The 55,007-nt window shown below is 64.7% G+C and carries 49 protein-coding genes and 2 tRNA genes; 16 read left to right on the top strand and 35 right to left on the bottom strand.

The genetic code is table 11. The features are described from left to right. Positions 1-119: 119 nt before the first annotated feature. Both BFL43_RS05460 and BFL43_RS05455 read left to right on the top strand, forming a co-directional pair. On the top strand, positions 120-1,193 hold the full coding sequence (locus BFL43_RS05460) for a toll/interleukin-1 receptor domain-containing protein (protein WP_084891510.1): 1,074 nt from the start codon (positions 120-122) through the stop codon (positions 1,191-1,193). 379 nt (positions 1,194-1,572) lie between these two features. After that, entirely contained in the window at positions 1,573-2,463 is an 891-nt protein-coding gene (locus tag BFL43_RS05455; RefSeq protein ID WP_084891508.1) for a hypothetical protein, read from the top strand. Between the two features lie 413 nt (positions 2,464-2,876). On the opposite strand, the gene mutM is transcribed toward BFL43_RS05455, so the two are convergent. The 6 genes from mutM to rsmD form a co-directional block, all read right to left on the bottom strand. Then, positions 2,877-3,779, bottom strand: a complete 903-nt coding sequence (gene mutM / locus BFL43_RS05450; protein ID WP_084891506.1) for a bifunctional DNA-formamidopyrimidine glycosylase/DNA-(apurinic or apyrimidinic site) lyase — start codon at positions 3,777-3,779, stop codon at positions 2,877-2,879. Beyond that, entirely contained in the window at positions 3,772-4,506 is a 735-nt protein-coding gene (rnc, locus tag BFL43_RS05445; RefSeq protein WP_084891504.1) for a ribonuclease III, read from the bottom strand. Before rnc ends, mutM begins: the two co-directional genes overlap by 8 nt. Beyond that, positions 4,503-5,090, bottom strand: a complete 588-nt coding sequence (locus tag BFL43_RS05440; RefSeq protein WP_240498078.1) for a DUF177 domain-containing protein — start codon at positions 5,088-5,090, stop codon at positions 4,503-4,505. Before BFL43_RS05440 ends, rnc begins: the two co-directional genes overlap by 4 nt. 78 nt (positions 5,091-5,168) lie before the next feature. Then, positions 5,169-5,942, bottom strand: a complete 774-nt coding sequence (locus tag BFL43_RS05435; protein ID WP_084891503.1) for a DivIVA domain-containing protein — start codon at positions 5,940-5,942, stop codon at positions 5,169-5,171. Between the two features lie 248 nt (positions 5,943-6,190). Further along, positions 6,191-6,679 (bottom strand): pantetheine-phosphate adenylyltransferase, encoded by a 489-nt coding sequence (gene coaD, locus BFL43_RS05430; protein ID WP_084891501.1) that lies wholly within the window; start codon positions 6,677-6,679, stop codon positions 6,191-6,193. A 13-nt stretch (positions 6,680-6,692) separates the two neighbouring features. After that, entirely contained in the window at positions 6,693-7,271 is a 579-nt protein-coding gene (gene rsmD, locus BFL43_RS05425) for a 16S rRNA (guanine(966)-N(2))-methyltransferase RsmD (RefSeq protein WP_084891499.1), read from the bottom strand. Between the two features lie 187 nt (positions 7,272-7,458). Between rsmD and ectA the strand changes: the two genes are divergently transcribed. The 4 genes from ectA (at position 7,459) to BFL43_RS05405 (ending at position 11,018) form a co-directional block, all read left to right on the top strand. Next, a complete protein-coding gene (ectA, locus tag BFL43_RS05420; protein ID WP_084891498.1) occupies positions 7,459-7,980 on the top strand; it encodes a diaminobutyrate acetyltransferase in 522 nt (173 codons plus the stop codon). A 177-nt stretch (positions 7,981-8,157) separates the two neighbouring features. Beyond that, the gene (ectB, locus tag BFL43_RS05415; protein WP_084891496.1) at positions 8,158-9,435 is read left to right on the top strand and encodes a diaminobutyrate--2-oxoglutarate transaminase; all 1,278 of its coding nucleotides are present in this window, start codon (positions 8,158-8,160) and stop codon (positions 9,433-9,435) included. 37 nt (positions 9,436-9,472) lie between these two features. After that, complete coding sequence (locus BFL43_RS05410) at positions 9,473-9,871, top strand: ectoine synthase (protein WP_084891494.1); 399 nt, start codon at positions 9,473-9,475, stop codon at positions 9,869-9,871. A 274-nt stretch (positions 9,872-10,145) separates the two neighbouring features. Continuing rightward, the gene (locus tag BFL43_RS05405) at positions 10,146-11,018 is read left to right on the top strand and encodes a Sir2 family NAD-dependent protein deacetylase (protein WP_084891492.1); all 873 of its coding nucleotides are present in this window, start codon (positions 10,146-10,148) and stop codon (positions 11,016-11,018) included. Between the two features lies 1 nt (position 11,019). Here the strand turns inward: BFL43_RS05405 and proB are convergent, their stop codons facing one another. The 11 genes from proB to BFL43_RS05350 form a co-directional block, all read right to left on the bottom strand. Beyond that, positions 11,020-12,123, bottom strand: a complete 1,104-nt coding sequence (gene proB / locus BFL43_RS05400; protein WP_143695111.1) for a glutamate 5-kinase — start codon at positions 12,121-12,123, stop codon at positions 11,020-11,022. Continuing rightward, complete coding sequence (gene obgE / locus BFL43_RS05395; RefSeq protein WP_084891520.1) at positions 12,116-13,585, bottom strand: GTPase ObgE; 1,470 nt, start codon at positions 13,583-13,585, stop codon at positions 12,116-12,118. The genes proB and obgE overlap by 8 nt, the downstream gene beginning before the upstream one ends. A gap of 99 nt (positions 13,586-13,684) precedes the next feature. Continuing rightward, a complete protein-coding gene (gene rpmA / locus BFL43_RS05390; RefSeq protein ID WP_084838633.1) occupies positions 13,685-13,948 on the bottom strand; it encodes a 50S ribosomal protein L27 in 264 nt (87 codons plus the stop codon). Positions 13,949-13,978: 30 nt separating this feature from the next. Then, positions 13,979-14,290 (bottom strand): 50S ribosomal protein L21, encoded by a 312-nt coding sequence (rplU, locus tag BFL43_RS05385; protein ID WP_084838634.1) that lies wholly within the window; start codon positions 14,288-14,290, stop codon positions 13,979-13,981. Between the two features lie 169 nt (positions 14,291-14,459). Continuing rightward, entirely contained in the window at positions 14,460-17,867 is a 3,408-nt protein-coding gene (locus BFL43_RS05380) for an Rne/Rng family ribonuclease (protein ID WP_084891491.1), read from the bottom strand. A 362-nt stretch (positions 17,868-18,229) separates the two neighbouring features. Further along, the gene (gene ndk / locus BFL43_RS05375; protein ID WP_084891489.1) at positions 18,230-18,643 is read right to left on the bottom strand and encodes a nucleoside-diphosphate kinase; all 414 of its coding nucleotides are present in this window, start codon (positions 18,641-18,643) and stop codon (positions 18,230-18,232) included. A 97-nt stretch (positions 18,644-18,740) separates the two neighbouring features. Beyond that, positions 18,741-19,133: a hypothetical protein gene (locus tag BFL43_RS05370; RefSeq protein ID WP_084891486.1), complete on the bottom strand. Its 393-nt coding sequence runs from the start codon at positions 19,131-19,133 to the stop codon at positions 18,741-18,743. Between the two features lie 153 nt (positions 19,134-19,286). Further along, the gene (locus BFL43_RS05365) at positions 19,287-19,703 is read right to left on the bottom strand and encodes a DUF4233 domain-containing protein (protein WP_084891484.1); all 417 of its coding nucleotides are present in this window, start codon (positions 19,701-19,703) and stop codon (positions 19,287-19,289) included. Then, the gene (locus tag BFL43_RS05360; protein ID WP_143695110.1) at positions 19,700-21,118 is read right to left on the bottom strand and encodes a folylpolyglutamate synthase/dihydrofolate synthase family protein; all 1,419 of its coding nucleotides are present in this window, start codon (positions 21,116-21,118) and stop codon (positions 19,700-19,702) included. The genes BFL43_RS05365 and BFL43_RS05360 overlap by 4 nt, the downstream gene beginning before the upstream one ends. Next, a complete protein-coding gene (locus BFL43_RS05355; protein WP_084891480.1) occupies positions 21,115-23,790 on the bottom strand; it encodes a valine--tRNA ligase in 2,676 nt (891 codons plus the stop codon). The genes BFL43_RS05360 and BFL43_RS05355 overlap by 4 nt, the downstream gene beginning before the upstream one ends. A 55-nt stretch (positions 23,791-23,845) precedes the next feature. After that, a complete protein-coding gene (locus BFL43_RS05350; RefSeq protein ID WP_084891478.1) occupies positions 23,846-24,451 on the bottom strand; it encodes a molybdenum cofactor guanylyltransferase in 606 nt (201 codons plus the stop codon). Between the two features lie 69 nt (positions 24,452-24,520). Here BFL43_RS05350 and BFL43_RS05345 point away from each other — a divergent pair, with 69 nt between their 5' ends. Both BFL43_RS05345 and fdhD read left to right on the top strand, forming a co-directional pair. Next, positions 24,521-26,818 carry an FdhF/YdeP family oxidoreductase gene (locus BFL43_RS05345; RefSeq protein ID WP_084891519.1) on the top strand — a complete coding sequence of 766 codons (2,298 nt, stop codon included), beginning with the start codon at positions 24,521-24,523 and terminating at the stop codon, positions 26,816-26,818. Further along, entirely contained in the window at positions 26,818-27,639 is an 822-nt protein-coding gene (gene fdhD / locus BFL43_RS05340; RefSeq protein ID WP_084891476.1) for a formate dehydrogenase accessory sulfurtransferase FdhD, read from the top strand. Before BFL43_RS05345 ends, fdhD begins: the two co-directional genes overlap by 1 nt. A gap of 48 nt (positions 27,640-27,687) precedes the next feature. On the opposite strand, the gene clpX is transcribed toward fdhD, so the two are convergent. From clpX to BFL43_RS05315, 5 genes are all read right to left on the bottom strand, one after another. Beyond that, positions 27,688-28,965: an ATP-dependent Clp protease ATP-binding subunit ClpX gene (gene clpX / locus BFL43_RS05335; RefSeq protein ID WP_084891474.1), complete on the bottom strand. Its 1,278-nt coding sequence runs from the start codon at positions 28,963-28,965 to the stop codon at positions 27,688-27,690. Positions 28,966-29,175: 210 nt separating this feature from the next. Then, positions 29,176-29,808: an ATP-dependent Clp protease proteolytic subunit gene (locus BFL43_RS05330; protein WP_094647676.1), complete on the bottom strand. Its 633-nt coding sequence runs from the start codon at positions 29,806-29,808 to the stop codon at positions 29,176-29,178. Positions 29,809-29,881: 73 nt separating this feature from the next. Next, positions 29,882-30,490, bottom strand: a complete 609-nt coding sequence (locus tag BFL43_RS05325) for an ATP-dependent Clp protease proteolytic subunit (protein ID WP_084891517.1) — start codon at positions 30,488-30,490, stop codon at positions 29,882-29,884. Positions 30,491-30,651: 161 nt separating this feature from the next. Then, the gene (gene tig, locus BFL43_RS05320; RefSeq protein ID WP_084891472.1) at positions 30,652-32,025 is read right to left on the bottom strand and encodes a trigger factor; all 1,374 of its coding nucleotides are present in this window, start codon (positions 32,023-32,025) and stop codon (positions 30,652-30,654) included. 40 nt (positions 32,026-32,065) lie between these two features. After that, positions 32,066-32,139 (bottom strand) — tRNA-Pro (locus tag BFL43_RS05315). A 199-nt stretch (positions 32,140-32,338) separates the two neighbouring features. Here BFL43_RS05315 and BFL43_RS05310 point away from each other — a divergent pair. The 4 genes from BFL43_RS05310 to BFL43_RS05300 all read left to right on the top strand — a co-directional run bounded on the left by BFL43_RS05310 (position 32,339) and on the right by BFL43_RS05300 (position 34,451). Continuing rightward, a tRNA-Gly gene (locus tag BFL43_RS05310) sits at positions 32,339-32,409 on the top strand. 179 nt (positions 32,410-32,588) lie between these two features. Continuing rightward, positions 32,589-33,473 carry a lipase family protein gene (locus BFL43_RS05305; protein WP_240498077.1) on the top strand — a complete coding sequence of 295 codons (885 nt, stop codon included), beginning with the start codon at positions 32,589-32,591 and terminating at the stop codon, positions 33,471-33,473. Continuing rightward, complete coding sequence (locus BFL43_RS29360; protein WP_240498076.1) at positions 33,380-33,589, top strand: lipase family protein; 210 nt, start codon at positions 33,380-33,382, stop codon at positions 33,587-33,589. Before BFL43_RS05305 ends, BFL43_RS29360 begins: the two co-directional genes overlap by 94 nt. A 166-nt stretch (positions 33,590-33,755) precedes the next feature. After that, on the top strand, positions 33,756-34,451 hold the full coding sequence (locus BFL43_RS05300; protein WP_084891470.1) for a L,D-transpeptidase: 696 nt from the start codon (positions 33,756-33,758) through the stop codon (positions 34,449-34,451). Positions 34,452-34,523: 72 nt separating this feature from the next. Here BFL43_RS05300 and sthA read toward each other — a convergent pair whose 3' ends face one another. From sthA to BFL43_RS05280, 4 genes are all read right to left on the bottom strand, one after another. Continuing rightward, positions 34,524-35,960: a Si-specific NAD(P)(+) transhydrogenase gene (gene sthA, locus BFL43_RS05295; protein ID WP_084838728.1), complete on the bottom strand. Its 1,437-nt coding sequence runs from the start codon at positions 35,958-35,960 to the stop codon at positions 34,524-34,526. Between the two features lie 119 nt (positions 35,961-36,079). Continuing rightward, the gene (locus tag BFL43_RS05290) at positions 36,080-36,940 is read right to left on the bottom strand and encodes a PE-PPE domain-containing protein (protein WP_084891468.1); all 861 of its coding nucleotides are present in this window, start codon (positions 36,938-36,940) and stop codon (positions 36,080-36,082) included. A 59-nt stretch (positions 36,941-36,999) separates the two neighbouring features. Further along, the gene (locus BFL43_RS05285; protein ID WP_084891466.1) at positions 37,000-37,797 is read right to left on the bottom strand and encodes a DNA-formamidopyrimidine glycosylase family protein; all 798 of its coding nucleotides are present in this window, start codon (positions 37,795-37,797) and stop codon (positions 37,000-37,002) included. Positions 37,798-37,812: 15 nt separating this feature from the next. After that, positions 37,813-38,286, bottom strand: coding sequence for a ribose-5-phosphate isomerase (locus tag BFL43_RS05280; RefSeq protein ID WP_084891464.1), 474 nt, complete (start codon positions 38,284-38,286; stop codon positions 37,813-37,815). A 118-nt stretch (positions 38,287-38,404) separates the two neighbouring features. Here BFL43_RS05280 and BFL43_RS05275 point away from each other — a divergent pair, with 118 nt between their 5' ends. Further along, on the top strand, positions 38,405-39,418 hold the full coding sequence (locus tag BFL43_RS05275) for a M48 family metallopeptidase (protein ID WP_240498080.1): 1,014 nt from the start codon (positions 38,405-38,407) through the stop codon (positions 39,416-39,418). Positions 39,419-39,421: 3 nt separating this feature from the next. On the opposite strand, the gene BFL43_RS05270 is transcribed toward BFL43_RS05275, so the two are convergent. Further along, positions 39,422-40,033 carry a DsbA family protein gene (locus BFL43_RS05270; RefSeq protein WP_084891460.1) on the bottom strand — a complete coding sequence of 204 codons (612 nt, stop codon included), beginning with the start codon at positions 40,031-40,033 and terminating at the stop codon, positions 39,422-39,424. Between the two features lie 224 nt (positions 40,034-40,257). Here BFL43_RS05270 and pepN point away from each other — a divergent pair, with 224 nt between their 5' ends. Beyond that, the gene (pepN, locus tag BFL43_RS05265) at positions 40,258-42,825 is read left to right on the top strand and encodes an aminopeptidase N (protein ID WP_084891458.1); all 2,568 of its coding nucleotides are present in this window, start codon (positions 40,258-40,260) and stop codon (positions 42,823-42,825) included. A 60-nt stretch (positions 42,826-42,885) separates the two neighbouring features. Here pepN and BFL43_RS05260 read toward each other — a convergent pair whose 3' ends face one another. From BFL43_RS05260 to BFL43_RS05250, 3 genes are all read right to left on the bottom strand, one after another. After that, on the bottom strand, positions 42,886-43,359 hold the full coding sequence (locus tag BFL43_RS05260; RefSeq protein ID WP_240498075.1) for a DUF5130 family protein: 474 nt from the start codon (positions 43,357-43,359) through the stop codon (positions 42,886-42,888). Then, positions 43,346-43,597 (bottom strand): hypothetical protein, encoded by a 252-nt coding sequence (locus tag BFL43_RS05255; RefSeq protein ID WP_084891457.1) that lies wholly within the window; start codon positions 43,595-43,597, stop codon positions 43,346-43,348. Before BFL43_RS05255 ends, BFL43_RS05260 begins: the two co-directional genes overlap by 14 nt. A 148-nt stretch (positions 43,598-43,745) precedes the next feature. After that, the gene (locus BFL43_RS05250) at positions 43,746-44,291 is read right to left on the bottom strand and encodes an HNH endonuclease (RefSeq protein WP_143695112.1); all 546 of its coding nucleotides are present in this window, start codon (positions 44,289-44,291) and stop codon (positions 43,746-43,748) included. Between the two features lie 323 nt (positions 44,292-44,614). Here BFL43_RS05250 and BFL43_RS05245 point away from each other — a divergent pair, with 323 nt between their 5' ends. Both BFL43_RS05245 and BFL43_RS05240 read left to right on the top strand, forming a co-directional pair. After that, a complete protein-coding gene (locus BFL43_RS05245) occupies positions 44,615-45,010 on the top strand; it encodes a globin (protein WP_084891514.1) in 396 nt (131 codons plus the stop codon). A gap of 133 nt (positions 45,011-45,143) precedes the next feature. Beyond that, the gene (locus BFL43_RS05240) at positions 45,144-46,727 is read left to right on the top strand and encodes a glycoside hydrolase family 13 protein (protein ID WP_240498079.1); all 1,584 of its coding nucleotides are present in this window, start codon (positions 45,144-45,146) and stop codon (positions 46,725-46,727) included. A gap of 71 nt (positions 46,728-46,798) precedes the next feature. On the opposite strand, the gene BFL43_RS05235 is transcribed toward BFL43_RS05240, so the two are convergent. The 5 genes from BFL43_RS05235 to BFL43_RS28820 all read right to left on the bottom strand — a co-directional run. Then, complete coding sequence (locus BFL43_RS05235; RefSeq protein ID WP_084891451.1) at positions 46,799-47,491, bottom strand: hypothetical protein; 693 nt, start codon at positions 47,489-47,491, stop codon at positions 46,799-46,801. After that, positions 47,491-52,248 (bottom strand): NAD-glutamate dehydrogenase, encoded by a 4,758-nt coding sequence (locus BFL43_RS05230; protein WP_240498074.1) that lies wholly within the window; start codon positions 52,246-52,248, stop codon positions 47,491-47,493. The genes BFL43_RS05235 and BFL43_RS05230 overlap by 1 nt, the downstream gene beginning before the upstream one ends. A 149-nt stretch (positions 52,249-52,397) precedes the next feature. Further along, a complete protein-coding gene (gene ettA / locus BFL43_RS05225; protein WP_084838657.1) occupies positions 52,398-54,071 on the bottom strand; it encodes an energy-dependent translational throttle protein EttA in 1,674 nt (557 codons plus the stop codon). A 131-nt stretch (positions 54,072-54,202) separates the two neighbouring features. Continuing rightward, complete coding sequence (locus tag BFL43_RS05220; RefSeq protein WP_084891512.1) at positions 54,203-54,649, bottom strand: single-stranded DNA-binding protein; 447 nt, start codon at positions 54,647-54,649, stop codon at positions 54,203-54,205. A gap of 147 nt (positions 54,650-54,796) precedes the next feature. After that, positions 54,797-55,007: hypothetical protein (locus BFL43_RS28820; protein WP_168176533.1), on the bottom strand; the 211-nt coding region annotated here is incomplete at its 5' end.

Below are 55,007 nucleotides of genomic sequence, written 5' to 3'. Positions count from 1 at the left end.
GCTCAGCTCGGCGTGTTGAACCAATGACCGGATCAACCGTTATTCAGACAGTCCCGGTGGCACTCGCTCCTACACACTTGCAGACGAAGGCTGGTGGCTTACGCTTCTAAGGACTACTGATGTCGGCGGAGGGGCAAGGATTGAGCAGGAGCAAGGGTGGATCGCGGGTCTTCGTCTCGCACGCGAATGCGGACGGCGAGTACTTGAAGAAGTTCGTCACGCACATCTTGCTGCGGGGCGCGGATCTGTGCGCGCCCGATGTGTTCTATTCGTCTGCCGCAGACATGGGCGTCGCGTCAGGCCAGCACCTGATGGAACGGGTCCGCACCGAGGCCTCCGACTCTGAACTCATCATTGCCATGGTCACCCCGATGTACCAGGCGCGGCCTGTGTGTGTGGCAGAACTGGGCGCGGCGTGGGCCCGCGGTGTGCTCTTCCCCCTCCTGGCACCAGGGATGGATAGGTCGGACCTGGAGGGCGTGCTGCCGGGGCTGATGATAAAACCAGCCGACGACGAGAACGTCCTGGACGAGCTTGCTGATCGGATCCGTGGCCTGGGTTTCGAGTTCCAGGCGACATCGTTCGGGGAGGGCAAAGTGGATTGGAAGTCGGATTTGCGCAGGGGACTCGCTCCCGCGCGACTGGATCTGCCTCCCAGTGCTGATGACATGAAGCGCCTCGCAAGGGAGCTTGAAAGCACCCAGTCCGCACTCGACAAGAAGACGGACGAACTGGAGGAACTGAGAAATCGCCACGAGCGGCTCCTCGCGGCCAAAACGGGAGCCGAAGCTCGGGAGGCTGACCTTCCCACTGATGAGCGCGAGCGATTCGACGCATTGTGCACTCGCGTGACCGAGGCACTTCTCGGTCTGAGTAACCCTGTGCGCGACGCGGTGTGGCACGATGTCGCCGATCAGGAGATGTTCGTGCCGGAACGTTTCGATTCCCCGGATGAGTGCGATGCCATCGACGATGAGAGAAAGAATGGACTGCTGATCGTCGATGAGGAAACCGGTGTCGTCAGCCCAGACTCCACCTTCCCTCGGGTCAGGCGTGCCCGTGACGCTGTTGCTGAGCTGGACCAGTATCTCGTACCCCAGGAGCGCAGCGAAGCGTTCTCCGACTGGTTCAAACAGGAGTACGAGACGCCGATGGACCTGAAGAAGAAGGCCTGTTGGAATGCTGTGATCTGACGCAACTCCTGCGGAGCGGCCAACCGGACTGTACGTACCGCGACTGCTGCGGCTCCTGGCCGAGGGAAGCCGGCGTTTCCGAGTGATCGACGGGTTGCACGTCGATCACCGTGTGCACTGAGCCTTCGGCTCGGCCGCGTGGTGCCCGTCCGGGCTGCTGGACATTGCGCGGCGAGGCCGCTCGGCTTGCCCTCGTCGTCCCCAAGCAACGCCGCGTAGGACGCCGCGAGCAGCCCTGTGCGGGATCTGGTCCCGTACACGACGTACCTCAATGAATCGAACGCGGCTTCGAGCAACTCCGACGCGAATCGTCGGTCTCGAATGCAAGGATGGTGGTCCAGCACCGGTTGGCCCTGACCACGAAGGAGGACGTCACCCGATGGCGTACTCGACCCTCGCCCTTCACCTTCTCGTGTCCGCCCCTGGAGACGTGCCGCCCAGCGACCTCGCCGTCGTCCGCAAGACGATCAGCCAGTGGAACCTCGCCTTCGGCCGCTCTTTCGGGCTCACTGTGCTCCCAGTCTCCTGGACCGAGCACGCTGCGTCCGAGTTCGGCGAACGGCCCCAAGCGATTCTCAACGACCAGATCGTCGAAGAGTCGGACCTGGCGGTCGCGCTCTTCTTCGACCGGCTCGGGACGCCGACCGGCGAGGCGGAGTCGGGCACGGCCGAGGAGATAGACGTCCTCGTCAAGGCCGGGAAGTCGGTCGCAGTCCTCGTGAGCAGTGCCCCGCGGGCACCGCTGAACGGGAAGGCGCTGGAGGAGCGCCGGAGACTCGACGGCTACTTGAACGAGCTGCGCAAGTCGGCACTGGTCTTCGAGTATTCCCACGAGGGCGATCTCATGAGCGGCATCAACAACTTCCTGAGCCGGGCGACGGCAAAGTTCCAGCAATCAGTCGAGAACTCGAAGCAGGAAGAGCCGTCGCCGGACACGTCTGAGGGCGTGTGGCCGCGCGCCGAGGTGCGGGAGAGCGTAAGGACCGACAGCAAGGGCCGCGTCAAGACACAGCGCAAGTGGTCCCTGGTGCTTCACAACACCTCCAACGGTCCGGCGTCGGACGTCGACTTCGCCTTCAAGAACCTGCCGGATGACGCGTACTTCGACGTCCATAGAGGCGACGGCCCGGTCGGAACCATCCCCCCGGGACGAGAGGCTCGGTTCCCAATGCTTATCGCGATGGGATCCCCCGACGCGGTCGAGTGCGTGGTCACATGGACAGACGCGCATGGCACCAAGAGGGAGACTAGGGCGACGGTTCGCACGTGACGCCTGCGGCACCAGCCGGAAGTCGCGACCGCCGGGGTGCCGGATAGCTGGCGGGACAGCAGAAGGCACCCACACCGGATGCCGGTGCGGGGTCTCGCTCTTGTCGCATCACGGTCCGCGTTCGAGCCGATCCTCGTCGACGTCAGGGTCGATGTGCGGCGCGATCCGGCAGACCAGGTCGCCCAGACGGTCGCGCGGCTCGTCGGGGACCCCTTAATCGTGCCACACACTCCTCGATGAACTCCTCGGCATAGTCGAGAACGCTAGTCCACTCACCTGCGTATGCGTCCTCGAACGCCGACACGACGGGCAGCTCGGTATTCCCTTGTGCGACAAAGCTTCCTGATCGAACGTAGGCGCACCGCGCGGGCCAATGGGCGTCACCACCCTCGTCGTACAGCCTCAATGGCAGGTCATCGAGGAGGCACTATCCGGCGGCTGTAGCGACCGGTGCCACTCCCCCGCCTCGGCAGCCGCTGACACGTCGGACAATAGAACGAGCTGCGGTTCATGAATGACTCGCGCCGGATCGGCGTCCCGCATCGGTGACAAGGCAGCCCCTCGCGTCCGTATGAATGTAGCTCTCTGCTGAAGTAGCCTGACTGGCCGTTGACGTTGACGTACAAGGCATCGAACGAGGTGCCGCCCTGGTCGAGTGCCTCGGACATGACGGCGGCGGCATTGTCGAGCACTGCGCGCAGCGACTTGACCGGCAGTTTGTCGGTGAGCCGCTGACCGTGGATCTGACTGCGCCACAGCGCTTCATCGGCGTAGATGTTCCCGACCCCGGATACCACCGTCTGATCGAGAAGAGCACGTTTGATCTCGGTGTGCTTGCCGCGCAGGACCTTGACGACGGCCGACTGGTCATAACCGGGGTCGAAGGGGTCGGGTGCGATGTGCGCGATCGATGCGGGGACGGAGCCCACGATGTCGTCGACCATCCACGAGCCGAAAGTTCGCTGGTCGACGAACCGCAATTCGGTGCCGTCGTCGAGGGTGGCGCGGATGCGCAGGTGCTTTTCGTCGACTGCGCCCGCGGACTGGACGAGCATCTGTCCGCTCATACCGAGGTGCACGAGTATGGCGATCGGGTCGGCGGCCGCTGCCGGATCCGCCTCGAGCCACAGATATTTGCCTCGTCGCCGAGCGGCTGTCACCGTGGCCCCGGCCAGCAGACCGATGAGATCAGCAGCACCGCCGAGTTGTCGCCGCACCGCACGCGGATGTAGCACCTCGACGGCCATGATGCGCCTACCTACGACATGTCCGAGAAGGCCGCGGCGAACAACCTCCACCTCGGGCAGTTCAGGCATCGTCTCCGGTACCCGAGATCGCTTTCCACGCGGTGGAGGCAGCGATCTGTTCGGCTTCCTTCTTGGTCCGTCCGACACCGGACCCCATCGAATCGCCGCCGACCATCACCGTCGCGGTGAACTCCTTGCAGTGGTCAGGGCCGGTTGAGGTGATCTGGTACGCCGGAACGCCCAGGCCTTTCTCTGCGGTCAATTCCTGCAGTGACGTCTTCCAGTCCAGCCCGGCGCCCAGTGCCGCCGACCGGGTCAGCGCCGGCTCGAACAGAGCGAGCACCGTGGTCCGCGCCGTTTCCAGACCGTGTTCGAGGTGGACGGCGCCGATGAGCGCTTCCATGCCGTCGGCGAGGATGCTCGCCTTGTCTCGGCCGCCGGTCATTTCCTCGCCGCGACCGAGCCGCAGATGTGCCCCGAGTCCACCGGGACCGAGGCCTTTGGCGACCGCGGCGAGCGCGTGCATGTTCACGACGCTGGCCCGGATCTTGGCGAGCTCACCTTCCGGGCGGTCGGGGTGGGTGCGGTAGAGCTGCTCGGTGATGACGACCCCGAGTACCGAGTCACCCAGGAACTCGAGCCGTTCGTTGGTGGGCAGTCTGCCGTGCTCGTACGCGTACGAACGGTGCGTCAATGCGAGGGTCAGCATCTCATCTGACAACGAGATATTGAGCGCCGCAAGCAATTCAGCATGGTCGACGGCTGCGTCGGACACCTCACGGACGCTGTCTGTCACTTCTTCGACTCAGGATCCTCGGCGAACTTCGACGCCAACCCTGCCCAGCGCGGATCGATGACCTCATGCTGATGACCGGGTTCGGCGAGGTCCAGCCGGATCCCGCACTCCGGACACAGTCCAGGACAGTCAGGCCGGCACAGCGGCGTGTTCGGCAGGTCGAGCGCGACGGCGTCGACGACCGCTTGCTCGAGATCGATCTTGTCGTCGACGATCCGATGGATGTCCTCGGCATCGGTCGTCTGTTCCGTAGCGCTGTTCGGGTACGCGTACAGCTCGGTGACGTACACACTGGCGGTCCCCGCGATGGGCTCCAGACAGCGAACACACTGCCCTTCGGTCTCGCCGCTGACGCAGCCGGTGACCAGTACCCCCTCCGAGACCGCCTCCAAACGCAGGTCGAGATCGACGTCACTGCCCGCCGGGATCGCGATCATGTCCAGGCCGATCCGCGGGGCAGGGGTGATGGCACGATGCACCTCTCGCATCGAACCGGCCCGTCTACCCAGACTGCGGATGTCCAGGGTGAAGGGGCCATCGATGGTGCGATCGTGGCGTGATTGTTTACTTTCGCGCTGCGACACAAGGAACCACGATACGCCTGTGACCGGCTGTGGCCGCAATCCGTGGCGTGACGGGTCAGCCGCGCCACAAATTGCGGGTCAGACGGCCATTCCGGTGCCGAAGTCGCCGCGCCGGACGTGCTCGGCGTAGTCGTGCACGCCTGCCCCGGTACGCAGCTGCTGACGCCCACGGTTGACAGAACGAATCGTCCCGGTGAGCAACTCCTCGAACTCCGCGAGTTTGTTGTCCACGTAGACATCGCACTCGCCGCGCAGGCGGTCGGATTCGGCGTGTGCCGCGTCGATCACCCGCTCGGACTCTGCCCGGGCGGCCTGGACGACCTCGGTCTCGGAGACGAGCCGCTGCTGCTCGGCGATCCCCTCGGCGACCGACCGTTCGTAGTTCGCGTTGCCCGACTCGATCATCCGCTCGGCCTCGGCGTGCGCACGCCCGGTCACCGACTCGTACTCGCGATGCGCGGCCGAACCGATGCGCTCGGCCTCTGCGGTGGCGTCGGACAGCAACTGTCCTGAATGCGACTGCGCCTCGGCGACCATCCGATCGGCTGCGGATTTGGCCTCAGACAGCACCCGGTCGGCCTCCGACCTGGCGTGCGCCAGCGTCGAATCAGCCTCTGCGGTGGCTTCGCCCACCATGGTGTCGGCATGCATCCGGGCATCGCCGATCAGCTTGTCTCGCTGGTCGAGGACGTCCTGCGCGTCATCCAGATCACCCGGTATGGCGTCCTTGACGTCGTCCAGCAGCTCGAGAACGTCGCCTCGAGGAACGACGCAACCCGCTGTCATCGGAACACTGCGCGCTTCTTCGACGATGGCGCCCAGTTCGTCCAGTGCTTCGAAAACCCGGTACACAGCTACCTCACTCCTCGCCGCACATGCCGAACGAGCCCGGTCGACTCGTCCCCGTCACAGTGCGATCAGTGGTTGGTGTTAATTCTGTGACTATTGTGCCCAATGTTGCGCCTGTGGCGCGGCAACTGGGCCGGTGTGTCGGCTCTACGGTAGGACGAACACCCAGGAATTACCTCGTGACGGGGGTTTTCCACGACAGAACCGGGCCGATCCGGACCGACGGCCCGGAGATGGCGTGCGAAGCGAGCTCAGAGCTGGCGTTCGTCGGACAGTTTCGCCAGCAACTGCTCGTGCACCAGAGCCGGCAGGAAGTCGCCGACCGCTCCGCCGAGGCGTGCGACCTCTTTCACGAGCGAGCTGGAGACGTGCGCAAGCCTCGGGTCGGTGAGCAGGAATACGGTCTCCACGCCCGTCAGATCACGGTTCATCTGCGCCATCGGCATCTCGTATTCGAAATCGACGGCACCGCGCAAACCCTTGACGATGGTGTCGAGACCCTGCTGCCGGACATAGTCGACGAGAAGTCCTTGCCAGCTGTCGACGCGAACATTCGGCAGATGCGCAGTGGTTTCCCTGATCAACTCGAGCCTCTCGTCGATGCTGAAGAATCCACGCTTCTTCGGATTGACGGTCACGAGGATCACCAGTTCGCCGAAACGAGCGGCGGCGCGCTCGAACACATAGAGGTGACCGGAGGTCACCGGGTCGAATGATCCTGGACACACGGCTCCGGACATGGCTGCCAAGTTATCAGTGCGCGACGCCGGCGCCGCCGACCGAGGATGCGAATTCGGCCAATTCGATGCGGGTCTCGCCGTACCGACGGATGTCGACGTCACCGAACTCCTCGGGCCAGGCGGTGACCGCGCTACGCGTGGATCGCTCGATGATCACCGTCCCACCGGGAGCAACGCGGCCGGCAGCGAGCAGTTGCAGGAGCTCCGACAATTGCTCATCCGGCAGGTCGTACGGCGGATCGGCGAACACGATGTCGGCGACACTCCCCGACTTGCGCAGATGCTCGACCACCCGCCGTCGCTCGACCACTGCGCCGACGAGGCCGGTAGACCGGATGTTCGCGTCGATCACCTTTGCCGCCCTGCTGTCGGACTCGACCAGCACCACGGACCCGGCACCGCGTGAAAGCGCCTCGAGACCCAGCGCTCCCGACCCCGCGAACAGATCGAGCACCAGAGCTCCGTCGAAATCGACGCGGGCCGCGAGGATGTTGAAGACCGCTTCCCGGACGCGGTCGGTGGTGGGCCGGGTGCCCGCCTCGGGCACCGACAGCCGTCTGCCCCGGGCGGTGCCGGCGATGATGCGGGTCATGAGGCCTATTGTCCCGGTCGATCGACCGTCGATTCACACCGGGACGCGTCTGCAATGGTTGAACAGATCAAGTATTAGTGACCCACCTCACAAAGCATGGTTGAGCAGGGGTTAAGGGGGTGCTTTCGGCACCAATTTCCGTAGGTGGGTGACATTGGTGTGATGCCTTGTTAACTTGAAAATCGATATGAGCCCAACTCAGATCAGCGCTACCCTAACCGCCGCGCCGGACGCGGTGGCATTTCGTAAGCCAAAGGTTTCCGACGGAGTCCGGCTCTGGGAAATCGCCCGTGACTCGAAAGTTCTCGATCTGAACTCGAGTTACGCCTACCTTCTGTGGTGTCAGGATTACGCCCAGACTTCAGTGGTCGCCGAAGTAGACGGCAAAGTGGTCGGTTTCGTGACCGGCTACCTTCGTCCTCAACTCCCGGACGCGGTCATGGTGTGGCAGGTAGCTGTCGATGCCGACCAGCGGGGACTCGGCCTGGCCGGAAAGATGTTGAACCAGCTGATGGATCGACTCGAACCCCGCGGCATCACCTCGCTGCACACCACCATCAGCCCGGACAACACCGCGTCGCAGGCCTTGTTCGCAGGCCTCGCGGAACGTCGAGGGATGGACTTCCGGAGGGAAGACCTTTTCTCCCCCAACGACTTTCCGGATGACCACGAGCCAGAAGACCTGTACATCGTCGCCCCGCGACGCTGACATCGGTATCTGAAGAACGGTCGACACTACCCGGGTCGACCTCTACCGCGGCCTCATCGTGGTCGCTCATGGCAGGAGCAGGATCCACCCGCCCGCCAGTACTTTGTTCATCAGTCGACAGATGGCTGCCCACCAGTCGTGCATTCGACTGAATTTTCGCACCCTTCGGAGGACGAAATGACTGCATCTATTCAAGAAACCTTTTCCAGCAACATCTTCGAGACCCGTGAGTCCGAGGTCCGTAGCTACAGCCGTGGCTGGCCCGCCATCTTCACGAGCGCAAAAGGCGCATGGTTGACCGATCGTGACGGCAAGCAGTACCTCGATTTCTTTGCCGGCGCCGGCGCGCTCAACTACGGACACAACAACCCGGTCCTCAAGGCCGCTCTGTTGGACTACATCGAGAGCGACGGGATCACCCACGGCCTCGACATGTCGACGGTTGCCAAAGGCGAGTTCCTGCAGACTTTTCAGGACAAGATCCTCGAGCCCCGTGGACTCGACTACAAGGTCCAGTTCCCCGGCCCGACCGGCACCAACGCGGTCGAGAGTGCACTCAAGCTCGCGAGGAAGGTGACCGGCCGGACCTCGATCATCAACTTCACCAACGCATTTCACGGAATGACCCTGGGCGCCCTCTCGGTGACCGGCAACTCGATGAAACGTGCAGGCGCCGGTATCCCGCTGGTGCACGCCACCCCGATGCCGTTCGACAATTACTTCGACGGCGTCATGGAGGACTTCAGCTGGTTCGAGCGAGTGCTCGACGACTCCGGCAGCGGACTGAACCGGCCGGCCGCGGTCATCGTCGAGACGGTCCAGGGTGAAGGCGGCGTGAACATCGCGCGGCCGGAATGGCTTCAGGCCCTTGCCGAACTGTGCAAGCGTCGCGAAATCCTGCTGATCGTCGACGACGTGCAGATGGGTTGCGGACGCACCGGTCCGTTCTTCTCGTTCGAGATCGCCGGCATCACGCCGGACATCGTCACACTGTCGAAGTCGATCGGTGGCTACGGGATGCCGATGGCCCTGACGCTGTTCAAGCCCGAGCTGGACGTGTGGGCGCCGGGCGAGCACAACGGCACCTTCCGCGGAAACAATCCCGCTTTCGTGACCGCCAAGAAGGCCATCGAAGAGTACTGGTCTGACGACACCTTCGAGAAAGCGGTCATCGCCAAGGGTGAGCGCATCCGTGACTTCTTCATCTCGCTGTGCAGCGCCCACCAGGGCATCAGCACCCGTGGCCGCGGCATGGTCCAGGGTCTGGTGTTCGAGGACGCCGACGCGGCCGCCAAGGTGTGCGCCCTGGCGTACGACCGTGGTCTGCTGGCCGAGACGTCCGGTCCGTCCGACGAGGTCGTGAAGCTGCTGCCTCCGCTGACCATCACCAACGAGGAACTCGATCAGGGTCTGGCCATTCTCGGACAGGCCACCGCAGAGGTCCTCAACTCCTGATCCGCCCGAAATCTGAGCTGTCGAAAGGATTTCATACATGATCGTGCGCACCACCAAAGAAATCACCGGTACCGACCGTGACATCGAAGCGGAGAACGGCAATTGGCGTTCCAAGCGCATCGTGCTCGGCGGTGACAAGGTCGGATTCTCGTTTCACGAGACCACCATCAAGGCCGGGTCGGTCAACGAGTTCCATTACGCCAACCACGTCGAGGCGGTGTGGATCGTCGAAGGCGAAGGCACACTGACCGACCGGGAGACCGGCGAGGTCTATCCCCTCGGACCGGGCTCGATGTACCTGCTCAACGGTCACGAACGGCATACCGTCAAAGCCGACACCCAGATGGTCATGTTGTGTGTGTTCAACCCACCTGTGGTCGGCAATGAGACGCACGACGAGAACGGGGTCTATCCCCTCGTGACCGTCGGCACCTGACGGGGTTCGGCCCACCGCGCGCGCAGTTCGCGGACGGGCCTTCGCCGGGTAGCGCTGTCCTGGCGTTTACACGAAGACGCCAGGTTCGCCCGACCCTGAACCGCCGCCGCGCACACCTATAACGCGGCCGGACCCACAAAGGCTCGGCACCCCTGATCAGGGTGCCGAGCCTTTTCTCGTCGCCAACCCCGATGTTGGGTCGTTTTGGCGGCGCCCACCTGCGGTTTTCCTCGCCAAAAGGGCACACTATCGGAGTCCCGGTACTCTGGATGGAGTGCGTACCCGCCCCATTCAGTGGGCACCAGCCCAGCCGACAACGCCTGACCCGGACCTGCCCGACCGCATCGACCGGCTCGGCGAACTGCTGTCCGGTGCACGTACCCTTGCGCTGACCGGCGCCGGCGTCTCCACGGATTCGGGCATCCCCGACTACCGCAGCCCGGGCACACCCGCCCGGACCCCCATGACGATCGACATGTTTCTCAGCACCCCTGAGTTCCGTCGCCACTACTGGGCTCGCAACCACCTCGGGTGGCGGCACATGGACTCCGCGCTACCCAACCCGGGCCATCGCGCCCTCGCAGCTCTCGAACACAGGGGCGCGATCAGCGGCGTGATCACTCAGAACGTGGACATGCTGCACCTCAAAGCGGGTAACCGCGCCGTCCTCGAACTCCACGGCTCGTATGGACGGGTGAGATGCCTCAGCTGTGACCACAAGATCTCCCGCCATCGCCTCGCCGATCTACTCGAGCCGGCGAACGCCGACTTCGTCAGCCGGATCCGAGGTCGCGGTGCGATCGAGGTCGCGCCCGATGCCGACGTCGTCGTCGCGGACACCACTGATTTCAGCATGGTCGACTGCCAGATGTGCGGCGGAATCCTCAAACCCGACATCGTCTACTTCGGCGAAAGCGTGCCGAAGGCTGTTGTCACGCAAGGATTCTCCATGGTCGATGAAGCAGATGCCCTACTCGTTCTCGGGTCGTCTCTGACGGTCATGAGCGGACTGCGGTTCGTCCGGCACGCCAGGCGCACCGGCAAACCGGTGTTCATCGTCAACCGCGGTCACACCCGCGGGGATGAACTGGCCACGATGAAGATCGATGGTCCCTGCTCGCAGGTACTGCAGTCGCTGGTCAGCTGAGCTACAGCGCGACCAGGTCGTCGGCGTGCACGACGGGGCGGCGCAGATCAGCCGGGAGCGCACCGCTCGACTTACCGAGCATTTCGCTGACCTCCGACGCGTCGTAGGCGACCACTCCCCGCGCTCGGACCTGACCGGTCTGGTCGGCGAGGTCCACGACGTCTCCGCCGAAGAACCTACCGGCGACCGCGACGATCCCCGCCGACAGCAGTGAGCGCCGGGCCGTCGACACCGCGCGCACCGCGCCGTCGTCGAGCACGAGGCGGCCGGTGGCCTCCGCGGCATGACGAACCCAGAACTTGCGTGCCGAAAGTCGTTGCGCGCGAGGTGCGAATGCAGTGCCGACCGATGCATCTGTCAACGCGGCCACAGCATCGGAAGCCGCGGCCAACAGGACGGGTAAACCGGCGTCGGCGGCCAGACGTGCGGCAGACAGCTTGGACGCCATCCCTCCGGTGCCCAGCGCACCGCCTGTACCGGCGATGACCCCGTCGAGGTCTTCGGGGCCGTCGACCTCTGGGATCAAGGTCGCTCCGCCCTTGCGCGGGTCGCCGTCGTACAGTCCATCCACATCCGAGAGCAGGACAAGTGCGTCGGCTCCCGCCAGGTGAGCCACCAGAGCCGCGAGTCGATCGTTGTCGCCGAACCGGATCTCGTTGGTGGCCACCGTGTCGTTCTCGTTCACGATTGCGACCGCGCCGAGCGAGCGAAGCCTGTCGAGGGTCCGCTGTGCGTTGGCGTGGTGGGCGCGCAATGACACGTCATGCGCGGTCAGCAACACCTGTCCGACCGTCCTGCCGTAGCGGGCGAAAGACGTGTTCCACGCGTGCGCCAATGCCAGCTGGCCGACACTTGCCGCCGCCTGCTTGGTCGCCAGATCCTGCGGCCGCGACTTCAGCCCCAACGGCGCTATACCGGCCCCGATCGCACCGGACGACACCACGATGACGTCCGAACCCGCGCACATCCGAGCTTCGATCGCGTCGGCCAGCGCGTCGAGCCGCCCGGTGTCCAAACCCGTCGTCAACTCTGTCAGAGCAGACGAACCGATCTTGACCACAACACTGCGTGCACCCGAAATTCGTTGTCGAGTAACGCTATCCACGATCGTCGGGTTCCTCGAGTTCGGGGTCCAGGCCACGGCGCAGGCGACGGGCGATCTTTCGGTCGGTGGCGCCGATACGTTCGGGACGATCGAGCCTGATATCGGATCCGCGCCCGCTCATCGGGAAGTCCTCGGCGACCGGGGTCATGGGTTCCCATTCGAAGGTCACCTCTCCGATGGTCACCGAACAGCCGGCCTCGGCGCCGAGTTTGATCAGCTCGGCCTCAACGCCCAGGCGATTGAGCCGGTCGGCGAGATATCCGACGGCCTCGTCATTGCCGAACTGGGTCTGCTTGATCCAGCGTTCCGGCCGAACGCCGCGCACGATGAACCCGCCTGGTTCCGCCGGGTCCGAGATGATCGAGAAGCCGTTGTCGTCGGTCGCGATGGGCCGGATCACCGGGCGTCGTGCAATCGGCTTGGGGTGATCGATGCGGTACTGGCGCACCAGATCTGCGAGGGCGTAGGTGAGTTCCTTCAGGCCTTTGTGGGTGACCGCCGAGATGGCGAAGACCGGCCAGCCGCGCTCGGAGAGTTCCGCGGTGACCATCTCGGCCAGTTCCGCGGCGTCCGGCACGTCGATCTTGTTCAGGATGACCACGCGAGGCCGAGTAGCCAGATCGCCCAGCCCGGTGTCGGACTGCAGTGCAGGCTGGTAGGCCGCGAGTTCGGCTTCGAGTACGTCGATGTCGGTGATCGGGTCACGGCCGGGCTCGAGCGTGGCGCAATCGACCACGTGCGCCAAGACGGCGCATCGCTCCAGGTGCCGCAGAAAGTCCAGGCCCAGGCCGCGGCCGGTGGACGCCCCCGGGATCAGTCCGGGTACGTCGGCGATGGTGAACACATCCGAACCACTGTTGACCACACCGAGGTTGGGTCGCAGGGTGGTGAACGGGTAGTCCGCGATCTTCGGCTTGGCCGCCGACAGCACGGACACGAGCGAGGACTTGCCCGCCGAAGGGAATCCGACCAGCCCGACGTCGGCGACGGACTTGAGTTCGAGGACGAGTTCGCGGATCTCGCCTTCTTCGCCGTTGAGAGCGAAGCCGGGCGCCTTGCGTGCCCGCGAGGCGAGCGACGCGTTGCCGAGCCCGCCGCGCCCACCTGACGCGGCCGCGAAGGTGGTGCCCTCACCGACCAGGTCGGCGAGGAGGCGGCCGTCGGCGTCGAGCACCATCGTGCCGTCGGGAACGGGAAGAATCAGCGGTTCACCGTTGGCGCCATCGCGGTTGGCGCCTGCACCCGGCCGTCCATTTCCGGCTTTGGCGTGGGGATGGAAATGGAAGTCGAGCAGCGTGTGGACCTGCGGGTCGACGACGAGCGTGACGTCGCCGCCGTTACCGCCATTGCCGCCATCGGGTCCGCCGAGCGGCTTGAACTTCTCACGGTGCACTGACGAGCAGCCATGTCCCCCGTTGCCCGCGGTCGCGTGAATCGTCACGCGGTCAACAAATCTCGACATTTTTTCACCTTGAGAGAGTTCGGAGAATTCCAAAGGGGCGGACCGGATCGATTGACCCTGCCCGCCCCTTGGGAGCTATGAAAAGCTGGCTACGCGGGTTCAGGCCTGCGCAGGTTCCGGCACGATGTTCACGGTCTTGCGGCCGCGCTTCGCACCGAACTCGACAGCACCTGCAGCGAGAGCGAACAGGGTGTCGTCGCCGCCACGCCCGACGTTCACGCCCGGGTGGAAGTGAGTGCCGCGCTGACGCACCAAGATCTCGCCTGCGCTGACCTGCTGGCCACCGAAGCGCTTCACACCAAGTCGCTGGGCATTCGAATCGCGCCCGTTGCGCGAGCTGGATGCACCCTTCTTATGTGCCATGACAGTTCTCCTGAAAAGTGTGTGGGCTGTTTACTTGATACCGGTGACCTTGAGAACCGTCAGCTTCTGACGATGCCCTTGGCGCTTGTGGTAGCCGGTCTTGTTCTTGAACTTGTGGATCTTGATCTTCGGTCCCTTGACATGCTCGACGACCTCGGTGGTCACCGAGATCTTCGCCAGCTTGTCGGCGTCTGTCGTCAGGTCCGCGCCATCGACGACAAGCGTCACGGGCAGCGCGACGGTGTCGCCCAGCTTGCTGTCAATCTTCTCGACCTTCACCAGATCGCCTTCAGCGACCTTGTACTGCTTACCGCCGGTCTTGACGATTGCGTACGTTGCCATCGGAGAGCTACCTCTTACTGTCTGTCGTGGTTCGTTCGGGCTCTTGCCCGTTGCCGATCCGGCCGGGCGCCGCAGGACACAGCGCTATCCGTCCGCCGAATGGCGACTGATCCAGGTTACGGGAGTATGGCCGACCGGGTCAAACCAGCGTCCCTCGCCGTGTCGCCGCTCACTCCTCCACCGGCGGGCCCGCCGGCCTACCGGCCGCCCGACGACGCGGTTTACGTCGCACGGCAACCGCCGGTTCGTCGGATGGTGTCGTCGACCCCGAGGTCGTGATGGGCCCCGACGTCGTCACCGGCGGTGTCGTCACCGGTTCCGCGATCATGACCTCGGTGACCACCCCCGCGTCCGGCGAAGTCACTGCCGGCGCCGCCGCCTTGCGACGGACGGCACGGCGTCGCTTCGGCGGTGCTGCCTCGGCGGTGGGTTCGGGCTCCGGCGCGACGGGCTGGCTGGGCAGAACCGGCTCATCGGCGGCGGACGGCTCTGCCTCGGGGGCATCCACCGGCACGGGTGCCACAGTCTCTTCGGCCGAAGCAGCCGGGAACGTGGTGTCCTCGGTCTCGGCAGCCGACGACGCGCTGTCGGACGCGGCGGTCACTTTCGCGTTTCGTCCCGCCCCGCGCCTCGACCTGGACCTCGAAGAACCGTTGGTCCTCGGCTCGACCTCCGGCGCAGACTTCTCGTCCGGGGTCTCGGCGGCTTCCGACGAGGCCAGGTTCGACGCCGAGTCGGTGACCTCGAGATCTTTCAGCTCTTCGCCGGTGACCTCGTTTGTCTGCGCTTCCGTGACAACGCCGTCGGCATCGGTCGTATGGCTCGCCATCGCGCGGAACATCGGGTGCTCCGCCGGGCTGTGGGCGGCCGGCTTGGTCTCCGCGGCGGCAGGCTGTTCGGGCTTGCCACCACGCCGATTACGCCTGGCGCGCTTGGCATTGTCTCCGCCTCCGCTGCCACCGCGACCCGAGTCGTCGCCGCCACCGGAGATCTCGACCGGGTTCGCATGAATGACGATGCCCCGGCCGTTACAACACGTACAGGTGGTGGAGAAGGCCTCGAGCAACCCGGTTCCGAGCCGTTTACGAGTCATCTGGACCAGCCCGAGCGAAGTCACCTCGGACACCTGATGGCGGGTGCGATCACGGCCGAGGGCCTCGGTGAGCCTGCGGAGCACCAGATCACGGTTCGATTCGAGCACCATGTCGATGAAGTCGACGATGATCATGCCGCCGATGTCGCGCAGCCGCATCTGCCGCACGATCTCTTCGGCGGCCTCGAGGTTGTTCCGGGTGACCGTCTCTTCCAGATTGCCGCCGGAGCCCGTGAACTTGCCGGTGTTGACGTCGACGACGGTCATCGCCTCGGTGTGCTCGATGATCAGGGTTCCGCCAGAGGGCAACCAGACCTTGCGATCGAGCGCCTTGGCGAGCTGTTCGTCGATGCGATGTACATCGAACACGTCGGGGGCGTCAGCGTGGGCCTTGTCGAAGCGCTCGGTGCGATCTAGCAGGTCAGGCGCAACGCTGCGAACGTAGTTCTCGACCTGGTTCCAGGCGCCGTTTCCCTCGACGACGAGCTTCTTGAAGTCCTCGTTGAACAGGTCGCGGACCACCTTCACCAGGAGATCCGGCTCTTCATACAGGGTCTGCGGAGCCGCCGCTTTGGATTTGCCGGCCGCGGGGTTGGCAGCGTTGATGGTTTCCCACTGCTGCTGCAGACGTTCGATGTCGCGGGTCAGCTCGTCAGCGGCCACCCCCTCGGAGGCGGTACGGATGATCACACCGGCGTCGTCGGGAACGATCTTGCCGAGGATTCCCTTGAGCCGCTTGCGTTCGGTATCGGGCAGCTTGCGACTGATGCCGGTGGATCCGCCACCGGGGACGTACACGAGATAGCGGCCCGCCAGCGAGATCTGCGTGGTCAGCCGCGCACCCTTGTGTCCCACCGGGTCCTTGCTCACCTGCACCAGAACCGGGTCTCCGGGGCGCAGAGCTTGCTCGATCTTGCGTGAGCCGCCGTCGAGTCCGGCCGCATCCCAGTTGACCTCACCGGCGTAGAGCACGCCGTTGCGTCCCCTGCCGATGTCGACGAACGCGGCTTCCATACCCGGCAGCACATTCTGTACCCGGCCGAGATAGATGTTGCCGACCATCGATGACGAGTTCGACGTCGTCACGAAATGTTCGACCAACACGCCGTCCTCGAGAACGGCGACCTGGGTGTAGTCACGAGTGGCCTGCGGCGCAGCGTCACCGGCACTGTCACCGTGGGCGTCGTGGGTCACCGTCGCTGCGACACCGGAGCGCTCACGGACGACCATCACACGGTCGACAGCTTCGCGCCGTGCCAAGAACTCCGATTCACTCAGGATCGGCGGTCGCCTGCGGCCCGCATCACGGCCATCGCGACGGCGCTGTCGTTTGGCCTCGAGCCGGGTGGATCCTGAGATGCCCTGGACCTCGTCGCGTCCTCGTGCCTTGTTGCGCGGTTCCCGCTCGTGTACGACCGTGTTCGGCGGATCGTCCGAAGGTCCGGAGTCCTCACCATCGCCGCCCTTGCGACGACGGCGGCGCCTGCGCCGCCGATTGGCGGAACCGCCATCCGCGGAGTCGTCCTGTTCATCCGACTCCGACGAGTCACCGTCGGTATCGGAGTCGGATTCCTTCGACTCTCCGGTGTCCGGCTTGCTCGTGGGCTCTGAGGTCGTTGCCTCGTCTCCACCTTGCTCGCCCTGATCGCCTTCGCCCTCGGTTCTGGGCTTCTTCGGCCGGCTCCGCTTGCGTTTGCTGCTCTTGATGTCAGGTTTGTCCGACTGTTCGGCGTCGTCCGAGGCGGGCTTCTCGTCGGGAGAGTCTGCTGAATCGGGCTCGTCGTCCGAGGTGGGCACGTCGGCAGCGGTGTTCTCGCCCGAGGTGTCCTGATCGTCCGTGGCGTTCTGTTCATCGGTGCCGCCCTGGTCACCCCGACCGCGGCCACGGCCGCGACGTCCACGACGCCGCTTACGGGACGCAGTGTCGCCGTCGTCATCGTCCGTGTCGTCGGTGTCGTCCTGGCCTGCGTTGTCCTCGGTGTCGGCCGATTGATCCGCCGACAGGAACAGCGGCGAACTGCCGCCCGCGGGTGCCGCCGGAGCAGAGCTGGTGCGTGGCAGTTCTTCTTCGATCGCCGAGAAAAGGTGTGGGGTGGAGGCAGGAACCGAGACGTCCTCCGTGGTTTCCGGCTCCACCGGAGCCGGCGCGGGCTCGTCCACAACCGGGGCAGCAGGCGGCGCCGCTTCGGCGACCTCGTCGCCCTGCGCAGTGTCCCCAGCGCTCCCACCTGCGACGCTCTCGCCTGCAGCGTCGTCGACCGCAGGATCGTCGCCTGCAGCGATTTTGTCGCGCACCGCGATGGCGGTGCTCCTGACGATGCTCGATTGCGGGCTGCGTGCCACGATCCCGAGGTCGGCGAGATGCACCAGCACCTCACGACTGCTCAGACCAAGAATTCTGGCCAGCGCGTGCACGCGCATCTTGTGCGGAAACTCTTGCGCCGAATTCGTATTGACTTCGTCCGGCGACTGGTTGTCGGCCACGTATTCTCCTCGAGCCCCCGGGCGCGGATAAACGCGGCCACGCGAGGGCTGTGCTATTTACCCGGCCGGGGCCGGGATTGTAGGTCTCGCTTCGCCCGATTTCTGCGAGAACTTCTCGCATTAACCGGCGACGCCTGGCGTGATGACTTGACTACTGCCCGAGTGCCGCGATGTCCACACCACGACAGGTGAAAAGCCACCTGAGTGGGGACCGAGCACACGAACTGATCATCTGGTCGTCGGTGCCCCTTGTCCATTGAGCAGAGCAGCGGGCTCGACAACCATTGTCAGTATCCCACACAACCGTCCGGGCGCTGCCGAGTCCACCGACATCCCCGGATTCGGGCGCCTGCGTCGACCTGTCAGCCGAGGTCAGGGAACCAGAGTGAGATCTCGCGCTCAGCCGAGTCCGGCGAGTCCGAGCCGTGTACGAGATTGAATTGAGTACTCAGGGCGTAGTCGCCGCGAATGGTGCCCGGGACAGCTTTCTCCACCGGGTCGGTGCCACCGGCAATCTGACGGAATGCAGCCACTGCGCGTGGACCCTCGAGGACAGCCGCGACCAGGGGGCCGGACGTGATGAATTCAAGAAGGGATGGGTAGAAGGGCTTGCCCTCGTGCTCGGCGTAATGGCCGGCCGCTATGTCATCGCTGACGGTTTTGAGTTCGAGGGCGACAAGGGTCAGGCCCTTGCGCTCGATCCGCTCGATGATGTCGCCGACCAGTCCGCGCTCGACGCCGTCGGGCTTGATCAGTACCAGAGTCCGTTCAGTCACCCGGTAAGACTAACCCGACGGCACTTCGAGACGTGGACCCGACTGTGCGTGGAACCGAGCTAGGGGCGTCGAACCGAGCTAGGGGCGTCGAACCGAGCTAGGGCTGGCAGTACTTTCCTTCGACGGCGAAGAATCCGTAACTGAAGACGCCGCCGGAGGTGGGCGCGGGATCGATGACGACCTGGATGCACCCACCGGGTGACGCGAGAGCCTCGTCGACGACGATGTCGAAGCGGGCTGCGAGTGCGAGGTTCGCCGGCTTGTACTCGGCGGGTACCGGAATCGAGGCGACGAACTCCGGGAGGTTCATGTCTGCTGCGCGCTGGGTCAGCGCGTGCGTCGCGATGTAACCGAACTGACTGTCTCCCACCGGCATCGGCGAGCTCGCCTCAGCAGAAGCAGCCCCAGCTCCTGACGCAGTTCCCGCGATGACACAGGCGGCACCCGCGGCGGCGAGTGCGGCAGGAACGAACTTTGTGGAGCGTGACATATATATGTGTACCTTTCGAATGCTTCAGGGGTGGTGTGCCTGCGATCTTGTCAGCACCCCGCGCCAGACGAAACCCGATTTGCGACTTTTCAGGTCACGTTCCGGCAACATCGCCAGGCGAGTCCTCCCGACCGGCCCACACAGCCGGCCGGGTCAGTCGACGATGCGTTCCTGCCCGTTCAGCAATCCGCGTTCCATGCGCAGCCGGACATCGCGTTTGATGTAGGCGATGTAGAGCCACACGATCATGAAGACGATCCCGACGACGCCGATGGACCAGTGAACGATCCATCCAGCGATTGTGATGACTTGCAGCACAAGGTCATACGGCAGTGCCCAGGACCTACCCTGCAGCCCCGAACCCAGGATCATTGCCAACGTGAGCACCCCGAGGTAGATCCCTGAGATGACGGTGAGACCGCCGCCGACCCGCACGACGATGGGGAATGCCAGCAACACCACGATCGCTTCGAGGATCAGCGTCCCTGCCATCACCCCGCGCAGACCCCGCCACGGATCGACGGTGGGCGGCGTGAACCTGGCTGGCACCTCGGAGGATTCGTCGCTCATGCCGGGTCCTTTCCAAACAGCGTGCGTGCCGCACCCGCGGTGACGACCGAGCCGGTGATCACCACGCCCGTTCCGGACATCCCCTCGGAATCGTCGAGATTCTCCTCGGCGAGCTCGATTGCGGCCTCGACGGCGTCGGGCAGGAATCCGTGAACCTTCACCCTGTCCTCGCCGAAGATCGCAGTGGCCACCTCCGCCAAGACCTCGGGGTCCATCGCGCGCGGGGATCCGTTGTGTGTCAACACGATGACGTCGAACACTGGCTCGAACGCGGCCAGCAAGCCGGCGGCGTCTTTGTCTGCGAGCACGCTGACCACCCCGATCAGGCGCCGGAAATCGAACTCGTCCTCCAACGCCGAGGCCAACGCCGCCGCGCCGTGCGGGTTGTGAGCGGCGTCCAGGAAAACCGTTGGCGCCGAACGGACCCGCTCGAGTCGGCCCGGACTGGTCGCCGCGGCGAAGCCTGCGCGGACCAACTCCGAATCAAGCTGGCGATCGGCGCCGGCGCCGAAGAACGCCTCGACAGCTGCGAGAGCCAACGCTGCGTTGGATGCCTGATGTGCGCCGTGCAGCGGCAGGAAGATCTCGGGGTATTCGCCGCCGAGTCCCTGCAACGTCAGCAGCTGTCCTCCGACGGCCACCCGACGTTCGAGCACCGCGAACTCGGAACCCTCGCGTGCGACGAACGTGTCGGCTTCGACAGCGGCGCGCAAGAGCACATCGGCGACTTCTTTTTCCTGCACCGCGAGGATCGTCACAGGATCAGTCGGTACCAGCGAGTCCGGTGCCTTCTTGATGATCCCGGCCTTCTCCCCCGCGATCTCGGTGAGCGTGTCGCCGAGATAGTCGGCGTGATCGAGTGCGATCGGGGTGATCACCGCGACCGTGGCGTCGATGACGTTGGTGGCGTCCCAGCGCCCGCCCATACCCGTCTCGACGACGGCCACCTCGACCGGCGCCTCGGCAAACGCGGTGTACGCCATCGCCGTCAGTACCTCGAACTTACTCATCCGGGGTCCATCGGCGGCCAGAGAGCGATCGTCGATCATGTCGATGTACGGCTCGAGTTCGCGGTAGGTGTCCACGTAGGTCCGAGGCGTGATGGGCACCCCGTCGATGGAGATGCGTTCGGTCGCGAGTTGCAGATGGGGGCTCGTGATCCGGCCCGTCCGCCGGTGGAAGGCGGTGAGCAGGGAGTCGATCATCCTTGTCACCGACGTCTTGCCGTTGGTTCCTGCCACGTGGATCGCCGGATACCCACGTTGGGGGGAACCCAGCAGGTCCATCAGCGCCGAGATGCGCGCAAGGGACGGATCGATCTTGGTCTCGGGCCAACGGGTGTCGAGGGAGGCCTCGACCTCGCCCAACTCAGCGATATCATCGGCGGTCGGCTGCGTCGGCTCCGGCTGGGTCACGATTGGCCTTCCAGCGCCGCCAGCGCGGCAGTGATTCGGGCCACCTCGTCACGCGCCACCTGTTGACGTCCGCGAATCTTGTCGACCACGGCATCCGGCGCCTTGGAGAGGAACTGCTCGTTACCCAGTTTGGCCGTGGTCCCGGCGAGTTCCTTCTCGTTCGTGGCCAGATCCTTGGTCAGCCGCCGCCTCTCCGCCTCGACATCGATGGTCCCGGACGTGTCGATGCGCACGATCACCGTCGTGTCCCGCAACCGGACCTCGATCGTCGCGGTGGCCGAGAACTCCGCGTCGGCGGGGTCGAGCCGCGCCAACGAATCGAGGTAATCGCGCTGGGCGGTCAGACCCGCCTCGGCGAGCCCTTCCAGTTGGACGGCCACGCGCTGCGAGTCCTTGACACCTTGATCGCTACGGAACCGGCGGATCTCGGTGATCAGCCGCTGCGTGTCCTCCACCCGGTGCCGGGCGGTCAGGTCCACGCCCTCGCCCGATGCCACCGGCCAGTCGGCGATCACCACCGACTCGCCACCGGTGAGGGTCTTCCAGAGCACCTCGGTGACAAACGGCATGAATGGGTGCAGCATCCGCATCATGGAGTCGAGGACGTTTCCGAGCACGAGTTTCGTTGCCGCCGTACACGCTTCGTCACCTCGCGCGAATTGCACCTTGGCCAACTCGAGGTACCAGTCACAGAACTCATCCCAGGCGAAGTGGAACAGCGCCTCACACGCCTTGGAGAACTCATAGGCCTCGAAACCCGCGTCGACGTCGGCGCGGACCTGCTCCAGCCGATCGAGGATCCAGCGGTCGGTGTCCGTCAGCTGATCGCGCGGGGGCAACTCCCCCACGGCCGCACCGTTCATCAGCGCGAACTTGGTGGCGTTGAACAACTTGGTGGCAAAATTGCGCGACGACTGTGCGTGGCCCTCTCCCACGGACAGATCGCCGCCCGGATTCGCGCCACGGGCCAGGGTGAATCGGAGGGCGTCCGCGCCGTACCGGTTCACCCAATCCAGGGGGTCGATGCCGTTGCCCTTGGACTTCGACATCTTGCTGCCGTGCTCATCGCGCACCAGACCGTGCAAGAACACGTTCCGGAACGGCACGGGTGTGTCGGTGCCGGTCTGCTCGCCCAGCGACTTCCCCACGTATGTGCCGAACATCATCATCCTGGCGACCCAGAAGAAGATGATGTCGTAACCGGTGACCAGTACCGACGTCGGATAGAACTTCTTGAGATCGTCGCCGACCTCCGGCCAGCCCATCGTCGAGAACGGCCACAGTCCCGACGAGAACCAGGTGTCGAGGACGTCGTTGTCCTGCACGTAACCCGCAGGGGCCTGCTCTCCCGGACCCACGCAGACCATGTCGCCGTCCGGTCCGTACCAGACGGGGATCCGGTGGCCCCACCACAACTGACGCGAAATGCACCAGTCATGCATGTCGTCGACCCAGCCGAACCACCGTGGTTCGAGCGAGGCGGGATGGATCACGGTCTCACCCGAGCGCACCGCGTCACCCGACGCCTTCGCGAGTGTTTCCACGCGAACCCACCACTGCATGCTCAGGCGCGGCTCGATCGGTTCGCCGCTGCGCTCCGAGTGCCCCACGCTGTGCACATACGGTCGCACCTCTTTGACGATGCGGCCCTGCTCGGCGAGCACTTCCCGGATCTTCGCGCGGGCCTCGTAGCGATCGAGGCCGTCGAACTGGGTTCCGGTACCGGTGACGTGCGCGGTCTCGTCCATCATCGTCGGCATCGGCAGGTTGTGCCGGGACCCGAGGGCAAAGTCGTTGGGGTCGTGCGCCGGGGTGATCTTCACTGCGCCGGTACCGAACTCCGGGTCGACATAGTCGTCTGCGACCACCGGGATCCGGCGATCGACGAAAGGGTGGTCCAGCTCTGTGCCCACCAGGTGCCGGTAGCGCTCGTCGTCGGGGTGCACCGCGATCGCGGTGTCACCGAGCATCGTCTCGAGGCGGGTCGTCGCGACCACGATGTGCGGCAGCGCGTCGTCGAGAGAGCCGTACCGGAAGCTGACCAGCTCGCCTTCGACGTCGGAATACTTCACCTCGATGTCACTGATCGCGGTCTGCAGGACCGGCGACCAGTTGACCAGCCGCTCGGCCCGATAGATCAGACCGTCGTCGAACATCCGCTTGAACACGGTCTGCACCGCGCGAGAGAGCCCGTCGTCCATCGTGAAGCGTTCGCGAGACCAGTCCACACTGTCGCCGAGGCTGCGCATCTGCGCGCCGATGGTGCCGCCCGATTCGGCCTTCCACTTCCAGACGCGATCGATGAAGTCGTCGCGGCCGATGTCACCACGGTTGATGCCCTCGGTGGCCAGTTGCCGCTCCACGAGTGACTGGGTCGCGATCCCTGCGTGGTCCATGCCTGGCAGCCACAGGACCTCGAAGCCACGCATCCGGCGCTGCCTGCACATGGCGTCCATCAAGACGTGGTCGAGCGCATGCCCCATGTGCAACGAGCCCGTCACGTTGGGGGGCGGTAGCACGATCGAGAACGGCGGCTTGTCACTCGCCGCATCCGCCGTGAAGTACCCGGCATCTACCCAGGTCCGGTACAGCTCCGCCTCGTGTACCCCGGGGTCCCAGGTCTTGGGCAGGGTGGCGGAACTGGTTTCGGCGTGCGGGGACGATTCGGTCACCGGCCAATTCTAGGCAGTCGCCTCGGAGGCGACGAAGCCGCAGGTGGTGTGCGGCTCAGGGCACCCGGAGGCGATGCAGGTCTTCCGGCGCGTTGACGTTGGTCAACCAGGTGGAATCGGTCAGCGTGACGCGGTTGGTCCGCAACGCGTCGACCGCCGCGAGCATGCGGCGTTCACCGGAAGCGACGAGATCGGCAAGAGTCCCCGCCGCCCTGGTGCGGTAGACGCCCGCCAGCGGGTGCGCCCGCTGGGAGTCCACGGCGATCGCGGCGTCATCCGACTCCGAGAGTCCGCGAAGCAACTCATCCACCATCTCCGCGCTCACCAGGGGCATGTCGGTGGCGCACACGAACACCACCTCCCGTCCTGCAGCCGCTGCGGCGACCAGCCCCGTGACGAGGCCACCGAGGGGACCTGCTCCGGGCTTCTCGTCGGTGACCCAGTTGATCTGTCCGGTCCCCGACTGCCCCTCGCTCAGACCGCGGTAGGCCGGTGATCCTTCGCGAGCGACAACCAGCACCGGATCGCACCGTTCGGCGACGATCCGGGTGATGCGACCGAGCATCGATTCCCCGTTCCATTCCAGCGCCGCCTTGTCGCTACCCATTCGCTTCGACGCGCCGCCGGCCAAAACCACTGCGCCAATCTGTGCAACATCCATAGGACACAGTTAACGCGAGCGCGAGAGCGCTGTGGGCGAAAACGGATGCAGAGGGTGATGATGGATGCCATGAACGTCGAATCCGTACCCGAACCGAAGTCGCACGACGTCGACCAACATCCGCCCAAGGTCTGGGCGGCGGGGGTACCGGCGGTGGCTGTTGCGCTCGCGCGTTCGGTGAAACAGATGGGCACGACCCGCACGGCGCGCACCCTCACCGCGCTCAATCAGCGTGACGGCTTCGACTGCCCCGGTTGCGCATGGCCCGAGACCCCTGGCCACCGCAAGCACGCGGAGTTCTGCGAGAACGGTGCGAAGGCTGTCGCCGAGGAAGCGACCACGCGCACCGTCGGACCCGACTTCTTTGCTGCACACAGCGTTTCCGACCTTCGCGGAAAATCAGAGTACTGGCTGTCCCAGCAGGGCCGGATCACCCATCCGATGGTGCTCACCGAGGGTGACGACCACTACCGGCCGATCCGGTGGGACCAGGCATTCACCCTCATCGCCGACGAACTGACCGGGCTGGAGCACCCCGATCAGGCAGCGTTCTACACCTCCGGTCGGACGAGCAACGAGGCGGCGTTTCTCTACCAGCTCTTCGCACGATCCTTCGGTACGAACAACCTCCCCGACTGCTCGAACATGTGCCACGAGTCTTCGGGCAGCGCCCTGATCGAGAGCATCGGAATCGGTAAGGGGTCGGTGTCCGTACCTGATCTCGAGAACGCCGATCTGATCATCATCGCGGGACAGAATCCGGGCACCAATCATCCCCGGATGCTCTCGACGCTCGAGAAGGCGAAGGGACGGGGCGCCACCATCGTTGCGGTCAATCCCCTTCCCGAGGCCGGACTACTGCGCTTCAAGGATCCACAGAAGGTCGGCGGTGTCATCGGTAGAGGCACGTCGCTGGCCGACGAGTTCCTGCAGATCCGGATCGGTGGGGACATGGCCCTGTTCCGGGGTCTGGCAAAACTACTCGTGGATGCCGAAAAAGCAAGCCCCGGAACCATTTTCGATCACTCATTTCTCCAAGAGCACTGTCTCGGGGTCGAGGACTACCTGGCCGAGGTCGCCACCGTCGACCTCGCAGAGATCGCGGAAGCCACCGGTCTGACAGAAGCGCAACTGCGGGACACCGCCGACAAACTGATCAGCTCGCACCGCACGATCATCTGCTGGGCCATGGGTCTGACGCAGCAGGCGCACGGGGTCGCGACCATCGAAGAACTCACCAACGTGTTGCTGCTGCGCGGCATGATCGGCAAACCTGGTGCCGGAGTGTGTCCGGTCCGCGGTCACTCGAATGTTCAGGGCGACAGGACCATGGGGGTCTGGGAGAAGATGCCCGACTACTTCCTCGACGCCCTCGACCGCGAGTTCGGCATCGAGGTGCCGCGCAAGCACGGCTTCGACACCGTGGACACGATCCGTGCCATGGCCGCGGGTGACATCAAGGTGTTCATCGCGATGGGTGGAAATTTCGTCTCCGCCTCCCCTGACACCCACGCCACTGCCGCCGCCATGGGAACCTGCCGCCTCACGGTGCAGGTGAGCACGAAACTCAATGCCTCACACTTACGTCCGGGTTCAGTCGGTCTGATCCTTCCCACGCTGGGCCGCACCGATCGGGACATCTGCGAAGGCCGCAAGCAGGAGGTCACCGTCGAGGACTCGATGTCGGTGGTCCACCTGTCCAGAGGCTCGCTTCCGCCCTCGGGTGCCGAACTGCGGAGCGAGGTCGCCATCATCAGCGGGCTCGCAGAGGCCACACTCGGAACGGATCACGCGGTGCCCTGGGGGCGTTTCCCGGCCGACTACAACGTTATTCGCGACCACATCTCCCGGGTCATACCAGGATTCGAGGACTTCAACACCAAGGTGCGCCACCCCGACGGCTTTGTGTTGCCGCACCCGCCGCGGGACACGCGAACCTTTCCCACCAAGACCGGAAAAGCCAACTTCGCGACGAATCCGCTTCAGTGGCTGCGTGTTCCCTCCGGGCGCGTCATCCTGCAGACCATGCGCAGTCATGACCAGTACAACACCACGATCTACGGTCACGACGATCGGTATCGCGGGATCAAGGGCGATCGCAACATCGTGTTGCTCAATCCCGAGGACATCACCGCTCTCGGCCTGGCCGACGGACAGACCGTCGATCTGATCTCCGAGTTCGATGGGCCGGGGGGCCTGGAAGAGCGTCGGGTCCACGCGTTCCGGGTCGTCGCGTATCCGACCCCGCGCGGCAACGCTGCAGCGTACTACCCCGAAACCAACCCACTCGTTCCCCTTGAACACGTTGCGGCCAAATCGAATACACCCGTCTCCAAGGCGATCACCGTCCGCATCGAGGCCTCCTGATGGGCAGGGTCAGCAGTCGGACACGGGTACGCCGGATCCGGCCGGGGAGCACGGATTCCCGCGCCGACACCCTTGCCGTCGAGGAACCGCTCGAGATCAGAATCGCCGGCGAAGCCCTGGCTGTGACGATGCGCACCCCTGGGTCCGACATCGACCTCACCCACGGCTTCCTGCTGACCGAAGGCATCATCTCCGGCGCCGACGACATCAGCGTGATTCGTTACTGCGACGGCGTCGACGACCAGGGCCGCAACACCTACAACGTCCTCGACGTGGCGATGCGTGAGCAGCACGTGATTCCGGAGACCGCGTCCCGGAACTTCTACGCGACCTCGTCGTGCGGGGTCTGCGGCAAAGCCTCACTCGACGCGGTGCGACTCAAGTCTGATCATCGCCCGGCCGACGACCCGTGCACCGTCGAGGTGGGGACGCTCACCAGCCTGCCTGAGCAACTCCGTGACGCCCAGAAGACTTTTGACCTCACAGGTGGTGTCCACGGCGCCGCACTGTTCCGCACCGACGGAACCCTGCTCGTGGCACGCGAGGACGTGGGACGGCACAACGCCGTCGACAAAGTGATCGGCTGGGCGGTACAGCAGCGACTGCTACCACTGCGCGAGACCATCCTGATGGTGTCGAGTCGCGCATCGTTCGAACTGGCACAGAAGGCTGTGATGGCCGGCATTCCGATCCTGGCTGCCGTCTCTGCCCCATCATCGCTTGCCGTAGACCTCGGAAACGAGACGGATCTGACGATCATCGGTTTTCTGCGCGGCGAGTCGATGAACGTCTACTCGGGCGGTCACCGGGTCCGGGAATGAAAGAACGCCGGTGGGATCGCTCCCACCGGCGTCGTTTCGAGAATCAGCTCAGGCGCTCTTGTCGCGCCGTTCGTCGCGACGCGGCTTGCGAGGCACGATGGTCGGAAGGACGTTGTCGCGCACCGTTTCTCCGGTGACGACGACCTTCGCTACATCGTCGCGGCTCGGGATGTCATACATCACCGGCAGCAAGACCTCTTCCATGATCGCGCGAAGTCCACGAGCACCGGTGCCCCGGTGGATGGCCTGATCGGCGATGGCCTCGAGCGCATCTTCGGTGAACTCGAGCTCCACACCGTCCATGTCGAACAACCGCGCGTATTGCTTGACCAACGCGTTCTTCGGCTGCGACAGGATGTTGACAAGAGATTCTTTGTCCAGGTTTGTCACCGAAGCGATGACCGGCAGACGTCCGATGAACTCGGGAATCAGGCCGAACTTGATCAGATCCTCGGGCATGACCTCGGCGAAGTGATCCGCACTGTCGTCGTCATTCTTGGCCACCTCTGTTCCGAAACCGATGCCGCGCTTGCCGATTCGATCGGACACGATCTTGTCGAGCCCAGCGAAGGCACCGGCGACGATGAAGAGGACGTTGGTGGTGTCGATCTGGATGAACTCTTGGTGTGGATGCTTGCGTCCGCCCTGCGGGGGCACGGAAGCCTGCGTACCCTCGAGGATCTTGAGCAGGGCCTGCTGAACACCTTCGCCCGACACGTCGCGCGTGATCGACGGGTTCTCGCTCTTGCGGGCGATCTTGTCGACCTCGTCGATGTAGATGATGCCGGTCTCGGCGCGCTTGACGTCGTAGTCCGCGGCCTGGATCAGCTTCAGCAGGATGTTCTCGACGTCCTCACCGACGTATCCGGCCTCGGTCAGCGCTGTCGCGTCGGCGATGGCGAACGGAACGTTCAGCATCTTTGCAAGGGTCTGGGCGAGATACGTCTTGCCGCAGCCTGTCGGGCCGAGCATCAGGATGTTCGACTTCGCCAATTCCACCGGCTCCACCCCACGGGAATCCTTGCGATCGCCCGCCTGGATCCGCTTGTAGTGGTTGTATACCGCGACAGCGAGGGTCCGCTTGGCCGTGTCCTGCCCGATCACATAGTTCTCGAGGAAATCCCGGATCTCCATCGGCTTCGGGAGCTCATCGAGTTTGACGTCGCTGGTCTCGGCGAGCTCTTCCTCGATGATCTCGTTGCACAGGTCGATGCATTCATCGCAGATGTACACACCGGGACCAGCGATCAGCTTCTTCACCTGCTTCTGACTCTTTCCGCAGAAAGAACACTTCAGCAGATCGCCACCATCTCCGATACGTGCCATCTGTCGCTGTACCTACTTCCCTTACCCTGCTGCCCAGAAAATTCTAGAAAATTCGCGCGGTCCGCCCAGCTCACCCGGAGTTCGGTAACCACGACCGTACCCGTAGGTGACCCGAACTTCGACCGATAAAGCCAAATGTCGCGGGCCTCTTTCAAAGCTCACGACCCGCGGGCCGCCCTTTGCGCACCACGCAAAGGGCAACCCATCGATCTACTTCTTGCGTCCGGACTTCTTGCGGTACTCGAAGACCTCGTCGATGATCCCGTATTCCTTGGCCTGTTCGGCCGTCAAGATGTTGTCGCGGTCGGTGTCCTTGCGAATCTTGTCGGCCGGCTGGCCGGTGTGGCCGGCCAGGATGTCGTCGAGCTTCCGGCGGATACGTTCGATCTCGGCGGCCTGGATCTCGAGGTCGGAGACCTGACCCTGGTAGGCGCCGCCGGTGCGGGGCTGATGGATGAGGATGGTGGCGTTCGGCAGAGCCGCCCGCTTACCCGGGGTTCCACCGGCCAGCACGATCGCGGCGGCAGAGGCCGCCTCACCGAGGCAGACCGTGGCGATGTCGCAGTGCACGTACTGCATCGTGTCGTAGATGGCCAGCATCGCCGGCACACTGCCACCGGGTGAGTTCACGTACATGATGATGTCGCGGTCAGGATCCTGCGACTCGAGCACCAGGAGCTGCGCCATGATGTCGTTCGCGACGGTCTCGTCGATCGGGGTGCCCAGGAAGACGATTCGCTCTTCGAAGAGCTTGGCGTATGGGTTGTACTCACGTGCGCCGTTGGGCGTGTGCTCGATGAAGGACGGCAGGATGTAACGCGCTTGGGGCGAAAGGTTGTTCATGGTTCTCATTACTTTCCGATGAGGTTGCGACGGGCCGGAGACGAAGCGGAGCGGAGCTCGACCATGGAATTGATCAGGCGCGCGTGATCACGTGATCGACGAGGCCGTATTCCTTGGCCTGCTCGGCGGTGAACCACTTGTCGCGATCGGCGTCCAATTCGATCTGTTCCAGCGTCTGACCCGAGAACTCGGCGTTGAGCCGGTTCATCTCTTTCTTCGTCTGCGCGAACTGCTCTGCCTGGATGGCGATGTCGGCAGCGGTTCCGCCGATACCCGCCGACGGCTGGTGCATCATGATCCGCGCATGCGGAAGGGCGTGGCGCTTGCCCTTGGTGCCCGCTGCGAGCAGGAACTGGCCCATCGAGGCGGCCATGCCCATCGCATAGGTGGCGACGTCGCACGGTGCGAGCTGCATCGTGTCGAAGATCGCCATGCCGGCGGTCACCGAACCGCCGGGCGAGTTGATGTAGAGGTTGATGTCCTTGGTCGGATCCTCGGCCGAGAGCAGCAGGATCTGCGCGCACAAACGGTTGGCGATCTCGTCGTCCACCTGGGTGCCCAGGAAGATGATTCGCTCACGGAGCAAACGCTCGAACACCGAGTCGGTCAAATTCAGTCCGGCCACACCCGAACTCGCGGTTGCTCCGGAGAGCGCGGGGGTGTGGATCTTCGGCTCAGTCACGGTACCTACCTTCGACGTCCCGGAAATCGATCCGGGGTTTTCGTTCAACGGACTCACAGTCATTTGATTGCTCTCTCCGACACTAACGAATAGGGGCGACGCCGATGGCTCGGCGTCGCCCCTATTCGCTGACAGCAGAAATTGTGCTGGCGTTTTGCCTGCTAGGACTTGTCGTCTGCCGACTCGTCGGCATCGCCGGCGTCTTCGGCGGCCTCTGGACGCGGGTAGAACTCCGTCGTGTCGACGGTTTCGCCCGCGGTGTCCTTGACCGTCACGTCGGGGACGATCTGCGACAGCGCCTTGCTCCTGCGCACCTCGGCGTACACGGCGCCGACCTGGTTGGCCTGCTGCAGCTGCTGAGCGAACTCTGCCGGCTGCATACCGTAGCGCTGGGCCTGGAACATGATCTGCTGCATGAGCTCGTCCTGGCCGACCTCGGTCTCCTGCTGATCGGCGATCGCGTCGAGCAGCAGCTGGGTCCGCACGGACTTCTCGGCGACCTCGCGGGCATCGGCCTCGAACTTCTCGCGAGTCGTGCCCTGGGCCTCGAGCAGGCTCTCGAATGCCGCGTCGTCATGGCCGAGGCTGTGGACGACCTGGTGGATCTGGCTGTCGACCTCGGCGGTGACGATCGCCTCGGGCAAGGGCACCTCGACGGTCTCGAGCAGCTTGGCGACGAGACCTTCACTGATGGCGTTGGCCTGTTCCATCCGCTTCGACCGGGCAACGCGCTCGCTCAGGTCGGCCTTCAGCTCGTCGACAGTGTCGAACTCGCTTGCCAGCTGGGCGAACTCATCGTCTACCTCGGGCAGCTCACGCTCTTTGACAGAGAGAACCTTGACCGTGACGTCGGCCTGGTCACCGCTGTGGTCGCCGGCGACCAGCGTGCTGGTGAAGGTCTTTTCCTCGCCGGACTTCAGTCCGATCAGGGCCTCGTCCAGTCCGTCGATGAGTTCACCGGAACCGACCTCATGGGACAGTCCGCTGGTGGCGGCTTCCTCGACCTCTTTGCCGTCGATGGTGGCCGACAGGTCGATGGAGACGAAGTCGCCATCGGCCACCGGACGATCGACTCCGGTGAGGGTGCCGAAGCGGGCACGCAGCGCCTGCAGTTGCTCGTCGACGGCCTCGTCGGCGACGGCCAAGGGTTCGACCTCGATCTCGAGGGTCGAGTAGTCCGGCAGCTCGATGTCGGGACGGACGTCGACCTCGGCGGTGAAGGTGATGCTCTTGCCGTACTCGAGCTCGGCGAGGTCGATCTCGGGCTGACCGATCGCCTTGATGTCGGTCACGTCGACGGCCTCGCTGTATTTCGCGGGAAGCGCTTCGTTGACGACCTGCGCCAGCACTGCGTCGCGGCCGACACGGGCCTCGATGAGCTTGGCCGGGGCCTTGCCGGGGCGGAAACCGGGGATCCGGATGTCGCGGGCCAGCGTCTTGTACGTGCGGGCGAATTCCGGCTCCAGTTCCTCGAACGGAACCTCGACGTTGAGTTTGACCCGCGTCGGGCTGATCTGCTCGACGGTGCTCTTCACTTGACTCCCTTTATTGCTGCTTTATTGCTGTTCTCGTGAGTCGGGATGACAGGATTCGAACCTGCGACCCTCCGCTCCCAAAGCGGATGCGCTACCAAGCTGCGCCACATCCCGTGTAGGTCGTTCTGCCGCGACTCGCGGCGCCTGCAGAACCGAACGCAAATACTACGTGCCAGCTCGCTCCGCGCCTAAACCGGTGACACGCACCGGCTCGAACACCCCTGTTTCCAGCCGATTTCTGATCGGCGGGCACGAGGCGGTACAGTCCTTTTCGCAGCGACAGCAATGGCGATCCCAGTGATGTCGTATGCACGCGGGTGTAGCTCAATGGTAGAGCCCTAGTCTTCCAAACTAGCTACGCGGGTTCGATTCCCGTCACCCGCTCAATCCCCGAAAGCCCCGGTCAGAGCATTGCTCGCCGGGGCTTTCGTCGTTTTCACGCCCCAATGGCGGTACGAGAGCGTCGGCAACATAACTCGACTTGTTGACAGCGCGAGCGGGCCCATGTTTCATTTCGGTCACGTCGACGGGGAGGCCGACGGAATCTGGCGAACGCCGACGACGTGGCCCTGCCGACGCCGCCGCCGGATCCGTTCTACGCCGCGCCGGCAAACCTCGGCGACTACGCCAACGGCGCGATCGTCGCCGAGCGCAAGATGCCGAACCCGCCCGGATTGAGCGACCTCGACACCTGGCAGCTCAAGTTCCGCAGCACAGACATGTACGAGCGGCCCATCGCGGCGGTCACCACCCTGCTGCTGCCGAAAAGCCGTCGGGTCGATGCACCGGTGCTGAGTTTTCAGGACATCGCCAACGCGCTCGGCCTCGAGTGCGCCCCGTCGCGCACTCTGTTCACGCAGACGAACAGCCTCACCGCACGCCAGGTCCCCGCACTGGGCGGACTGCTCGCACAGGGCTGGGTAATCGCGGTCCCCGATCATCTCGGCCCCCGCAGTGCCTATGGCGCCGCCCAACTCGGCGGGCGCATCACCCTCGACGGGATCAAAGCGGCGCAAAACCTGCGCACCGCGAACATCTCGCGCAGCCCGGTGGGCCTCATCGGTTACTCCGGTGGCGGTATGGCGACCGCGTGGGCTGCCGCTCTGGCACCGACTTATGCGCCCGGCCTCGAACTTGCAGGCAGCGCCTACGGCGGCGCACCGATGAACCTCATCAAGATGGCCGAGGGACTCGGCTACGGCAAGCCGCACCCAGCGTTCGGGCTCGCGTACGCGGCCGCCGTCGGCCTGTCCCGCGAGTACCCGAACGAGATCGCGATGTGGGACAACCTCACCCCGCTCGGCCGATCGAAGTACCTGGTCTCGACGCCTACCCAGGCGTACCCAACTCACCGGTGTTCGAATGGCACAGCCCTACAGACGAACTCATCCCGGTCGATTCGATCGTCGCGACCAACAACCGCTATTGCCGGGCCGGGGTCCGCGTGACCAGCTTGTCGACACCCGCGCCCAACCACGTGGCCGCCTATCCCCTGGGCCTTCCTGGCGCTTTCCAGTGGCTCAGCGATCGATTCGCCGGCGCAGGGGCGCCGAGCACGTGCTGAGACATCGGTCACGTTTGTCCGTATGTCCAAACCCATTCGTCACATCAGCAACTCCAGTCACAGATGCGCATTTTCCGTTTGGCACCTGCGGTCCCTCATGCAACTATTGAATCCGCGCTTTCGGGGAGCGTACTGAAGAACGTCGCCAACGTTAGGGTTCAACATAGTGTCGACCAACAAGCTCGCCCGCGGCAGCTCCTTCGGGCGCACCGTCACCCGCCTTGTGGCCGCCGTTCTCGGCGTCATCGTCGTGACCCTGGCCATTCCGGCCACCGCGTCCGCTCAACCCGTACCCACCGTTCCCGGACTGCCCGGCGTACCACTGCCGACGATCCCTGGAGTCTTCACCCCGGCCCCGGCACCGCCCGTGGAGCCGTCGACCCCGGAACCGGCACCTGAGCCGCCGAAGCCGGTCGAGCCCGCACCTCCGGTTGCAACCACGACCGGCTGGGTCGCACTCGCCGACGACGCGACTCATCAGCTGACCGTCTGGCAGGACGGCAAGGTCGTGCGCACCATGCCCATCTCGATGGGCTCGAACGACCACCCGACCCCGAACGGCACGTACTACACCAAGGAGAAGTACCGCGACATGTACATGGATTCGTCCACGTACGGCGTCCCGGTCGACTCGCCCGAGGGGTACCGCACCTACGTCGAGTACGCGGTCCGCATGTCATGGGATGGCATCTTCGTGCATGGCGCACCGTGGTCGGTCGAGCAGCAGGGCAACACGAACGTCAGTCACGGCTGCATCAACCTCAGCCCGGAGAACGCGAAGTTCGTCTACGAGAACTTTCCCGAGGGCACTCCGATCGTGGTGCAGGGCACCATCGGCGGACAGTACGTTCCCGGAAGTTAGAGATTCACCCCAGCACAACGAGAAACGGCGCCGAGAATTCTTCTCGGCGCCGTTTTTCGTTGTCGGCCGGCTCTACTCCGCCCCGAGCTCGTACCCGTTGCCGGCGCCGGTGACCCGTGCGATGGCCCGCATCTTGTTCACGGCGTCGAGGGCGGCGACCTTGTATCCCTCCGCAAGCGTCGGGTAGTTGAACACCGCGTCGACCAGGTAATCGATGGTCCCGCCACATCCCATCACCGTCTGACCGATGTGTACGAGTTCGGCAGCGTTGGAACCGAATACATGCACACCCAGGATGCTTCGATCTTGAGCATCGACCAACAACTTGAGCATCCCGTAGGCGTCGCCCATGATGGCGCCCCTGGCCAACTCGCGATATCGGGCGACCCCGACCTCGAACGGCACGTTCGCTGCGGTCAGCTCGTCCTCGGTCTTGCCGACGAAGCTGATCTCCGGGATCGAGTAGATACCGATCGGATGCTTCGACGAGTCCGTCTCACCGACCGGTTCACCGAATGCGTCGTACGCGGCCCGGCGCCCTTGCTCCATCGCCGTCGACGCGAGTGCCGGGAATCCGATGACGTCACCGACGGCGTAGATGTGCGGAACTGCGGTACGGAAACAGTCGTTCACCTCGAGTCGGCCGCGGTTGTCGCCTTCCAGACCGGCGGCAGCGACCCCGAGTTCCTCGGTGACCCCCTGGCGGCCTGCCGAATACAGCACAGTGTCTGCCGGGATCTTCTTCCCTGACTCGAGGATCGTCACCGTGCCCGACGTGTGCTTCTCGACCATCTTGACCGACTCCCCGAAACGGAAGGTCACCCCGCGGTCGCGCAGCTGATATTGCAGGGCCTCGACGATCTCGCGATCTACGAAGTCGAGCATGCTGACGCGACGCTCGACGACCGTCACCTTGGTCCCGAGCGCGGCGAACATCGAGGCGTACTCGATGCCGATGACCCCCGCGCCCACCACCACCATCGACTGCGGCACCCGATTCATCCCGAGGATCTGGTCGGAGTCGACGATGGTCGCACCGTCGAACTCGACACTCGCCGGCCGCGCGGGCTTGGTCCCGACTGCGATCACCGCATGGTCGAACGTGATGTTCTTGTGGTCGCCCCCTGTCGATTCGACCTCGATCTCGTGCGGGCCGAGGAACCTCGCATTGCCAATGAGCAGGGCAACCCGATTGCGCGACAACTGGTTCTGGATGACGTCGATCTCTTTGCCGACGACGTGCGAGGTTCGTGCCGAGAGATCACCGACGGTGATGTCGGTCTTGAGCCGATACGACTGACCGTAGAGTTCACGCTGGTTGAGACCCGTCAGGTAGAGCACCGCCTCGCGCATGGTCTTCGACGGAATGGTGCCGGTGTTGATGCACACCCCACCGACCATGTCTCGACGCTCGATCACGGCGGCTTTCTTACCGAGCTTGGCGGCCGCGATTGCCGCCTTCTGTCCGGCAGGACCCGAGCCGATGACAACTAGATCGTAGTGATCCACGATTATTTCTCCCAGGGGTTGATCCATCTGCGAATCAGTGTCGCCCACCTGGGCCCGCCGCACATTTCAGACGGGTGAATTGTTACCGGCGCCGACAAGAACCGGGGGCTCGACAGAGATCAGGCGGCATGCAGGTCCGCCGCGTGCACGACCCTGAACGTCGCCTGGACCTGCAACCACTGGACCAGTGTCTGGCAACCGGTCAGGTCACTGCCGACCATCGGCTCCGCGGCATACGCCGTGTGTCGGCCCCCTCGACGGTTGACCACCTTCAGACCGCCGAGCATCAGACGAGCTGGAAGGTAGCCCGCGATCTCCAACGCCACCACACGCAGGCGCTGTACGTCTTTGCGCCATTGTCGCGGGCGAATCGACGTGCGCGCCGCGTTCTGGAAGCTGTTGCTGGTGACCACCTGCCAGAGGCTACGCAACCAACCGCGCAGGTCACGGACCGACAACCCGGCGGTCAGATCCGCGACATCGCGGAGGAACGAATCGTCGCTGGCGTTGCAGATGACATCGTCGGGGTCGGCAATCCACAGTGCGGGCAGATCTCGCGGCAGCGGTGCACCCGGTCCCGCCAGCCCGAAACCGTCGCATCCGGCGACCGCGCCGGGAGGCTGATGAGGGTCGGCCACAAAACCAGCAGCCACAACATTTCCGAGAAGGTGGCCATCGCGCGCCAGCAGTTCCCTGATCACGACGCAACCCTGCGAGTAGCCGATCAACATGATCGGGCCCTCGGTCTCGGCGATCGCGGTCGAAAGGTGGTCGACACCCGTCCGGACGCTGTCGAGGTAACTCACACCCCCTGCGGTGGGGACGGGGCCGTAGCTGGCCGGGTATCCGACCCAGCGGCTCGCGAATCGGTCATCGAGCCGATCGGTGACGGCGGCCAGCAGACCGGACACCTCCGACCGGGAATCACCCGGATACGACTCGCCTGTTCCCCCGACCGTCAACACTGTCAGCATGGCCATCCATTCATTCTGACGGCGCAACCTGAGGTCGGCCTGAGGTCAGGCTGAGGTGTGGTGGATCAATTCGGCTGGCAGGTCGGGCACCAATAGACCTTGCGCGCCACCATCTCGCCCATCAACACCTCGGTGCCACAGACGCGACAGGGCTCGCTGGCACGGCGGTACACATACGTACGCGGCCGGCCGGGGCCGTAAGCCGGCGCGCCGTGATCGTCCGCCGGCCGCACGACATGCATCTTGCCCCGTCGTACCCCCACCGCCATGAGTGTCACGAGGTCCGCCCAGAGGCCGTCCCACTCACCGCGGTCGATCGATGTACCCGGACGATGCGGATTGATGTTGGCACGGAACAGGACCTCGGCCCGGTAGACGTTCCCGACGCCGGCCAACACCTTCTGATCCATCACCAGCGCGCCGATCGCTTTGCGCGACTTGCTGATCGCAGACCAGGCAACCTCGGGCTCAGCGTCTTTGCGCAGGGGGTCCGGTCCCAGCCTGGCGGTCAGGGCGATCAGATCCTCCGGCGTGTAGAGCTCACAGGCCGTCGGGCCTCGCAGGTCGGTGCCGTAGGCGTCCGACTCGATGCGCATCCGCACCTGACCCACGGGCGCGGGCAAGGGGGCCGGCCCGTCGGAAAAAGACCCGTACAGACCGAGGTGCACATGCACCATGTCGCCGCCGCGATAGCGATGGATCAGGTGTTTTCCCCACGCCTCGGCGCCTGCGAACACCTGACCGTCGAGGCGCTCGGTCGCGGACGCGAATCGACCCTGTGGGCTCGTCACCGACACCTGCCGGCCGGCGAGGCGACGGTGGTGCAGACGCGCAAGCCGGTGGAGCGTATGTCCTTCGGGCACAGCGTCGCGGGAATGTCAGTCGCCGGGCAGCGCCGGCGGCGTCCCCGTGCGCTCGTACTCGGACAGGATGTCGATGCGACGCTGGTGGCGCGCTTCTTCCGACCATGCGGTCGACACGAATGCATCGACGATAGCCAGCGCTTCGTCCTTGCTGTGCATCCGTCCGCCGATGCCGATGAGCTGGGCGTTGTTGTGCTGACGCGCGAGCTGCGCGGTCTCCACACTCCAGGCGAGGGCGCAACGGGCGCCCGGGACCTTGTTCGCGGCGATCTGCTCGCCGTTACCGCTGCCGCCGAGCACGATGCCGAGACTGCCCTCGTCGGCGACGGTCCGCCGCGCAGCCTCGACGCAGAACGCCGGGTAGTCGTCCAGGGCGTCGTATTCGTGCGCCCCGCAATCGATCACCTCATGTCCTGCAGAGGTCAGATGTTCTGCGATCTGCCCCTTCAACTCGAAGCCGGCATGGTCTCCACCCAGATACACGCGCATGCCGCCCAGTCTGTCAGAGGTGGCGGGTGCAGAGAAAGCCACCCATCACCGCGGATCGCGCGGCACTAGATTGGTGCTCGTGAATCCACAGCAGCCACCGGCGTTCGGACAACCGGTCATCAACTGGCTCGCACCCGCGCCGTATGCCGGCCAGCCGCGGCGCCACCCGTGGGAGATCCCGATGCTTGTCCTGGTGATCCTGGTCGGCGTCGGCGGGTACCTGCTAGGGGTGGTGATGGTGTCACTGGGTTATCTCGACACGTGGTTCATCCTGATCCTCATCGCGCCGTTGCTGATCTACCTCATCCGTGGTCTGACCTACGCGATGCCGCGGGTCAACGGCGTGAAGATGAGCCCCACCCAATTTCCCGAGGGCCATCAGATGGTGGTCGAGGCCGCCAGGCGGTTCGGCCTCGAACATGTTCCCGACGCGTACGTGGTCCTCGGCAACGGCACCATCAACGCCTACGCAGCGGGCCACGGTTTTCGCCGGTTCGTCGTGGTGTACTCCGACCTCTTCGAGATCGGTGGCCAGGCCCGCAGTCCTGAAGCCCTCCGGTTCATCATCGGGCACGAAGTCGGCCACATCGCCGCCGGGCACGTCTCTTACTGGCGCCAACTCGGCTCGATCGTCGGCATGAACATCCCGGTCCTCGGCCAGGCCCTGTCCCGTTCGATGGAGTACACGGCAGACAATCACGGTTACTACCACCAGCCGTCGGGGTCGCCCGGCGCCATCGGCGTCCTCGCCGCAGGCAAGTACATGCTGACCTCGGTGAGCTTCGACGAGTTCGCCGATCGCGCGACCCACGAAAGAGGTTTTTTCACCTGGGTGACCAACCTGCAGGCGAGCCATCCGGTGCTCACCTGGCGGGCTGCCGCGCTCCGCGACCGAACCGGAGCAGGCCGGATGTTCTTCCGTCCCAAACACATCGTGCGCGGCATCGGCAGCGGGCATGTCCAGAAGCTCGCGCCCACCGGGCCGCCCCCACAGTTCGGCGGGCAACCGATCACCGGCTACCCACCGCCGCCGAACCACCCGCCGCCGGCCGTGCCCCAATCGCCACCCGGCCCACCGGTCGATCTCCACAAGCCCGAGACCGACCGGAGCGGCGACGAGGAGTCTGAATAGTGCTCAGTCGAACTGAGGGTCCTCGTTACGGCTGCGCTTGAGTTCGAAGAAGTGCGGGTAGCTCGCCAACGCGACCGACCCGTCCCAGACGCGGCCTGCGTCCTCGCCACGCGGGATACGCGAGAGCACTGGACCGAAGAACGCCACATCGTTGATATGGATCGTCGGGGTCCCCACGTCGTCGCCGACCTTGTCCATCCCGGCGTGATGACTCTTGCGGATCGCGTCGTCGAAAGTGGTCTCGTCGGCCGCCTCCGCCCATTCCGCGGGGAGACCGAGCTCTGCCAGGGCGGCGGGGATGACCTCGTCGAAGTCCTTCACGCCCTTGTTGTGAATGAGTGTGCCGAACGCCGTATAGAGCGGCGACAGGATCTCGTCACCGCGCTCGGACTGCGCCTTGGCGATCACCCGAACCGGACGCCACGCCTGCTTGAGACCCTCCCGGTATTCCTCCGGGACGTCCTTGCCCTCGTTCAACACCGCCAGGCTCATGATGTGGAAGTTGGTCTCGATGGTCCGGACCTTTTCCACCTCGAGGATCCAGCGTGAGGTGATCCAGCACCACGGGCAGAGCGGATCGAACCAGAAATCAACACGATCAATCGAGTCAGTCATGCGCAGCACACTCCTTGCTCAGGGTCGACGTCAGCGTCAACCGATGTGACCATCCACCAAGACCAACAACCGGCGGCCTTCAGCATTCCCTGTCCGGTGCACGCGCGCCACCACTGCGCCAGGCCATACGGTAGTTGTGTACTGGTCAGCAAGACATCCCACGAACATCCGCAATTTCACGAACATCCGCAATCCAACATCTCTGCGAAGGCGAGGCAACCCACGTGGCGGCACCAAATTTGACCCGTGATCTCGCGGGCCAGCGGTCGGCGAACATCTCGGTCTCGAACTATGCGATCGATCTCGACCTCACCGACGGCGCAGGCAAACCCGGCGAGAAGACGTTCCGGTCGGCGGTGACCATCACCTTCAGCGCAACCGCGGGTTCGTCGTCGTTCGTCGATCTGATCGCCGAGACGGTCCACACAGCGAAGCTGAACGGGACCGCGCTGGACATCGCCGGGTATTCCGAGGAGGACGGGCTGGCACTGGCGGACCTGGCCGGCGAGAACACTCTCGAGATCGTTGTCGATTGTGTGTACTCGCACACCGGCGAGGGCCTGCATCGCTTCGTCGACCCGACAGATGACGCGGTCTACCTCTATTCACAATTCGAGACTGCCGACGCCAAGAGGATGTTCGCGTGTTTCGACCAGCCGGACATGAAGGCGACATTTGATGTCACCGTCACCGCGCCCACCGATTGGAAGGTGATTTCCAACGGCGCCGGTACCGAAACATCGCCGGGCACACACACGTTCGCGACGACTCCCCTGCTGAGCACCTACCTGGTCGCTCTCATCGCCGGCCCGTACACGCAGTGGACAGACGCCTACACCGATGAACACGGCACGATCGACCTCGGCATCTTCTGCCGATCGTCACTGGCGGAGTTCATGGACGAAGAACGACTGTTCACCGAGACCAAGCAGGGATTCGAGTTCTACCACAAGAACTTCGGCATCCCTTACGCGTTCGGCAAATACGATCAGCTGTTCGTTCCGGAGTTCAATGCCGGAGCGATGGAGAACGCCGGCGCGGTCACCTTCCTCGAGGACTACGTCTTCCGGTCCAAGGTGACGAAGTACCTCTATGAGCGGCGCGCCGAGACCGTCCTGCACGAGATGGCCCACATGTGGTTCGGCGACCTGGTCACGATGCAGTGGTGGGATGACCTGTGGCTCAACGAGTCCTTTGCCACCTTCGCCTCCGTGCTCTGCCAATCGGAGGCCACTGAATACAAGAACGCCTGGACCACCTTCGCGAATGTGGAGAAGTCCTGGGCTTACCGCCAGGACCAGCTGCCCTCCACGCACCCGGTGGCCGCGGACATCCCCGACATCGCGGCGGTCGAGGTGAACTTCGACGGGATCACCTACGCCAAAGGCGCATCCGTGCTCAAGCAGCTCGTCGCGTATGTGGGCCTCGACCACTTCCTGGCAGGTCTGCGGGACTACTTCCAGGCACACAAATTCGGGAACGCCACATTCAGCGATCTGCTCGGAGCCCTCGAGAAGTCGTCGGGTCGGGATCTGTCCGACTGGGGCTCGCAATGGCTCAAGACCACCGGGATCAACGTCATCCGACCGGACTTCGATCTCGACGACGCGGGAGTGATCACCCGGTTCAACATCCTCCAGGACGGCGCGGCCCCCGGTGCCGGCGAAACCCGGACCCACCGCCTCGCCGTCGGCGTCTACGACGATGTCGACGGAAAGCTGGTGCGTACCAAACGAGTCGAACTCGATGTCGCCGGAGATCGCACCTCGGTCGACGAGCTGGTCGGAGTCCATCGCGGACAACTCATCCTGCTCAACGACGACGATCTGACCTACTGCTCGGTGCGCTTGGACCCCGACTCACTGGCGACGGTGACCAGCCGGATCGGCGACATCAGCGAATCGATGCCGCGGACGCTGGCGTGGTCGGCCGCGTGGGAGATGACGCGGCAGGCCGAGATGCGCGCCCGTGACTTCGCGGCCCTGGTCGCTCACGGCATCGGATCAGAATCGGAGATCGGTGTGGTGCAGCGGGTGCTCTTGCAGGCCCAGACCGCAATCGACGCCTACGCCGACCCGGAGTGGGCCACCGCGAACGGCTGGCCCGAGTTCAGCACCCGTCTCCTCGAACTCGCCCGCGCGGCCGAGGCCGGCTCGGATCATCAGTTGGCGTTCGTGAACTCGCTGCTGTCCGGGGTACTGGCACCGGAGCAGACCGACGTGGTCGCGGCGCTGCTCGACGGTGACCCCGCCGACCAGGGTCTGCCGGGACTGACCGTGGACACCGATCTGCGGTGGTCGATAGTCAACGCCTTGGCGACCGCAGGGGCCATCGACACCGATCCGTCGAGCACTCCGGTGATCGACGCGGAACTGGAACGGGACAACACCTCGGCGGGCAGCCGTCAGGCCGCCAGGGCCAGGGCCGCCCGGCCGTTGGCCGAGGCAAAGGCAGATGCCTGGTCACGCGCCGTGGAAGACGATTCCCTGTCCAACACCTTGGGCCGGTCGATCATCGCCGGATTCTCGCGTCCGGGGCAGGGCGAACTCCTCGCGCCGTACACCGCAAAGTACTTCGAGGCGGTGCCGCAGGTCTGGGCGCGCCGTTCGAGCGAGGTGGCGCAGACGGTCGTGGTCGGCCTCTACCCGAATTGGGCCGCCGACGAGCGCGGACTCGCACTCGCTGACGAACTCCTGGCCGGCGACCATCCCTCCGCACTGCGGCGGCTGATCTCCGAAGGCCGCGACACCGTGGCCCGCGCGTTGCGGGCACGCGAGTTCGACAAGAGCTGAGCCGATAGCAAAAGGCGGGGTGACCGAAAGGTCACCCCGCCTTTTGCTGAGTTCAGAGAATCAGCGAATCGTCGCCGCTGCCGCGATGACGCGGATTGCGGAGATGATGCCGTCGACGAGATCGCCGGAACGGATCCCGGCAATCGCGGCAGTCACACCGAGTTGCGCCACCCGATCGTTGAGGCGGGCAGCCACCTCTTTGCCGGAGACGACCACAACGTCTTTCGTGTTGGGTGCAATCGCGATCAGGACCGCGTGTTCGGGCTCAGGCGCACTCGGCAGGATCGCCGAGGCGCCCGCGAAGGCGTCTTCGCCGAGATCGCCGATGAAGACCGAGAACCGGATGCCGGTCTCGTCGGTCGCGTCGGCGAGTGCTTCGTCCAGTGCGACCAACTCGTCGGTGTGGAACGGCGGGGTCGTCGGGACGTCACCCGGGAAACGTGCGGCCGAGACGCGACCGCTCGGAGTCAGCACCGCACCCATCGGGAGCGAATCGGGATCGACGTTGGACTTGACCAGGTCACCACTTGCCACTTGCCGAGCCTCCGATCAGATCGTCGTGGCCGTGCCCGTGGTATCCGGGAGCCACCGGGTTCGCCTCCGTGGCGCTGAGCAGCAGCGGACCGTGCTCCCACTTCTGGTCGATCTTGTAGTACTGCACCTTGGGGTACTTGACCCCACTGGTGATGACCAGTGCCCCGATCACCATGACCACCGAGATGATGGTGATGATGATGACCGGCATGCCGATCGCCACTATCAGGTCTTCCATCGCATCCGCCCTTCAGACTGCTCAGTTGGTCGAGCTCCGCTTCGCTTCGTCTCCGCTCGACCTCTTGCCTCAAAACTTAGCCGACGACCCCGGCGTATGCGCCGTCAGGTCGCCCGTGTCCCCGGCCGGGCCTCGTCGCCGCTCAGACCTACGCTGCCCCGACATCCAGGTAGCGCATCCACGCCGGATCGAAGTCCTTCACGGTCGCCAACAACCGCCAGTGCCTGCCCTTGGGCGCGGTCAGCGGCACCTTGAGCGTCCACCCGAGCTCGCTGAGCAGCTTGTCGGCCTTCTTGTGATTGCACGAAGCGCAGCAGGCGACGCAGTTGTCCCAGGTGTGGGTGCCGCCGCGACTGCGTGGGACCACGTGGTCGATGGTGTCCGCCTTGCCGCCGCAATAGCCACATCTGGTCCGGTCGCGCTGCATGAGCGCAGCCCTCGTCATCGGGATGACCGCGCGATACGGAACCCGGACGTAGTTGCGCAGCCGGATCACCGACGGGATGGCGAGTGCGAGGTCTGCCGAATGAATGAGTGGGCCGGCGCCGTCCTCGTGGATGACGTCGGCCCGCTCGCGAAGGACCAGGACTATCGCCCGACGTATCGAAATGGCTGCGAGCGGTTCATAGGTCGCGTTGAGGAGCAGGACCCGATGCTTACCCCACCGGGAGTTGGCACCTGTCGGCGGACCCATGACCGCGTCGGTCGCACCGGAACGCGGGTCGAGGGTGGACACGCTGGCCTCGCCCCGTGTCCTGACGCGCGCGTCGGCACGGGCCGCGACGCCTTCCTGCACTGCGCGTGCCTTCTCGCGCTGCGTCTTCGTCCGCGACATCTGACCTCCCGGCCAACAACCGACCTCGGTGGGAACGATTCAGTTCAGCATGGAAATGCGATTAATGCACGACAATATGAAGCCTCGACCGAGGTCGTTTCGGTGAACACTGCGTGTCGGCCTCGGTCGCCCGGCAGACCGGCGCCCGGGTGCCCGATCGGAGATGATGGAACAATGCAGTGGTGAGTACTTCTCCGCAGACGTTCTACGAGGCAGTGGGCGGCGAACAGACTTTTCACGACCTGACCGCTCGGTTCTACGAGGAGGTCGCCCGGGACGAGATCCTGCGGCCGCTCTATCCCGAGGAAGATCTCGGTCCTGCCGAACGCAGGATGCGCATGTTCCTCGAGCAGTACTGGGGTGGTCCGCGAACGTACTCCGACGAGCGAGGGCACCCGCGGTTGCGGATGCGACACAACCCCTTCCGTATCGGTCAGCTGGAAAAGGCGGCGTGGCTGCGGTGCATGCACATCGCGATCGCGTCCATCGACTCCCAGAGACTGGACGACGAGCACCGACAGGCCCTCACCGACTACATGGAGATGGCTGCCGAGTCCATGGTGAACACACCCATGTGAGACGTGCGACGCACGTGGCGGTGTGATCGCGACCTCCACTGATACGTGAGGCAAGATGAGTGGTGTGAGTGACACGCAGAACAACGATCTTTCCGCAGCCGAAACCGATGCGGCACAGCGCGTTCAGCCTGCAATGACGGCCGAATACCCGCTGTGGTGGCAAAACGCGATCTTTTACCAGATCTACCCACGATCGTTCTCAGATCACAATGGAGATGGGGTGGGCGACATCCCGGGTGTGATCGACAAACTCGGATACCTCGAGCTGCTCGGTATCGACGCCCTGTGGCTCAGTCCCGTGATGAAGTCCCCGATGGCCGACCACGGCTATGACGTATCCGATCCTCGCGACATCGACCCACTGTTCGGCGGCCTCGATTCGCTCGACACCCTCATCACCGAGGCGCACAGTCGCGGCATCAAGGTCACCATGGATCTGGTCCCCAACCACACCAGCGATCAGCACGCGTGGTTTCTGGAGGCTCTCGGGGCCGCCCCGGGGAGCCCGGCCCGTGAACGCTATATCTTCCGGGACGGCAAGGGCCCCGACGGCGATCAGCCACCGAACAACTGGCCCAGCGTGTTCGGTGGGCCGGCATGGACCCGGGTCACCGCGCCCGACGGAACTCCCGGCCAGTGGTACCTGCACATCTTCGCTCCCGAGCAACCCGATCTGAACTGGGACAACCCGGAGGTCTTTGCCGACCTCGAGAAGACCCTCCGATTCTGGCTCGACCGCGGAGTCGACGGCTTCCGCATCGACGTCGCCCACGGGATGGCCAAGCCCGAGGGCCTGCCGGACATGGACCACGAGGCGGTCGGCCTGCTCAGCAACGATGATGACGATCCCCGCTTCAACAATGCCGGCGTCCACGACATCCACCGGCGAATCCGCGCAGTGCTCGACGACTACCCCGACGCGATGACCGTCGGCGAGATCTGGGTGAAGGACAACGTCCGATTCGCCGAGTACGTGCGACCAGACGAACTCCACCTGGGCTTCAACTTCCGGCTGGCGAAGGTGCAGTTCGACTCGGAGGAGATCCGGGAAGCCATCGAGCATTCGCTCGAAGCGGTCGCCTCGGTGTCGGGCACACCGACCTGGACACTGTCGAACCACGATGTCGAGCGTGAGGTCACCCGCTACGCGGAGCATGACTCGCCCTCGGCCGGCACCGACCGGGCACGGGCGATGATCCTCGTCGAACTGGCGCTGCCGGGCGCCGCGTTCGTCTACAACGGCGCCGAACTGGGTCTGCCGAACGCCGACCTGCCCGATGACGTGCTCCAGGATCCGGTGTGGGAGCGCTCAGGTCACACCGAACGCGGCCGCGACGGCTGCCGCGTGCCACTGCCCTGGGAAGGTGCCTCGCCGCCGTTCGCGTTCTCCACCAATCCCGACACCTGGTTGCCGATTCCGGCGGAATGGTCCGGGCTGACCGTCGAAGCCCAACTCGAGGACATCGATTCCACCCTGTCGCTCTACCGGCAGGCCATCGAGCTGCGGAAGAACCGTCCAGAGTTCGCGGGTGAGGGCATCGAGTGGTACGGCGCGCCCGAGGGCTGCCTGGCGTTCCGCCGATCGATGGGCAAGCTGGTCTGCGCGCTCAACGCCGGGCCGACCCCCATCGGCCTGCCGCCGGGGGATGTGCTGTTGAGCAGCACACCACTGGTCGAGGGCAAGCTCGCGCCGAACTCCGCGGCCTGGCTGATCTGAGAACCGATTTTGGTGGCTTCTGGCGGGCATTTTCCCAGGTCGGCATCGCCAGAACCCACCACTTTCGGTCTTCAGTTGACCGACAGCGACAGCGACATGGTCCGGCGCTGATATACCGAGCCGAACCTCGCGTCGAGGCGGGCCCAGACAGCCGTATGCCGCACGCGCACGACCTCGTCGGCATCGATCAGTTCGAGGGGTGAGTCCTCGGTGACGTCGCGATTGTCGGACTGGCGCACGAAACCCATCGCTGTCAGCGCGAAGATCGAGCGCATCGATATCCCCACGACCTGGTCAGAAGTCTCAGCGGAGACGTCGAGCACCTGTTGATTCAGCAATGAGGTCGGTGGGCCGTGTCCGCTGCCCTGGGTGCGGGCCACTTCGGCCCCGCTGCGAGAGAGCTCCACCAGGACGCGGGCGGGCACATCGTCGAGATGCGAGAACCCGTCCACTGGCGGCAGGGCGCCGTGCCAGGCGCTGTCGAGGGCGAAACCGGTGTCGATCGTGGCCCTGCCTGGATCCGATGCCGCGGCCTGCAGCGCCGACCGCAGTTCCGCCGCGCCGCAGACCACGTCGTCGCCGGAGATCGACCCCACCACGACCCGGCTCGCCAGCACGTCGAATCCGGTGTTGACCCACACTCCGAGTAGTCCGTCCGGTCGGACCCGGATCCGGAGCACGGCCATGTCGTCACCCCGTAGCGCCCGCGCGGCAAACGTCGAGAGGTCGACGCGGTCGTGCGCGGTCAGCGTGAGCTCTGCCATCAGCGGATCGTACTTCGCAGTTGACGCGCCGCCACCGACAGCGTGGCCAGGTCCAGCTCGCCAGACTCCGCGATCTCCGACAGCGTCCCCCGGACACGGGACAGCCGCGAGGCGTTGCTGAGTTCCCAGTCGGCGATCTTCTCGTCGGCCGATTCCTCGGGTTCTCCCGAATCCAGGATCACCAGGCACAACGCGCGTAACGCGCCGTGCAGATCGTCGCGCAACGCCAGCCGCGCGAGGGAATGCCATCGATCCTTGCGATCGAGGTCCGAGACCGCATTGAGGAGCTGTTCCACGCCGAGGTGGTCCATCAGCGCGAAGTAGAGTTCACCCACCTCCTCCGGGTCACGGTCGGCGATCTCGGCTGCATCGATGATGTCGAGGAGACAGAAGCGGTGCAGACTCACCGCGACCGCCTGGGCGGTCTTCTCCGGCACGCCGGCGTCGACCAGGTCGCTCGCGCGTTCGCCCACTCCACCTTCGGAGATGCCGCGCAGCCAGTTCGGCAGCCGCGGTGACAGTTCGGCCACGAGTTCGCCGTACCGCGTCACCTCCGCCGCCATGGCCAACGGCTGGGGCCTTCCGGCGATCATCCACCGCGAGGCCCGGAAGAGCAGCCGGCGGGTGTAGACGACCATCGCGTTGGTCGTCGGGATGTCACACGGCGCGGTAGCGATGTCGTGCCATAGTGCGTGCAATCCGAAGATGTCGGTGACGGCCTGATATGACCGCACGACGTCGACGGGGTCCGACCCACTGCCCTCGCACAGGCGGAAGACGTGAGTGATACCTGCGTTGTCGACCAGATCGTTCACCACCGCGGTCGTGACGATCTCGCGGCGCAATGGATGCGTGGCGATCCCGTCGGTGAAGCGCTCCTGCAGCGGCTGCGGGAAGTAGTCGATCAGACGCGGCGAGAAGACATCGTTGTCGGGCAACTCGCCCGCCAGCATGTCCGCCTTCAACCCCAGCTTCACATGCGCCATCACCGTCGCGAGTTCCGGCGAGGTCAAACCGTTTCTGCCCGTGACGTTTCCGCGCTTGATCAGGTCGGCGGGCCGGGGCAGCGCCTCGAGCCGCAGATCCACCCCGCGGGCCGCGAGGTCCTTGAGCAGCCGCGTGTAGACACCGGCAGTGCCCGCCGCGCCGGCCCGGCTGGTTCCCAATTCGGCGTTCTGCGAGACGTTGTCGGCGAGGACGAGATCGCCCACCTCGGTGGTCATCGATTCGAGCAGCGGGTTTCGCTGCGCTGCCGCGAGATTGCCGGCCGACACCTGGGAGTCGAGGAGGATCTTGATGTTGACCTCATGATCGGAGCAGTCGACGCCTGCCGAGTTGTCCATGGCGTCGGTGTTGATGCGGCCACCGCTCAAATCGAACTCGATCCGGCCCAACTCGGTCACTCCAAGGTTGCCGCCCTCTCCGATCACCCTGGCGCGCAACTCGTTTCCGTCGACCCGGATGGCGTCGTTGGCCTTGTCACCGACGTCCTCGTGAGACTGGGTGCTGGCCTTGACGTAGGTGCCGATACCCCCGTTCCAGAGCAGATCGACCGGCGACAGCAAGATCGCCCGGATCAGATCCGGCGGTGAGAGGTGACTGATGTCCTCGGACAGCCCCAGCGCGGTGGCCACCTGCGGGCTCACGGGTATCGACTTCTGATCGCGCGGCCACACTCCGCCACCGGTGCTGATCAGATCCGTGTTGTAGTCGGCCCACGACGACCGCGGAAGGTCGTACAGTCGCTGCCGTTCGGTGAACGACGCCGCGGCGTCGGGGTCAGGGTCGATGAAAATGTGGCGGTGGTCGAAGGCCGCCACGAGCCGGATGTGCTCGGAGAGCAACATGCCGTTGCCGAAGACGTCGCCACTCATGTCCCCGACGCCGACGACGGTGAAGTCCTCGGTCTGGGTGTCGGTGCCCATCTCGCGGAAGTGGCGTTTGACCGCCTCCCACGCGCCGCGCGCGGTGATGCCCATGGCCTTGTGGTCGTAGCCCGCCGAACCACCTGACGCGAACGCATCGCCGAGCCAGAAGTTGTATTGGCCCGCAACATCGTTGGCGATGTCGGAGAAGGTGGCGGTGCCCTTGTCCGCCGCCACGACGAGATACGGATCGTCGTCGTCGCGGCGAACCACCTCGGCAGGGCCGACCGTCTCACCTGATCTCTGATCGATGTTGTCTGTCAGGTCCAGCAATCCGGCGATGAACCGGCGATAACATTCGATGCCTTCAGCGCGGAACGCATCGCGGTCTGTTGCGGGATCCCCGGTGGGGATCGGTGGCCGCCTCACCACGAATCCGCCTTTGGAACCGACCGGCACGATGACGGCGTTCTTCACGGCCTGGGCCTTGACCAGACCGAGGATCTCGGTTCTGAAGTCCTCTTGCCGATCCGACCAGCGCAATCCGCCGCGGGCGACGGAGCCGAAGCGCAGATGGACGCCTTCTACGCGAGGTGAGTACACATAGATCTCGAACAGTGGTCGCGGCTGTGGGGTCTGTGGGATGTCACGCGGCCGGAACTTGAAACTGAGCACCTTGTGCGGAAGCCCCTGATTATCCGTGCCGTAGTAGTTCGTGCGCACGGTCGCCGAGAGCGCCGCGACATAGGCGTTGACGATCCTGTCGACGTCCATGCTGATGATCGCGCCGATCGCGGCCGTCAGTTCGTCGAGGACCTCGGCGCGCCGGCCGGCATCGGCCGACCGCGGATCGAAGGACGCCCGGAACAGTTCGACCAGGGACTTGGTCACCGAGACGTTGGTTCCCAGCACGGCGGCAACGTGGGTCACGCTGTAGGAGGAACCGCATTGGCGCAGGTATCTCGCGTAGGCCCTGAGCATCGCGGCCTCGCGCCAAGAGAGTCCGCAGCGGAAGATCAGCTCGTTGAAGTTGTCGACCTCGGCATGCCCCCGCCACATCTGCGCGAACGCGTCGGTGAAGCGATCCTCGACATCTGCGAGGCTGTCGGGATCCACGATCATTCCGCCCGCGAGCGTCAGCCCGAACTCGTACACATAACACTGCTCACCGTCCTGCCGGCGGATCTCGAACGGCCGCTCGTCGAGGACGTTCACGCCAAGGCTGTGCAGCACCGGCAGCACCTCGGTCAGCGTCGCCGGCCTGCCGCAGAGATAAAACGAGAAGCGCCAGTCGGCCCGCCCCGACGGACTGTCGTCATCGGCCGTCCCGCGGTGCAGCCTGACGTGAAAATCGCCGCCGGCCAGCGACTGGACGATCTCGATGTCCTCGAACGCCTCCTGTGGATCGCGCACGTCCTTGTAGCTGTCCGGCAAGGTGGACGTGAAGAACGAGACCTCGTCGACGACGTCTGGGCTCGGAGCGGTCGCCGCGACCTCCCTCAACCGTTCGTCCCAACCGCGGGCCGCCTCGATGAGCGTGTCCTGGATCTCGACCTGCCCCGCCGACCCGACCGCCAGGGATCCCAGCCGGTCACAGTCGGGCGTCTTCACCCGCATCATGACGTGCAGGAGCGCGAGTGCCGATTCACTGACCCGCGCGGTGTATTCCAGTGCGTCACCACCGAGCTCATCCAGCAAGAGGTTCTGGAGTGTCTCGCGAAGTCGCGTCGTGTAGCGATCTCTCGGCAGGTAGACCAGCGCCGAGACGATCTCACCGGCCGGGTCCGGGCGCAGGAATACGCGTAGTTGCCGGTTGGGGACGGCCTCGAGGACCTCGGTGAGCGTTCTGGCCATCTCATCGGCGTCCACCGAGAACAGCTCGGACCGCGGGAACGTCTGCAGCAACTCGAGCATGGCCATGCCGGTATACGAATCGGCCTGGACGTCGGCGGCCGCGAGGATCGCTGCCACCTTGGCGTCTAGAACCGGTATCTCGAGAATGTTCTCGTGGAGGGCAGTCGGCGTGAAGGTACCGACGAACACGTGCTCGCCGACGCGGTTGCCCGCGCCGTCGTAATCGGCGACCCCGATCAGACTCGGGAAGTTGGACCGCTGGATGCGGGTCGGCAGGTACAGCTGTCGCACCGACACCGCATCCGCACCACCGGTGGCCCGATGCGCAACAGCACCGCTGCGCCAGACCCCGAGTCCGGAATCCGGATCCGGGGTACCTGCGTCAGCAGGGCCGGAGCAACGCACGTATCCATACGGCGCGAAGTGGTGGTCGGCGAGCCACGACAACATGCGGCCGTAATCGCCTGCCACCGTTGGGTCCAGGCCGTCAGGCGCCGTCTCCGTGGTGTACGCACTGAAGTCACCGGCGAGATCGGTGATCACGGACAGGATCGCGGTGCGGTCGCGGTGGACGTCCGCGATGCGCCCCACCACGACATCCAGCTCGCGGGATATCTGGTCGACATCCACCGCGGAGACGTTCGGTGTCGCTTCGACATGGATCCACGATTCGGCCGAGAACTGTAGGGATCCGGACTCCTGCGGTGCGCCCACCTCGAGCAGAACTCCGTCGGCGCTACGCCGGACGTCCATGATCGGGTGATCGATGCGCACCACCGTCAGACCCGCGGCCTCCAGCACCGCAACCACGGACTCGACGAGCAGCGGCATGTCGTCCGCGACGAGAACCATCGACAGGATCCCGCGGTCGATGACCAGGTCGGTGGCCGCGCCACCGCCGGTCCGCACGTACGCGACGTCGAGATGGCGGACGAGCTGGGATCGTTGCGTGGTCTCCAAGTCGTCCCAGCCCACGCCGCTGCGGGCGCCGGGCCTGTGAAAGTATCCACTGATTGCTTGTGGCAGAAAGTCTTTCACAGGCGCCGACACATTCCCGAAAACAGAATCTGTCAGATCAGACTGTTTCGATCCGGTCATCGCCGTCACTCCCGCAGTTGATCGGTCGCCCACGGGATCTCCGTGGGGTCTGACTTCAAATGGTAGTGATGGCCACCGGCCCGGGTCGCCTAATCCCGGGTCAGCTTCCGGTGTGTCACCGAGTGCGGACGGGCCGCATCCGCACCGAGGCGGTCGATCTTATTCGCCTCGTACGCCTCGAAGTTGCCCTCGAACCAGAACCACTTGCCTTCTTCGACGTTGCCCTCCCACGCCAAGATGTGGGTGCAGGTTCGGTCGAGGAACCAGCGGTCGTGCGAAATGACCACGGCGCAGCCGGGGAACAGCTCGAGCGCATTCTCCAGCGAGCCGAGGGTCTCGACGTCGAGGTCGTTGGTGGGCTCGTCGAGCAGGATCAGGTTTCCGCCCTCTTTCAGGGTCAGGGCGAGGTTGAGGCGGTTCCGCTCACCACCGGAGAGCACCTCGGCCTTCTTCTGCTGATCCGGGCCCTTGAAGCCGAACGCGCTGACGTAGGCGCGCGAAGGCATCTCGTTCTGGCCGACCTCGATGAAGTCGAGCCCGTCGGAGACGACCTCCCAGACGTTCTTCTTGGGGTCGATGTTGGCGCGGTTCTGGTCGACGTAGCTGAGGCGGACCGTCTCGCCCACCTTCACCTCGCCCGAGTCCGGCTCTTCCAGACCCACGATGGTCTTGAAGAGCGTGGTCTTGCCGACACCGTTGGGGCCGATGACACCGACGATGCCGTTTCGGGGCAGGGTGAACGACAGGTCCTTGATGAGCACCCGGCCGTCGAATCCCTTGTCGAGGTTCTTGACGTTGACGACCACATCGCCGAGGCGCGGCGGCGTCGGGATCTGGATCTCCTCGAAGTCGAGCTTGCGCATCTTGTCGGCTTCGGCGGCCATCTCCTCGTACCGACCGAGGCGCGCCTTGTTCTTGGTCTGGCGTGCCTTCGATCCGGATCGAACCCACGCGAGTTCTTCCTTCAGGCGACGCTGCAGTTTTTGATCCTTCTTGCCTTGGACCTCGAGGCGCTCGGCCTTCTTCTCCAGGTAGGTGGAGTAGTTGCCCTCGTACGGGTGCAGCTTGCCGCGATCGACCTCACAGATCCACTGCGCGACGTGATCGAGAAAGTAACGGTCGTGAGTAACAGCCAGCACGGCGCCGGGGTACGACGCCAGGTACTGCTCGAGCCACAGCACGCTCTCGGCGTCCAAGTGGTTGGTGGGCTCATCGAGGAGCAGCAGGTCAGGCTTTTGCAGCAGCAGCTTGCACAGCGCGACGCGACGACGCTCACCACCGGAGAGGTGGGTGACTGGCTCGTCTGCGGGCGGGCATCGCAGAGCGTCCATCGCCTGCTCGAGCTGGGAGTCCAGGTCCCAGGCGTCACCGTGGTCCAAAGCCTCCTGCAGCTTGCCCATCTCTTCCATGAGCTCGTCCGAGTAGTCGGTGGCCATCAGTTCGGCGATCTCGTTGAACCGGTCGAGCTGCTCCTTGATCAGGCCCATGCCCTCTTCGACGTTCTGCCGGACAGTTTTCTCTTCGTTGAGCTTGGGCTCCTGCATGAGGATGCCGACGCTCGCACCCGGGTCGAGGAACGCCTCGCCATTGGACGGCTGGTCGATGCCGGCCATGATCTTCAGGATGGACGACTTACCGGCACCGTTGGGGCCCACCACCCCGATCTTGGCGCCGGGATAGAACGACATTGTGACATCGTCGAGAATCACCTTGTCGCCGTGTGCTTTTCGCACCTTTTTCATTGTGTAAATGAACTCTGCCACGTTATGGCCTCTCTACCTGATCGCAAGTGTCACCGCGGTTTGGCGGGCCGATCGACTGCGCCTGCAGCAATCGGCAACTCCTCCAGCGTAGTGGGTCATCGCTGCCCCGCCGGCCCGGGCGAGCCTACTCGTCAGGCGGCGGCCGCGCCGGTGCGCTCCGCAGGTTGCGCCACCACGTCAGATGGTTCGCTCACGGCGAGACCCGGGCCGCCGCGGGTGGTGGCCCCGACGTAGGTCACCTCGCAGCGACTGAGGTCCAACCCCACGGTCGTCGCAGTCATCTCGAGATCGGCGCGCCGCTCCCCGTTGTCGGCCACGTACTCGTTCGTCTTGATCTGCCCGTGGGCGATGACGGGCCTGCCCTTCGCCACCACCGACGCCACTCCGTCGATGAGCTTTCGCCAGCAACTGACGGTCAGATACAGGGTCGGGCCGTCGACCCATTCACCGTTGCGCTTGTCCAGCCGCCGTGAATTGCACGCCATCCGGAACGAGAAGACGCCCTCCCCTGCCGCCGTCTGGCGACGACGCGGTTGCGAGATGACGGTGCCGATCACGGTCGTATATGTCTCGTACATGTTCTCCCCCTGCTGATTGTCCCGGTTTGCACCGGTCGACGAACTGACTCGTCTGATCAGCATGACCGCTCGCGGAGAGGTCAGAGGGCCCAACAAGGTCTGCTGTGGAAAGTCCGCACGACTGTGGACAAGTCGCCGCCTACGACGTCAGGTGCGGGTCCCCGAAGAGTCGACATCGGTCTCCGCGACCTCGTCGACGGAATCGGCAGACCGGGGCTGACCGGGGGTTTGGACTTCATCAGGGGCGTTGGTCTGCTCAGCGGTCTGAGATCGGCCGGAGAGTTGGGCGAGCATCGCGTTGTAGCTTGCCAACTCCGCACCGTCGTCGCGTTCTTCGCGGCGATCGAATCGCTTCGCC

Source organism: Williamsia sp. 1135 (genome assembly GCF_002095395.1).
In the GTDB taxonomy this organism is placed as follows: Bacteria; Actinomycetota; Actinomycetes; order Mycobacteriales; family Mycobacteriaceae; genus Williamsia.
This window is presented reverse-complemented; position numbering and strand designations above follow the sequence as displayed.

Bases quoted from the DNA above. Each gene is read 5' to 3' on its own strand.
- BFL43_RS05280 (WP_084891464.1), bottom strand. From the start codon at position 38,286: ATGCGCGTGTATCTGGGTGGAGACCATGCCGGCTTCGAGTTGAAGGGG.
- BFL43_RS05235 (WP_084891451.1), bottom strand. From the start codon at position 47,491: ATGGCAGAGCTCACGCTGACCGCGCACGACCGCGTCGACCTCTCGACG.
- ectB (WP_084891496.1), top strand. From the start codon at position 8,158: ATGACTGCATCTATTCAAGAAACCTTTTCCAGCAACATCTTCGAGACC.
- BFL43_RS05255 (WP_084891457.1), bottom strand. From the start codon at position 43,597: ATGGAAGACCTGATAGTGGCGATCGGCATGCCGGTCATCATCATCACC.
- BFL43_RS05330 (WP_094647676.1), bottom strand. From the start codon at position 29,808: ATGAACAACCTTTCGCCCCAAGCGCGTTACATCCTGCCGTCCTTCATC.
- BFL43_RS05220 (WP_084891512.1), bottom strand. From the start codon at position 54,649: ATGTACGAGACATATACGACCGTGATCGGCACCGTCATCTCGCAACCG.
- BFL43_RS05455 (WP_084891508.1), top strand. From the start codon at position 1,573: ATGGCGTACTCGACCCTCGCCCTTCACCTTCTCGTGTCCGCCCCTGGA.
- rpmA (WP_084838633.1), bottom strand. From the start codon at position 13,948: ATGGCACATAAGAAGGGTGCATCCAGCTCGCGCAACGGGCGCGATTCG.
- BFL43_RS05365 (WP_084891484.1), bottom strand. From the start codon at position 19,703: ATGAGCGACGAATCCTCCGAGGTGCCAGCCAGGTTCACGCCGCCCACC.
- ectA (WP_084891498.1), top strand. From the start codon at position 7,459: ATGAGCCCAACTCAGATCAGCGCTACCCTAACCGCCGCGCCGGACGCG.
- fdhD (WP_084891476.1), top strand. From the start codon at position 26,818: ATGGGCAGGGTCAGCAGTCGGACACGGGTACGCCGGATCCGGCCGGGG.
- BFL43_RS05270 (WP_084891460.1), bottom strand. From the start codon at position 40,033: ATGACTGACTCGATTGATCGTGTTGATTTCTGGTTCGATCCGCTCTGC.
- clpX (WP_084891474.1), bottom strand. From the start codon at position 28,965: ATGGCACGTATCGGAGATGGTGGCGATCTGCTGAAGTGTTCTTTCTGC.
- mutM (WP_084891506.1), bottom strand. From the start codon at position 3,779: ATGCCTGAACTGCCCGAGGTGGAGGTTGTTCGCCGCGGCCTTCTCGGA.
- coaD (WP_084891501.1), bottom strand. From the start codon at position 6,679: ATGTCCGGAGCCGTGTGTCCAGGATCATTCGACCCGGTGACCTCCGGT.
- rsmD (WP_084891499.1), bottom strand. From the start codon at position 7,271: ATGACCCGCATCATCGCCGGCACCGCCCGGGGCAGACGGCTGTCGGTG.
- BFL43_RS05240 (WP_240498079.1), top strand. From the start codon at position 45,144: ATGACGGCCGAATACCCGCTGTGGTGGCAAAACGCGATCTTTTACCAG.
- BFL43_RS05460 (WP_084891510.1), top strand. From the start codon at position 120: ATGTCGGCGGAGGGGCAAGGATTGAGCAGGAGCAAGGGTGGATCGCGG.
- BFL43_RS05350 (WP_084891478.1), bottom strand. From the start codon at position 24,451: ATGGATGTTGCACAGATTGGCGCAGTGGTTTTGGCCGGCGGCGCGTCG.
- BFL43_RS05410 (WP_084891494.1), top strand. From the start codon at position 9,473: ATGATCGTGCGCACCACCAAAGAAATCACCGGTACCGACCGTGACATC.
- BFL43_RS05370 (WP_084891486.1), bottom strand. From the start codon at position 19,133: ATGTCACGCTCCACAAAGTTCGTTCCTGCCGCACTCGCCGCCGCGGGT.
- obgE (WP_084891520.1), bottom strand. From the start codon at position 13,585: ATGTCGAGATTTGTTGACCGCGTGACGATTCACGCGACCGCGGGCAAC.
- BFL43_RS05290 (WP_084891468.1), bottom strand. From the start codon at position 36,940: ATGGCCATGCTGACAGTGTTGACGGTCGGGGGAACAGGCGAGTCGTAT.
- BFL43_RS05250 (WP_143695112.1), bottom strand. From the start codon at position 44,291: ATGGGTCCGCCGACAGGTGCCAACTCCCGGTGGGGTAAGCATCGGGTC.
- rplU (WP_084838634.1), bottom strand. From the start codon at position 14,290: ATGGCAACGTACGCAATCGTCAAGACCGGCGGTAAGCAGTACAAGGTC.
- BFL43_RS05345 (WP_084891519.1), top strand. From the start codon at position 24,521: ATGAACGTCGAATCCGTACCCGAACCGAAGTCGCACGACGTCGACCAA.